The organism is Thiovibrio frasassiensis (genome assembly GCF_029607905.1).
In the GTDB taxonomy this organism is placed as follows: Bacteria; Desulfobacterota; Desulfobulbia; order Desulfobulbales; family Desulfurivibrionaceae; genus Thiovibrio; species Thiovibrio frasassiensis.
The window spans coordinates 617,487-674,406 of the sequence record NZ_JAPHEH010000001.1 but is presented as its reverse complement, the minus strand read 5'-3'; the positions used below and the strand labels follow the sequence as shown (position 1 = coordinate 674,406).

Sequence of the window (56,920 nt, the reverse complement as noted above, 5' to 3'; positions counted from 1 at the left end):
ATCGGTGGCAGCCGCCTCCCGGAGGAAACCGAAGATCCCGGCGAGATAAGCGGCCAATGGGGGATGGGTCTCCTGTTCGCTGAAGCTGTGCAGGGAGATGTTGATCTGGCGCAGGGCCGGGCTGGTCAGCAGCAGCTCTTGACGCTGGGGGAGCAGGGTGCCGTTGGTGGTCAGGTTGACCTTGAAGTTGTATTCTCGGCAGAGGGCGAGGATCTCGCCGAGTTCCGGGTGCAACAGGGGCTCGCCCAGCACATGCAGGGCAAGATGGTCGGTGTGACCCTCGATGTTGCGGAGGATGGCGCGGAAATTCTCCACCCGGATGAAACCTTTGGCCCGCTCGCTCTGGTGGCAAAAGCTGCAGGAAAGATTGCAGCGGTTGGTGATCTCAAGGTATATCTTCTTGAATTTTTTCAATGATCGCGGGACTAATCAAAGATTTCGATGTCGCCATGTTTGCATTCGGAACAGCGGAGCATGGGGTCGATCTTGGTAAAGGCCACCCGCCACCCTTCTTCGGTGATGGTCTCCCTGAAATCCTCTTCACATTCGGAACAGAGCCAGCGGTCGCCTTTGGGCGTGACAAAGAGTTTCATTTTTTTCACCTGGATGCGAGGGGGATAAGATCATCGCTGTTTTCGGCTTTGTCGCGATGGTGTATTCTTGCTTGGGCAACATAGTTGAAATTGGGGAATGGGGCAAGAGGGGAGCTTTTTCTTCTTTTGCGTGCCCAAAAGAAGAAACAAGAAAAAGGCACCCCAGCCAGTCCTGGCCCTGCGGGCTTCCCTTACTTCTCGCCGAGGGCGGGACGCTAAAAAACTCGGGCTTCGCCCTCAAACAGTTTTAGCGTCTTTTCCGCCCCCGCCTGCGAGGCGCGGCAGGACAAATGGGGGGAGAGAGAAATCCCATTGGCACGCAGCCGAGCACCGGAGAGGCTGCCGAAAAGGGGATTTGCACTGTTTGAGGCGAAGCCGAGTTTGCAAAGCCCCGGCAGCATCGAGGAGTACCCCTCCGGGGCATAAACTCCGGGCATCCCGCCAAAGGCGGGACAAGAGAAACAGGGTGCCCTTTCTTTGGTTCGTTTCTTTGTACCCTAAAGGGCATAAAGTCCAGCAAAGAAATGAACAGAAAAATAAAGTGTATCTCTCTGGCTGCTGAAACAGCTTGGCAACAAAAACAAGGACAATCCAGACATGGCAGCAAAGAAATTCTACGCAATCTTGGCCGGCCGGGTGCCTGGCATCTATGACAACTGGCCCAAGGCCCAAGCCCAGGTCATTGGCTTTCAGGGCGCTCGCTTCAAAGGTTTTGCCACCCGGGATGAGGCCGAGGCTTGGTTGAAGAACCCCACTTCGGGCCAATCCGGACCGGGAAGCAGCAAGCCCGCGCTGAAGTCGAGTTCCGGGGCAGGCGCGGACACCTCCCCTCGCGACGGGGTGGTCTCCATTTACACCGATGGCGGTGCCCGCTACAATCCCGGGCCGGGCGGCTACGGCATCGTCCAGGTTTACAACGGTGCGCGCAAGGAGCTTTCCGGCGGCTTCCGCTTGACCACCAATAACCGGATGGAGCTGATGGGCTGCATCGTGGCCCTGCGCGAACTGGAGCACCGGGACAAGCCGGTGGCCCTCTATTCCGATTCCAGCTATGTGGTGAACGGGATCAGCAAGGGGTGGGCCAAGAGCTGGCGGAAACGGGGCTGGATCAAGTCGGACCGGCAGCCTGCGGTCAACCCCGATCTTTGGGGTCAGCTGCTGGATCTTATCGAGGGGCTTAACATCACCTTCAATTGGGTCAAGGGGCATAACGGCAATCCCTTTAACGAGCGTTGCGATGAACTGGCCGTGGCCTCGTCCCGGCTCGCCGATCTGCCGGTGGATTCGGGGTACAAGGGCTAAAGAGGGGAGCGCGGGTGAGCGAACAAGAGAGCCTCCTCATGGAGGGTTGGCGCCGGCAGCTGGCCCAGGAGTACCGTCATCTCTGCTGGCTGTACCGGGTGCAGCTTACGACTCCGCTCTTTGAGATCAGCGAGGGCCAGGGCCGGGCCGGCTCCTGGTCATCGGGGCTCGACACCCTCAGCCTGGCCTCCTGGCTGATCCGGGAGCATTCCTGGGATGTGGTTCTGGAGGTGTTGAAGCATGAGATGAGCCACCAGTATGTCGCGCACATGGGGCGGGGGGATGAGTTGCCCCACGGCCCGGCCTTTCAGGAGGCGTGCGACCGGCTGGGGGTGCACCCGGAGTTTCGCAGCGCCCAAGGGGCGATCCCGCGCTTGCTCAGCAAGGAGGAGCAGCGCTCCGGGGGGATGCTGGCCAGGGTGGAAAAACTTTTTGCCTTGGCCCAGAGCGCCAACGTCCACGAGGCGTCCCTGGCCATGGAGAAGGCCAACGCTATCCTCCGGCGTTACAACCTCGAGCGGCTCGACCGCCAGACCCCCTCTGAGTATGATTACCTGATCATCAAGCCCGGCGGGAAGCGGATCGTCGCCCACCAGCGGCTCATTGCCGCAATCCTCAAGGATTTTTTCTATGTCAATGTGGTCATTGCCCGGCAGTATGAGGCATTGAGCGGGGAAACCCTGCGGGTGATCGAGCTGACCGGCGCCAAGGAAAATCTGGCCGTGGCCGAGCATGTGTATCATTTTCTCCGCCACCGGCTGGAGTATCTCTGGCGGGAGTACCGGAAAAGCACGGGGGCTTTGGGCAAAGAGAAGAATTCCTATTGGCTGGGGGTGTTGAACGGGTTTCGGGAAAAGCTCGCCGGCCAGGAGCGGCAGGTCATGCACACCAGCGGTAACGATACCGCAAGCAGTCTGATCTGCGCCGCCGATCCGGGCCTGATCCGCTACTACCGGGGTCGCTATCCCCGCCTCCGCACCGTGCAGCACGCCGGACCTCGGGTGCATGGAGACATCTATCAGGCCGGGCAGCGGGAGGGGAAACAGCTGGTGATCCACAAGGGGGTTGGAGCCGAGGCGCACACCGGCAACCTGGGGTTGCTGCTGGGAGAGGGGTAGGGGGGGTAGTTCGCGAGGCAACGCTTTGAATACACGAGACAAATAGACATATTGCTGGAAGTCGGGTATATGCCACGGGGAGTATGCAATGAAGAGAAGAGGAAGCAATGTCTAGAGGATTCACGGCTTGGGCGGTCAAGCTGATCAGAGAACAGGGAAATCGGATTGCCGGGGCAGTGGAGTTGAGCTGGCCTCGCTTCTCCCGCCAGCTCTCCCGTGACGGGAGTTTCTGGCTGGTCAGCATTCTGCTGCTTACCCTCTACCGTCTTCTGTTCCTGGCGGTATTTTCAACGCGAATCGCCGAAAACAGCAGCTGGCACACCATCTGGCAATCCCTGGAGATCGGCTTCCGGTTCGACTCCAAAGTGGCGACCCTGGCCCTGGTCCCCTCCTTTTCCCTGACCTTGATCTCCGGTTTTATCGATTGGGAACACCGTACCGAGCGGCTCCGCCTCTTCATGGGGGTCCTGTTCTGGGGGTGCATTGTGGTGCTGGGCCGCATCGCCATCGGTTATTTTAAGGAATACGATGATCTGTTCAATCAATGGCTTTTCGGGTTGTATTATGACGACCCCTCGGCCATCGCCAAAACCATCTACGCCCAGTATCATGTTGTCCTCGAATTGTGCGCCGGAATCCTGTTGCTGCTTGTCGGTTTGAGGATCTCCAGAAAAGTGCTCGCCCGACCTCTCCTGCCGGATCATCTGCTTGCCTCCCTGACCAGGACGACCCCGAGTCGGTGGATCTTCTTTTCCCTGGTTGCCATTCTCCTGGCCGGCGGTGTCCGGGGCTCTTTCGGCAGTCGTCCGATTCAGCTTAAGGATTCAGCCATCACCCGCGATGGCTTTCTCAATAAAGCGACCATCAACCCCTTTGTCGCCCTGAAGTACGCCATTGAAAATCACCTCGAGACGATTGAGGGCGGGAATATTCACTGCTATCTCCCCACTAATGATATCGAGCAGGCGGTGACCAGGGCAACAGGCGGGAAGGCGGAGGGCAATATCGACAATGCGCTGAAACGGTATGCGCTCGGGGTTGGGAGCCAGGCTCCACGGCACATCTTCCTTATTGTCGGGGAAAGTTACGATGCTTGGCCCCTGCAGGAGCAATTTGCCCCCCTCGGGGTAACCAATGAATTGCGGGCTTTGGCCAAGGATGGGCTGCGGGTGGTTCCCTTCATGGCTGCCGCCAACGGCACCATGAGCTCTTTCGGCGCTATTCTCACCGGTATGCCATTTTCGGGGATTATGGCAAACTACCAGCAATCCGGGCTGACCCCCTATCCCACCTCGATGCCGGAGATCTTTCGTCGCTTGGGCTACAAAACCAGATTCTTTTACGGGGGCTACCTGAGCTGGCAAAATATCGGTGATTTTTGTAAGCATCAGGGGTTTGAGGAGATATATGGTGGCGCGGATATGGCGTTGGGTGGCGAGCGAAAGGAATGGGGGGTCGATGATGAAGAGATCTTCAAGTTTGCGGAACGTACTGTCAGCGATGATCTTCCCAGCTTCAATATCATTCTGACGACATCAAATCATTCCCCGTATAATGTCGACACCCAGGCCAAGGGGTTCAAGCCCCCCGAGCTCCCGGCCGAACTGCAGGCGCGCTTTGCCGGGGAGGAAAACCTCAAGCATCTGGGGCATCTCTGGTATGCGGATCACTGCATCGGCACATTCGCCCGCGGTATGGAGAAAAGATTTCCTTCCCTCCTCGTTGCGGTTACCGGCGATCATTTTGGTCGTTGGTATCCCGGGGGGCGGGTTGGCTTTTACGAGGGGGTGTCTGTACCTTTCGTCCTTTACGGGCCCAAGGTTCTGGCAGGGAAACGGCTGCCGGACAATGTTGCCGGCTCCCACAAGGATATTGCTGCCACCTTGATAGAATTGGCTGCGCCTAGGGGCTTCATGTACCATGCCCTTGGTAAAAACCTGCTTGCTCCTTCGCCTGAATTTCTCGGAATCGAAAAAGGTCGGGCCATTACCGCTGATTATCTGCTCGATCTTGATGGAATGGTGGCGTCCCCACTGCCATGGAGCAGGGAGCATGGCTCTCCTCCTGCCATGGCGCAGGTAGTGCAGAAACACAACGATCTGTTGGCCCTTGCTCTATGGCGGATACGCTGGGGTGCAGACATTCTCTCGGCGAAAACCGGTCCGCAATCGTAGGTCCGGCCAGAGGCGCAGTTATTTTTTCTTTTCTAATAAGGCTCCGAGTGCGGCGAAGGGATTCGAGGTGGCGATGCCTTTTTGGGGTTCGCCCGGCTTCAGCTCCCCATAAGCGTCGGCAACGCTCTGGCGGTCATGCTCGTTGTCGTGGCAGTAGAGGCACAACAACTCCCAGTTGCTGCCGTCGGGCGGGTTGTTTTCGTGGTTGTGGTCTTTGTGGTGGACGGTGAGGTCGCGCAGTTTTTTGCCGGTGAATTCGCGCCCGCATCTGCCGCAGATCCAGGGGTAGATCTTGAGCGCTTTTTCCCGATAGGTCTGTGCCCGGAGCTCCCGCTCCCGCTGGGCCGCAGCCAGCATCCCTTCTTGGGGAGTGCTTTTGTTCGGTGGGGTCATGGGTGGGTGATCCTGTGGAAAGAGGTGGACTTCTTGTTTCTCGCGGTCCGGCAGGGGACTTCCAGAGCTTTCCGCTGCGCGCTATGGCCTCTTTACCTTTTCCGCCCGCGCTTTGCACGCATCATATTCCGCTTTGATCAGGGTCCTGTCCAGCAGCGAGACCTTGGCGCAATAGGCTGCAATTTCTGGATCCTGCCGACGGAATTCCTCCATCTCTTTTTCCTGCTTCGCGGAAAGCGCTTTGTAACCATGGAGCTTTTCGGCAAAAAAGAAAAACGCCAACCCCGGCCCCACGAAAAGGGCAAGGGCGATGTTTTCCAAAAGGGTTTCCTGGCTCGAGCCAAAGGCAAAGAGGAAGAGCGCCAGCAGGATGGCGCCGAGGATCAAGGCCAAAAGAATGGGGATGATCCGGAGATAGATTTTTTTGCCTTCCACGACATCGGTCGGTGGGGCCTGGCTGATATTGATCCGCATGGTTTCCTTTGATTCCGGGCAGTGCCTCGCCCGGTGTCGGTGATTATCTGTATACGATAAGGATCAAAATGCTGGGGGGCCGCCCGCCAACGAGAACAATACCATCAGGATTACGGTCTGAACGATCCAGCCGATGACGCAAACACCAACGGCCCGCAAGGTCCCGGTGTAATCAAGGGCCTGCCTGACCGCGATCACCATGGCCACCAGCATCCAGACGGAAATTGCGGCAAAGAGCACCGAGCCCACCCCCGGGATGATTCCTAAGATGCGCAGCAACCCAGGGGAACTGGAAAAACCGGTGGTGCGCAGCAATTGGCCAAGATCGGCTTCGGTTTGCGGTTCCGGCAGGAGTTTTGTGCCGATAAAATAGGTGAGGTAGGCCCAGATATACCAGCCGACAAGGGCGGCAACCGTTCCGAACAGAATTCCGCCAATCCCCATGGTGCCAATGCTGCCCACGCCTGCGGCGACACTGGAAATAACCACAACCCCCATGGCCTGCCGCATTGCGCCTTTGTCCGCCTCAACCTCTTCATATAGATGGACATCCAATTTTGCCGCGCGAATCATCCGAGTCATAAATGTGGTCATGGGAGCTCCTTTTTATAGTAAATAATGCGGGTTAATTGATGATTGCCAGCCGGTACCAAGTCGTTCCCCAAGGGAATAACTGCTCAAGTGCGCTGGGGGCATGTGTCCCGACGGCAAGCATGGGGTTATTATGCGTGGTAGATTGTGGAGCTTGCAAGTAATTTTACGCCATCGGCGCAGAATAGGCCCGGTTTTATTTGACCTCCAGGTCAGCCGAGGCAGGGCGCGAAAGGCAAGGGTTCCCTTGACGGCCAGCCCCAGGACAGGGTATGCACCGGTAGCCGTGGATTTTTATACTGTGAGGGTTATTGTTGATGGGTGAGATACAAGCCAAGACCAAACTGCCTTGGGCGGTAGGAAGCCTGCCCCTGATGCTGGCGCCGATGCAGGGGGTGACCAATCGGGCTCTGCGCTCCCTGTTCATCGAGCGGGTCCGCCCCGATGTGGTCTTCACCGAATTCGTTCGGGTGAAGGCGAGTGCCAAGAAGAATATCACCGAGAATGACCGACAGGAGGTGGTCAGCACCGGCGGCGGAGTGCCGCTGGTGGTGCAGCTCATCGGCACCGACACCGAGGCATTGCTGGCCGCGGCCAATACCGTGCAGGAGCTGGGTGCCGAACATCTCAATATCAATCTCGGCTGTCCTTACGGCCGGATGACCAGCCAGACCGCGGGCGGCGCCCTGTTGCGCGAGCCGGTTCCCCTGGCCCGGCTGCTTGCCCGCTTGCGCCACGAGATTCGGGGCAGTTTTTCGGTCAAGGTGCGCTCCGGCTTTGACGATCCGGCCCAGATCTTTTCCCTGCTGCAGATCTTTGCAGACAGCGGCATCGATTTTCTCGTGGTCCACCCGCGCACCGTGAAGCAGCTCTACAGCGGGGCCGCGGATCACGGGGTCACCGCTGGGGTGGTCCGGCAAACCTCCTTGCCGGTGATCGCCAACGGCGACATCTTCAGCGCGGCCACCGGCCAGCGGGTTCTCGCCGAGACCGGCGCGGCCGGGCTGATGCTGGGCCGCGGCGCCATCGCCGACCCCCTGCTTTTTGAACGTCTGCGGGGCAGCTATCCCGGCGAATCCTCCCCGGAGGATCAGGCGGCGGAGCTGCGGGAGTATCTGCAGGAGTTGTTGTGCCGTTACCGGGAGTTGTTCTGCGGCGAGCACCAGATTCTCTGCAAGATGAAGGAGGTGCTCTGCCATGTACACGCCCCGGAGGTGGTGGACCTGGCGCGGCAGCTCAAACGCAGCAAAAGCCTTGCCCGGTTCGGGGAGCTGCTTACTTCATCATGAACAGGTTGTGCCGGGCCGCCTCTAAAATAGCGGCTACGGCGGGATGTTTGATGATCCGTTCCACCGAAATGGCGTAGTAGCGTTCCTTTACCGCCTGGGTCCGGCCAACGACCTGGACCCGATGCTGGCGCAGCACCTCGGCTTCAATGACCGTGGGCGCCACAAAGACGCCGTCCCCTTCCTGGCCGAAGACGTTGAGCAGGGCATTGTCGTCGAATTCCCCGGCAATGGTCGGCCGGATCCCGAGGGTGGAAAACCAGCGCTCCAGCGCACCCCTGAGGGCGGTCATCTCCATGGGCAGGAGCATGGGCGCCTCGTGGAGCGATTGGGGGAAATCCGCCCGCAGCTTCCCTGCGAGTTTCTCAACGGCAAAAAAAGTGATGCCGCATTCGCCGAGCAGGTGGCTGTAAGCCTTGACGCTTAGACCCGCCCGGAGCGGCGCATCGCTCAACACCACATCCAGGGTATGCATGGCCAGTTCGGCGAGCAGAGCGTCTTCCTTGTTTTCCAGACACACCAGCTTCACCTGTTCCGGGAGCTGCAGGGCCGGTTCCAGCAGCTTGCGGACAATGAGTTTCGGCAGCACGTCCACCACTCCGGTCTTGAGGGATAATGGTCCGGCCACCGGCCTGCCGCGGATGGTGTCCATCATCTCCCTCCCCAGGGAGAAGATTTCGTCGGCATAGCGGAATACCAGGCGTCCCAGATCGGTGGGCTCCAGGTTGCGGCCCACCCGCAGAAAAAGTTTGCCGCCCAAGACCTCTTCCAGGCGGCTCAGTTGAGCACTGACCGTGGACGGCGCCAGGCTGAGGCGAGAGCTGGCCGCAGTCAGGCTGCCTTCGCGCATTACGGTCCAAAAATAGAAAAGATGGTGGTAGTTGAGCCATTCCATGCAGGCACCCCGTTTCGTTTATTTCGAACTATTCTAGCTGTATTTTCTAATTGTTCAAACTATATTCCCGCGGTATCTTTTAGTATACTGAAGTGAATCAAGGCACCAGCCCGAGATCCCGGGTCGAACTGCCGGTGTAAAAAGGAGACGTGTATGAAAGTTGAGGATTTGATCGCCAAGCACTGGCACCACCTGCCCATTGAGGAAGTGGTGGAGCTGTTGGAGTCGGAGCGGGAGCAGGGGCTTGACCGGTTCGCGGTCGAGCACCGCCAGGAGGCGTTCGGCCCCAATGCCATCACCGCGCAAAAAGGACAAAGCCCGCTCATCCGTTTTCTCCTCCAGTTCCATCAGCCCCTGATCTATATTCTTATCGCTTCCGGGTTGATCACCGCTATTCTCGGGGAATGGGTGGATTCCGGGGTTATTTTCGGAGTGGTGCTGGTCAACGCCTTTGTCGGCTACATCCAGGAAGCCAAGGCGGTCAATGCCCTGGCTGCCCTGGCCCGGACCATGACCACCGTGGCCACGGTCATGCGGCAGGGGGAGAAGCGGCAGATCCCGGCCACGGAACTGGTGGTCGGCGACATTGTTTTCCTGCAAAGCGGCGACAAGGTTCCCGCCGACCTGCGGCTCTTTCAGGTGCGCGATCTTCAGATCGCCGAAGCGGCGCTGACCGGCGAATCCGCCCCCGTGGCCAAGGATCACGGGCTCCACGGTCGCGAGACGGTCCTGGCCGATCGGCATAACATGGCCTATGCCTCGACCCTGGTCACTTATGGACAGGGCAAGGGCATCGTTACCGCCATCGGGGACGCCACCGAGGTCGGCCGCATCTCCAAGCTGATTTCCGCGGCCGAGGCGCTTGCCACCCCGCTCACCCGCAAGATCAGTGAGTTCAGCAATGTGCTGCTCTACGTGATTCTTGGCTTGGCTGGGCTGACTATTGTGGTCGGTCTTCTTCGGGGACAGCCCTTCCTCGAGATGTTCATGGCCGCGGTGGCCCTGGCGGTTGGCGCCATCCCCGAAGGGCTGCCCGCCGCAGTAACGATCACCCTGGCCATCGGCGTTTCGCGCATGGCCAAAAAACGGGCCATCATCCGGAAACTTCCGGCCGTGGAAACCCTGGGCTCCACCACGGTGATCTGCACCGATAAAACCGGCACCCTCACCGAAAACCAGATGACCGTGCAGGAGATCGTGGCCGGCGGTGTGTCGCATACGGTGAGCGGCACCGGCTACAATCCCCTGGTCGGCACCATTGATAATTTGGAAAACGCTGCCGATCCCGGGATCTCTTCGGCTCTGCGGGAATGTTTGCGGGCCGGGTTTCTCTGCAACGACAGCCAGCTTGTGGAGGAAGAGGGGGTGTGGCAAATACAGGGCGATCCCACCGAGGGCGCCTTGCTGACCGCGGCAAGAAAAGGCGGACTCGGCCCGGAAACGCTGACCGTTAACCCCCGCTTGGATACGGTGCCCTTTGAATCGGAACACCAGTACATGGCCACCCTGCATGATGGAGGTCTTGGCGCCCCCCGCTTGGTATACCTCAAGGGGGCGGTGGAGGCGGTTTTGGCCCGCTGCATCACCCAGCTTGACCGGATGGGCAATCCGGTTCCCCTGCGTATTGAGGATGTTCAGGCAGCGGTGGAGAGTATGGCTGCCAAGGGAATGCGGGTGCTGGCCATGGCCCGTGCGGAGATGGCTCCGGAAACCTGTGTTATCCATCATGCCGATCTGCCGACAACCATGGTTTTTCTCGGCCTGCAGGGAATGATCGACCCGCCGCGGCCGGAAGCGGTGGCAGCGGTGAAGATCTGTCAGACCGCCGGTATCCGGGTGAAGATGATTACCGGCGATCATCCGGTTACCGCCGCGGCTATTGCCAGGCAGGTCGGACTCTATAACCTGGGTTCAACCCGTGGAGATGGAGTTCCGGTCCTCACCGGTGCGGAGCTTGAAAAACTCTCGGACAGCGAATTTATCGACCGGGCCGAAGACACCGTGGTTTTTGCCAGGGCGACCCCGGAACAGAAGCTTCGTCTGGTCGAGGCCCTTCAGGCCAGGGGGCAGGTGGTGGCCATGACCGGCGACGGGGTCAACGACGCCCCGGCTTTGAAGCGGGCGGATATCGGCGTGGCCATGGGCATCACCGGCACCGAGGTGGCCAAGGAAGCTGCGGACATGGTGCTTACCGACGACAACTTCAGCTCCATCGAGGCGGCGGTGGAAGAAGGGAGGGGAGTGTTCGACAACCTGACCAAGTTCATTGTCTGGACCCTGCCCACCAATCTTGGCGAGGGGCTGGTTATCCTCACCGCTGTTTTTCTCGGCGTTACCCTGCCCATCCTGCCGGTGCAGATCCTCTGGATCAACATGACCACTGCCGGCTTTCTTGGTCTGGCCCTGGCCTTTGAGCCCAAGGAGCCGGGCCTCATGCTCCGGCCGCCCAGGCAACCGGATGCGCCGATCTTGAGCAATATTGTCATCTTCCGCATTACCCTGGTGAGTTTCTTGATGCTGGGGGCCGCCTTCTGGCTCTTTGCCTGGGAGCAGAGGATCGGCGCCACCCTTGCCGAGGCGCGCACCGCCGCGGTGAATGCCTTTGTCATGGTCGAGCTGTTTTATCTCTTCAACTGCCGCTCCCTGGAAAAATCTATTTTCAAGCTCGGTTTTTTCTCGAATCTGTGGGTGCTGGGCGGCTCTGTCGCCATGTTCCTGCTGCAGATCGCCTACACCTATCTGCCGGTGATGAACCGCTTGTTTCAAAGCGCCCCCATTGATCTTGCCGTCTGGGGCAGGACCGTGGTGGCAGGGGTGGTGGTTTTTGTGGTGATAGAGATCGAAAAGAAACTGTGGCTCAAAAAGGGTCGCGTTGGTGCCTGAAGGGTTCATGCTGAAAAAAATGAAAAAAGGAGCTTCACAATGAAAAATATCCGAACAATCGTCGCCCTGTTATTGCTTTTTTCGGTCATGGGTCTGAGCGGTTGCGAACAGGCTAAAGACTTGGCCACAGAAGCGGCGGAAAAGGCAAAGCAGGATGTTGCCGCCGAGATCAGCAAGGCCATCACGGGCGGCGACCAGGCTGAAAAAGAAGAGGCCGGTTCGAGCAAGGAAACAGAGAAGCAAGAAGACGAAACAAAATAAAAGGAGAGAACCAATGAAATGCCCGGTATGCACTCAGGTGGATTTGGTCATGACGGATCGGCAGGGAGTGGAGATAGATTATTGCCCGGAATGTCGGGGCATCTGGCTGGATCGGGGAGAACTGGACAAGATTATCGAGCGTTCAGGCCTCCAGGCCCAACCCCAGCGGCAGGAAGAACGCGGGGCACGGCAACCATTCCATGATCACCATGATCACGACTATCATAAAAAGAAAAAACATAAGGGATTGTTGGGCGAGTTGTTTGATTTCTAATCTTACTCCAGGCACAACCCGGAGGACTTCACCGGCTGGAATTCCCACCTTCCTGCCGTAATCTCAAATACAGCTCCCGGCCTACCCAGGCATCGGTGGCGGCGTACTGGATCTGGGCCGGAGCGAGAACATCCCTGGCCCAGTTTGTGGTCTGGGCGCCCTTGGCGATGCGAAAGCCCAGTAAGACCGCGGCCAATCCCCGCAAACCGTGGTTTTTTATCTCGGCCTCCTTGGCGAGTGTGCCAAGGTCGACAAAGCCGGCGGGCTCGAAGCGGGCCAGCTTGTGCAGTTCCTGCAGATCATAGGCCAGGGAAACCCCTGCCTTGATCATCTTGGGATCGGCCAGGATTTCGCGCAGGGGACCGGGCAAGCCGAGATGTTTCAGCTGAAAGAGGTAGACCGCGCTTTCCCCCGCCAGCTGCAGGAGCGAGGGGAGGTAGCATTCCCCCTTGCTATAGGCGGGCCGGGTTTCCGTGTCAAAGCCGAGGAGGCTTTCCTCCGCCAGGGCGCGGACAGCCTGGCTTACCTCCGCGGCGGTGCGGACCACATGGACCGCACCCTCCCATCTTCGTATGGGGCAGGTGTTGATTTCTTCCTTGGTCATCCGCTGGGCAAAGCCGGGGCGTGGGTCGTTGGTGTGCATGAGTCTATATACGAGAACCGTCGCTGGTTTGGGAAGGATTTTTATTCCTCCGGCACCAATCGCCCCCTCCATCAGACCGATAGCTTTTCTTTATCGGGGCGGTCCTCTTTGCCCAGACCCTCCTTATCCCCTCCCGGTTTTTCCTGCCGTCCGCGGGGCAGCAACTCAAGTCCCGGCTGAAGATTCTGCAAATCAAGGAACACCCTGCCAACCCCCTGGCGACCCGCCCTGTGTGGCTGAATTTTGCCAAGGGCACGAGCGGCGGCGCGATCAATTTCCCGTTTATCGGGAAGCAAGCGGGCGTGCACTCTCCTTTTAAAAAAGAGCCGGGTCCGGAATCGGCCTATCTTCAGGAGATTCGCCTTGGTTTTTATGAAAGCCGGGATCCGGGCATTGTGTCCCTGCCCCTGTTGCGCAACATGGGCGAGGAAGGGGTCTGGCTGCCCGAAGCGGCGGAAGGGCTGATCAATGGGCCGCCCGCCTGTCGGAGTGTCTGGTTCGGCGGTGGTGAGGGGCCCATATTTTCCTTGACTTCATTTTTGAAACAGCCGTAGCCTTTTAAGAGAAACGGGATGTACGCACCGGGGTATGTCCCGGCAAAGGGCAGCGAAGTTCGGGAGAAAAACAAATGCAACCATGTGATTTTGTCGTCTTCGGCGCCCATGGCGATCTGGCCACCCGCAAATTGGTGCCTTCGCTCTACCAGCTGGACAAGGCGGGTCTTCTTGAGCCGGACCTGCGGATTGTCGGGGTGGCTCGTCGGGAGATGGCCCTTGACGAGTATCTCGCCCTGGCCAGGGAAAGTCTGACCACCTTTATGAAGGAACCGGTGGACGCGCAGGTCTGGGAGCGGTTTGCCGGGCGGCTGCGGTATGTCTGCCTCGATCTTGCCAGCCATGACCAGTACAGCAAGCTCCGCGAGATTATCGATCCGGTCAAGCGGGTCATGGTCAACTACTGCGCTGTTCCCCCCTCCATCTATGGCGACATTTGCCGGGGCTTGGCCCAGGCCGGCTTGGTCACCCCCCAGACCCGGGTGGTCCTGGAAAAGCCGCTGGGCACCGATTTGGCCTCCTCAAAGGTGATCAACGACGCGGTGGCTCAATTCTTCAAGGAAGAACAGGTCTACCGGATCGATCATTACCTGGGCAAGGAAACAGTGCTCAATCTGGTGGCGCTGCGCTTCGCCAACTCCATCTTTACCACCAACTGGGACAACACCACCATCGACCATGTGCAGATTACCGTGGCCGAGGAGGTGGGGATCGAGGGCCGCTGGGGATATTTCGACAAATCCGGCCAGCTCCGCGACATGGTGCAGAACCATCTCCTGCAGATCCTCTCCCTGGTGGCCATGGAGCCGCCGGTCACCCTGGGCAGCGAGAGCATCCGCAACGAAAAGCTCAAGGTGCTGAAGGCGTTACGCCCCATCACCAAGGACAATATCGAGGAGAAAACCGTTCGGGGCCAGTACGCCGCCGGCTTTCTCAAAGGCGGGCCGGTGCCGGGCTACCATGAGGAGGAGGCGGGCAACCCCCGGAGTTTTACCGAGACCTTTGTCGCCCTGCGGGTGGATATCGACAACTGGCGCTGGGCCGGGGTGCCGTTTTATCTGCGCACCGGCAAACGCATGACCAAGAAGCTCTCCGAGGTGGTCATCTATTTCAAACGGCTGCCCCATAACATCTTCCGGGAAAGCTACAAAAATCTCCCCTCCAACAAGCTGATCATCCGTCTCCAGCCCAACGAGGGGGTGGAGATCGAGATGCTGAACAAGGTTCCGGGCATCGGTTCGGGGGTCAAGCTGCAGCGGACCACCCTCGACCTGAGCTTTTCCGAGGCCTTCGAGTCGGCGCATGTTGCCGATGCCTACGAGCGGTTGCTCCTCTCCGCTCTCGAGGGAAGCCAGTCCCTGTTTATCCGGCGCGACGAGGTGGAGCAGGCCTGGACCTGGATCGATTCCATTCAGGATGCCTGGCGCACCAGCAACGACGCGCCCATGCCCTATCCGGCAGGGACCTGGGGGCCGGTGGCCTCGGTGGCGTTGATGGCACGCGATGGCCGGGCCTGGGACGAATAAACGCTCAGCAGCAACGCAGCTGCGCGCAGTCTCGCGGCGCTCGCTTAGCTGTCATCGGTCTGCTCATGTGCAATAGCACACTTCGCAGACCTTTTCCTCGCACCTGCATCAGCAGCAAAGCGGCGCTGCTGAGCGTTTATTATGAATAATGGAGCAGATTATGCCTGAATTTAAAGAGTTTAAGGATTCTTCCGCCCTGGTGGCGGCGCTGGCGGATCGGGTTGCCGAGCTGCTGCGGGTTGGGATCAGGGCGCGGGACAGGGCGAGCCTGGTGGTGTCCGGCGGTTCCACCCCGCTACCGTTTTTCGCGGCCCTTTCGGAAAAGCACCTTGATTGGGAAGAGGTGGTGGTCACCCTGGCGGACGAGCGTTGGGTGGAGCCAAGCGATGCGGCCAGCAACGAGCAGCTGGTGCGGCGGTATCTCCTGCAAAACCGGGCGGCCTTGGCCCGTTTCGTGGGGCTTAAAACCGAGGCGCTTACCGCAGCCGAAGGTGAAAATGACTGTGCGGAAAGGCTGGCCGGGGTGCCGCGCCCTTTTGATGCCCTGGTTCTGGGGATGGGTAACGACGGACATACCGCCTCGCTCTTTCCCCAGGCTGCGCGGTTGAAAAAGGCCCTTGCTCTGGATTCCGGTCAACTCTGTATGGCCATCACCCCTCCCGCAGCACCCCATGAGCGGATGACCCTCACCCTGCCCACCCTGTTGCAGAGCCGGGAGATCATCCTCCATATTGTCGGCTCGGATAAGCGCATAGTGTACGAAAAGGCGCTGGCCGAGGGGCCGGTGGGTGAGATGCCCATCCGGGCCATACTGCGCCAGACGTTTTCGCCGGTTACGGTTTTCTGGTCTCCATAAAATAAGGAAGTAGTCATGAACAGTACGGTCGAAAAAGTAACCCAGCGGATTATCGAACGCAGTTGTCCTCATCGGGAAAGCTATCTGCGCAACATGGAGGCGGCCCAGGTGACCGGGCCCTTCCGGCACCGGCTGGCCAGCAGCAATCTCGCCCATGATCTGGCGGTCTGCCGGGGCGGGGAATGCCAGGCCCTGCGCGGTGGACAGGCGCCCAATATCGCGATCATCACTTCCTACAACGACATGCTCTCGGCCCATCACACCTACGAGCACTATCCGGCCCAGATCAAGAAGGCGGTGGCAACGGCGGGCGGCACGGCCCAGGTGGCGGCCGGGGTGCCCGCCATGTGCGATGGGGTCACGCAGGGCGAGCCGGGCATGGATCTCAGCCTGATCAGCCGGGACGTCATCGCCATGTCCACGGTGATCGGGTTGTCCCACAACGTCTTCGATGGGGCTCTGCTCCTGGGGATCTGCGACAAGATCATGCCCGGTCTCTTGATGGGGGCGCTGCAGTTCGGTTATCTCCCCATGATCCTGGTGCCGGGCGGACCCATGCGCACCGGGCTCTCCAACCGGGAAAAGGCCCGGGCCCGGGAGCAGTTCGCCCAGGGCAAGATCAGCAAGGAAGAGATGCTGGCGGTGGAGTGCGCCTCCTACCACGGGGGTGGGACCTGCACCTTCTACGGCACGGCCAACAGCAACCAGTTGATCGCCGAGATTATGGGCTTGCACCTGCCCGGCGCCTCCTTTGTCAATCCGGACGATCCCCTGCGCGAAGCCTTGACCAATGCGGCCTCGGCCAGGGTCTGCGAGCTGACCCATCTGGGCGAAAACTATACTCCCCTGTGCCGGGTGGTCAGCGAACAATCGGTGGTCAACGGCATCGTCGGCTTGCTGGCCACCGGCGGCTCCACCAATCAGACCATGCATCTGGTGGCCATTGCCCGAGCCGCAGGCATCCGCATCAACTGGGATGATTTTTCCGAGCTCTCCGAAGCGGTTCCTATGCTGGTGCGGATCTACCCCAACGGTCCCGGCGATATCAACAGCTTTCAGGCTGCGGGCGGTATGGCGGTGCTGATTTCCGAGCTGCTGGGCGGCGGTTTTCTCCACAACGAGGTAATGACCGTGGCCGGGGAAGGGTTGGAGCGGTACACCCAGCGTCCTACTCTGGTGGCGGGTAAGGCCCAATGGTCCGAGAGGCCGAAGTCCTCTCGGGTGCCCGAGGTCATTGCCTCGCTGGCCCAACCGTTTTCCCCCACCGGCGGACTCAAGGTGCTGGACGGCAACCTCGGCAGGGCGGTGATCAAGGTCTCCGCCTTGGCAGATGGCGACGCAACCTGCATCGAGGCCCCGGCCATGGTCTTCCACACCCAGACGGCACTGGCCGAGGCCTTTCACGCAGGCAAGCTGGACCGGGATTTGGTGGCGGTCATCCGCTTTCAGGGTCCGCAGGCTACCGGCATGCCCGAGCTGCACAAGCTGATCACCCCGCTCTCCGTCATTATGGACCGGGGCTTCCGGGTGGCCATGGTCACCGACGGCAGACTTTCCGGCGCATCCGGCAAGGTGCCGGCCGCCATCCACGTGACGCCGGAGGCCTTGTGCGGTGGGATGTTGGCCAAGGTGCGGGACGGGGATTTGATCCGCATCGATGTGGGGGCAGGAAGCCTGGAATTGCTGGTGGATGAGGCGGAGCTAGCCAAGCGGGAGTATGCCGAGGCCGAGCTTGACGAGCAGCGGTACGGGGTGGGGAGACAGATCTTTGCCGCCCTGCGCAGTGATATGCTGGGGGCTGAGGAAGGGGCGAGCTCGTTGTTCACCTATGTGCGGGAGAAGTGTAAGGTGAATTTTGGGGTGGATGAGTAGGGGGTGATGGATGTCTCGTTCTGTAAGATTGACATATTGTAACATATAATCTACAATAAGCCATGCCGGAAACGACATACTGTCTTGAGTACTATGCCGACGAGAAGGGGAAAGAACCTTTCCGGGACTGGCTTTACGGGCTTCGTGATCGTGCAGCCTTTGCCCGGATTACCGTTCGTCTTGACCGGGTGGAACTCGGGAATTTTGGCTTCTGCAAAAGCGTCGGCAATGGCGTGTTCGAGTTGAAGATCGATCATGGTCCTGGGTATCGCGTTTACTATGCCATCAGCGGTAAGACCGTTGTCCTGCTGCTCCTTGGTGGTGACAAGTCAACCCAGACCAAGGATATCGAGACGGCAAAATCATACTGGGCCAGTCACCGGGAGAGAATATCATGAGAGAAATGACGCATTACGAAAAAGACTTGAGTGAATGGCTGAAAGACCCTGACAATGCCGCCGAATACCTTACGGCCTCCATTGAAGAGGGGGATAAAGACACCATGCTGCTGGCCTTGCGCCGGATAGCCCAAGCCCAGGGAGGGATGGCCTTGGTCGCGGAAAAAGCCCAGGTGCCGCGGGAAAGCCTCTACCGGGCGCTTTCGCTCCGGGGCAATCCTGCTCTGTCGAATCTTCTGGCCATCCTGCACGGCATGGGGCTGAAAATGACCATCCAGCCGGAAAAAAGGGTTGCCGCAGCGTAAGTCTGGCCCCATTTTCCCCGCTGCTCAGAGGGGAATGCATGAAATCATGGGCGTCCCGTTTTTAATTGTAATCAATGTTTAGGTTTCGATCAGCACATGGATAAACTCTATGACCAAACGCTTTTAAATATGGAGCGTACCGTGCATATGTTGGCCCAGCGAGTCCCACAACCAGTGCGGGTGCCATACAAAGACGGGTTTGTCTACCGGCATATCGAAAAGTCGATACATCAAGCATTGGTGCAGAAGTCGGCGCGGATCGTAAGCACTTTGCAGGCAGCTCGCCTTCTAATGAATCATGGTTTTGTACAAGAGCAGGCATCACTTCAGCGCATTCTCGATGAAATGGATGAGGACGTGATGTTCCTTGCCTATACAGTGATTTTCAACGATAAGACGCTTCTGCAACAGGCTTACCTTGATTCGTTTTTCGAAGAAGAATTCGATGCAGCGTCGGCTGTTGCATCCACACAAAAGAGGCCAATGGTCCCGCGGAAGAAAATTCGCGCGTATATCGCCCGAATGGAGGGCACCCCCATGGATTCCAGTCGTGGGGTAGAACTCGCTCGCACATTAAGCAAAGCGTATTCTGGATATATTCACGCAGCATCACCGCAGATTATGGATATGTACGGCGGGAGTCCCGCAAGGTTCCATGTTCGAGGGATGAGAGGAACATCGCGTCATCTTGAACACCAGGCTGATCTTTGGAACTACTTTTATCGAAGCATCATCGCATTCAGCTTTATCGCTAAAGCTTTTGGCGATGAAGAATTGTTTGCCACGATCCATGAATTCACTCGAGAGTTCGAACGATTATCCGGGAAGAACTATGAATCAAAAGAGTGGGGAGAAATCTAATCCTCCAATCAACCGGACTGGAAAGAGCACCGGTGTGACGACATTTTGTGAGGTAATTTAAGGATGGCGCTGACAAGGAAATGGAAGATGCAGCCCGGCGAGGTTTTTGCTCAAGGGCCGGTGGTGCCGGTCATGGTGATCAAGGATCTTGCCCATGCCGTGCCCTTGGCCCGTGCCCTGGTGGCGGGCGGGATCAGGGTGCTGGAGATTACCCTGCGCACCCCTGTTGCTGTTGCGGCTATCCGGGAGATTGCTCGGCAAGTGCCCGAGGCGGTGGTGGGGGCCGGGACGGTGACCAACGCGGAGGATCTTGTGGCGGTGAGCGAGGCCGGCGCAGTTTTTGCCATCAGCCCGGGGCTTACTCCGGAGCTGCTGGATGCGGCCAATCGAGGGTCTATTGCCCTGATTCCCGGCATTGCCACGGTTTCCGAACTGATGGTCGGGTTGCAATGGCGTTATGATCATTTTAAGTTTTTCCCCGCCGAAGCGGCGGGCGGCATCCCCATGCTCAAGGCCATTGCCGGGCCGTTTCCCAAGGTGACTTTTTGCCCGACCGGCGGGATCAGTGTGGAAAATTACCGCGACTATCTGGCATTAGGGAATGTGGCCTGTGTGGGTGGTTCCTGGGTGGCGCCGGCCGAGGCGGTGGCGCGGGGGGATTGGGAGCTTATTAGTCAACTTGCCCGCGATGCGGTTCTAGACGCAGGGAAATAGGGCTTCGTAAAAGGCCCTCCGACAGGCTCAGGGTGAGCGGTGGTTGCGGTGCATTAGAGTTTTTTCCCTGCTGTAGTTAAATTCCCATTGGCACGCAGCCGAGCACCGGAGAGGCTGCCGAAAAGGGGATTTGCACTGTTTGAGCGAAGCGAGTTTGCAAAGCCCCGGCAGCATCGAGGAGCGCCGGGCATCCCGCCAAAGGCGGGACAAGAGACACAGGGTGCCCTTTCTTTGGTTCGTTTCTTTGGGCACGCAAAGAAATGAACAGAACAACAATGCGTATCTCATTGCTGAGATTGCACAGTAACCAGAGAAAACTGTTACAGCAGGTTCCCTGCTAGAGACTCAACGCCACCTCTCCATTACACAGCGATTCCCGCAGCGCCATCACCTCCGCATCCTCCAGATAATCATCAAACGGCATCCGCTTGTCAATAATCCCGCCGGGCAGGATCTCGATGATCCGGTTGGCGGTGGAGGCGACCATCTGATGGTCGTGGGAAGCAAAAAGGATCACCTCCGGGAAGGCGATGAGGCCGTTGTTTAAGGCGGTGATCGATTCCAGGTCCAGATGGTTGGTGGGCTCGTCCAGGATCAGGGCGTTGGCCCCGGTGAGCATCATTCTCGAAAGCATGCAGCGCACCCGCTCGCCGCCCGAGAGGACGGAGGTCTTTTTTAACGCCTCTTCCCCGGAGAAGAGCATCTTGCCCAGGAAGCCCCGGGCAAAGCTTTCCCCCTCGCTGGGCGGGGTGTACTGGCTCAGCCAATCCACCAGGGTTATATCCTTTTCGAAAAAGGAGCTGTTTTCCTTGGGGAAGTAGGCGGTGGACATGGTGATCCCCCAGCGGAAGGTGCCGCGATCCGGGGTCATCGCCTCGGTGAGGATCTCAAAAAGAGTGGTCTTGGCCACGGAGTTGAGGCCGATGAAGGCGATCTTGTCTTCCTTGTGCACCGTGAGGTCGAAATCGTTTAAGACCGTGACCCCGTCGATCTCCTTGCCCAGCCCGGTAACCTCCAGGATGATGTCGCCGCAGGGCCGCTCGGGCTTGAAAACCACGAAGGGGTATTTGCGCGACGAGGCGGGCATGTCCTCGATGGTGAGCTTGTCCAGCAGCTTCTTGCGCGAGGTGGCCTGCTTGGCCTTGGAGGCGTTGGAGGAAAAGCGCTGGATGAAGTCGGTGAGCTCCTTGGCCTTGGCTGCGGTCTTCTTGTTGTCGTCTTGCTTCTGTTTGAAGAAGAGCTGGCTGGCCTGGTACCAGAAATCGTAGTTGCCCACGTAAACCCGGATCTCGCCAAAGTCGATGTCCGCGATATGGGTACACGACTGGTTGAGGAAATGTCGGTCATGGGAGACGATGATCACCGTGTTCTGGAAGCGGAAGAGGAAATCCTCCAGCCAGGTGATGGATTTGAGATCCAGATGGTTGGTGGGCTCGTCCAGCAGCAGGATGTCCGGGTTGCCGAATAACGCCTGGGCGAGGAGGACCCGCACCTTGTCGCCGCCTTCCAGCTCTTTCATCTTTTTTTCGCGGAACTCCTCGGGGATGCCGAGGCCCTTTAAGAGAACGGCCGCCTCGGATTCCACCTCGTAGCCGTTCATCTCGGCAAACTCCGCCTCAATGTCTCCGGCCCGGATGCCGTCCGCCTCGCTGAGTTCGGCCTTGGCGTAGAGCGCCTCCCGTTCGTGCATCAGGGCATAGAGCTGCTTATGCCCCATGACCACCGTATCGAACACGGTTTCTTCGTCAAAGGCGAAATGATCCTGGCGCAGCATGGCGATCCGCTCCTTGGGGCCGACCACGATCTCGCCCTTGTCCGCCTCTTTTTCCCCGGCGAGAATCTTGAGGAAGGTGGATTTGCCGGAGCCGTTGGCGCCGATGAGGCCGTAACAGTTGCCGGGGGTGAACTTGATGTTGACGTCCTTGAAGATAATCCGCTTCCCGTAGGAGAGGGCGATATTGACTGCGCTGATCATGATATTTCCTTGGGTTTAATGAAGAAAGCGTGGTGCGTTTCCGGCGTCCTGTGCGGAGAAGATGGGCGCTGGCTATTGTAAACCGCGTACTATACTGCAGATGGCAGAAAATAACAATGGCAGTCGCAGATAACGATACGGATATGGGTGTTTTTTGGGAGGAGGAGGGGCGCGGCACAGGTGGCTGCGGTGCGCCAGGGGTATCCCTGAACGGGAAGAACCTTGGCGGCCCGATCTGCTTCAAGGGGCATCTGGATTCAGCCGGATGGTTTTTTTGCTTGTTCTCTGTCCTCCGTGGGATTAAGAGGCGTTCCGTGGTATCGGCGGCTGCTGATTCCCCTTGACAGTGAATACGAATTTTTTGTATTATTTCAGGATGATCCAGCCTGTGGCAGATGGTTTTCCGAGGGATACAGCGCCGCTGCCAAAGCAGGTGACGGTCGGTGTCTCTTTCCCTTAAATCTCTCAATGGGCTTACCCTGTTCTCCTCCTGCCGACAATGGACCTGAAAGCGCAGTGACTACCTTGCCGACCAACTCCATGCAGAAATGGCTTTTCCGTGGCGCCGCGCTTCTGCTCGCGACCACCATTGGTGCACTTGCCTTCTACATTTTCTGTTCGTACCAGGCTTTTTTCAACTCCGACGCGGCCATCGCCAATATCCTGGCGGAAGAAATCGTCCGGGCCGGGGATTTTTTCCCGAAAACCTGGTGGTATGTCAACAATGACCTCTGGGTGTTTTACAAGCACCTGCTCCTGATCCCATGGGTCATGGCTGGAGAAAATAGCTTTTTTGCCCATGGGGTTTCCGTTTTCCTGGTGGTTTTGGTCACCATGACGGTGCTCGCTCTGCTCCTCCGAAATCTGGGGCTCTCAAAGACAGCGGCGCTGATGGGGTGTGTCGTTGTTGGCCTGGGATATTCCCCCATGTATCTGCGGGAGGTTTACGGCGAGGCTGCCTACACCTGGTACTTTGCCTTTATCCTCTCTTTTTTGCTGCTTCCGCTCCAGGCCGCCAGGCCGGATTCGGGAAGAATCTCGCGCCAGGCTCTGTTTGCGCTTCTGCTTGTGCTTGTCTATCTGGTGGTGATCGAAAACCCGGTACGGTTTCTGGTCTATTACATCGCGCCGTTTTTCGGCGCTTTTCTGGTGTTGCTCTATGCGGAGCGGCAGGCATTGCTTGCGGGTGGCGCAGATGGTTGCAGGGCAAGGTTTTTCCCCAAGATCATCCCCGCGGCCGCCGTTCTCGCGGCACTCCTGCTGGGGGCTTTTTCCCACGATTTCCTGCTGGCGCGACTGAACCATGCCGGTGGCGCCAATCAAGCGTTGCTGGTTCCGGTTCAGCAGTTGCTGTTTCATGTCGCCTATTCGCTGCTCGGGTTTCTGAATTTTATCGGGGCGGAGTGGGGGGATAAGGTGGTTCTGGCCTCGGCGGAAGGGGTGTTTTCCCTATTGAAACTGGGGTTCTATCCTGTGGCGTTGGTTCTGCCTGCCTGTTATGGCTGGAAGAATATTCTCCGCTTGGAGCGGGGGCAAAGATATTTTCTCCTTCTCTCCTACCTTGGCTTTGGCTTGATCTTTTTTTTGTATTCGGTGAGCACTCTGCATGACGGGGCTTTTGCCGCCAGAAACAATATCCGTTACATCATCCCCTATCTGATGATGATACTGGTCTGCCCGGTGGTGGTCTGGCGCTTCTTTCCCCAGGTTGCCAAGGGTGTGCTGGTTGTGACCCTTGTGCTCGCAATCGGGGGGTCCTGGAAAAACATTTCCCCCGAGGGTTGGCGGGAGACGGCAAAGGGACAGGCCGACCTGATCGCCGCCTTGAAGAGCCGCGGGCTTTCCCACGGCTATGCCCCCTACTGGGATTCCCACGTGTATACCGTACTCAGCAAGGGCACGGTGCGCATCCGGCCCATCGACATCGATTGGCGCGGGGTCGGTCTCTGTGTCTGGCTCTCAAGCGATCGGTGGTACGAAAAGGGATATGCCGACGGCAAGGTCTTTTTCCTGGTGTCCAATGACAAGCTGGAGAACTGGAAAGACGGCAGTGAAAGACTTTCCCTGCCTCAGCCTGCCGAGGTCTTTACCCACGATGGCTATACGGTTTTTGTTTTTTCCGCCAATCCGCTCATCGGCATCGGAGAGAGTGGCCGAGCCTGTAGAGAGGGGGATGAAAGTGAGCCTTGAGATGAAACCGGCAGCAGAAAAAATCAGCAAAGGGAGAATCCCGTGTCCAGTCCTGTAAAGATCAGCGTGGTGTCTCCGGTGTACGGATGCAGGGAGTGTCTGGGAGCGCTCTGCGCAAGGGTTGCTGCTACCCTTGCTCCCATCACCGATGATTTTGAAATCATCTTGGTCAATGACGCCTGCCCCCAAGGGTCTTGGGAGCAGATCCAGACGTTGGCTCGGCAGGATTCGCGGATCAAGGGGATCAACCTCTCCCGCAATTTCGGCCAGCATTACGCCATTACCGCCGGACTCGATCATGTCCAGGGCGACTGGGTGGTGGTGATGGATTGCGACCTGCAGGACAAGCCCGAGGAGATCGCTAAGCTCTATGCCAAGGCCATGGAAGGGTACGACATCGTTTTCGGCCAACGGGTGGAGCGGCAGGATAATTTTTTCAAGAAGCTCGCCTCCCGGATGTTTTACCGGGTGCTGGAGTATTTTACCGACACGGAACACGACAATACCATCGCCAATTTCGGTATCTTTTCCCGCCAGGTGATCGCCACCGTCAACCGCTACCGGGAGCAGAACCGCTCCTTCCCGCTCTTTGTGAAGATTGCCGGTTTCAGGCGAACGCAGATTCCGGTGGAGCACGATGATCGCTTGTACGGCAAATCGTCCTACAATTTTACAAAGTTGATCAATCTCGCCATCGACTCCATCGTGGCCCACTCCAATAAGCCGTTGCGGCTCTTCATTCAGTTGGGCTTCTTTATTTCCCTGGGCAGCATGCTCTATGCTCTCTGGCTTTTCCTGAGATTTTTTCTCTACGGCGACGTCACCGAGGGCTGGACCAGCCTGATGGTTTCGATGTTTTTCATGTTCGGCTTGTTGTTCGGTATCCTGGGGATTTTGGGACTCTATATCGGCAAGATCTTTGACGAGGCCAAGGGGCGGCCGCTTTACATTATCCAGGAAGCCGTCAATATCGAGCCAAACCCATGAAGAAGGTCGCCATTCTCCAGTCCAATTATATCCCCTGGAAGGGGTATTTCGACCTGATCCGCAGCGTTGACGAGTTCGTGCTTTACGATGACATGCAGTACACCAAGAACGACTGGCGCAACCGCAACAAGATCAAGACCCGGGAGGGCGTGGCCTGGCTTACCATCCCCGTCCGGCAGGAAACCCTGGCCCAGACGATCCGGGAGACCAAGATCAGTAACCCCCTCTGGCACAAGCAGCACTGGAAGACGCTTGCCCAGAATTACGCCAAGGCTGCGCATTTCAAGGAGTACAAGGATGTCTTTGCGGAACTGTACCTGGGCGGTACCGAGGTGTATCTCAGCGAGATAAATCGAAAATTTATCACCGCCATCAACGCGCTCCTTGGGATCACCACCACCATCCGCTGTTCCAGCGAATTCACCCTGGCTCCGGGCAAGAGCGAGCGGCTGCTGGCCTTATGCCAGAGCCTGGGCGCGACCAGCTACCTGAGCGGGCCTGCGGCTTCTGATTATCTGGATGTCGCGATTTTTACGGAGGCGGGAATAGCGGTGGAATGGATGGACTACAGCGGCTATCCCGAATACCCCCAGCTCTTTCCCCCCTTTGAGCATGGGGTGAGCATTGTGGATCTGCTGTTTAACCAGGGCAAGAACGCCATCAATTTCATGAAGCGAGTAGAGCGATGATCCCCTTCAACAAGCCCCCGCACACCGGCAACGAAGAGCAGTACGTCCTTGAGGCGATGAAGAGTCCGCAGCTCTCCGGCGACGGCCCGTTCACCAAGCGGTGCCAGCGCTGGTTCGAAGAGCAGCTCGGCTGCCGGAAGACCCTGCTCACCCCGTCCTGCACCCATGCCCTGGAGATGGCCGCGATCCTCATCGGCATCGAGCCTGGCGATGAGGTGATCATGCCGAGTTACACCTTTGTCAGCACCGCCAACGCCTTTGCCCTGCGCGGGGCGCGCATCGTTTTTGTCGATATCCGTCCCGACACCATGAACATCGACGAAACCCGGATTGAGGCGGCGATCACCCCGCAGACCAAGGCCATCGTCCCGGTGCATTATGCCGGGGTGGGCTGCGAGATGGACGTGATCATGACCCTGGCCGAGAAGTACGGCTTGTTTGTCATCGAGGATGCGGCCCAGGGGATGATGAGCCGCTACAAGGGCAGGCCCCTTGGCACCATCGGCCATCTCGGCACCTACAGCTTCCATGAAACCAAGAACTACACCAGCGGCGGCGAGGGCGGCTTGCTGATCATCAACGACGGCCGTTTTGCCGAGCGGGCCGAGATCATTCGGGAAAAAGGGACCAATCGTAGCCAGTTTTTTCGCGGCATGGTGGACAAGTACAGCTGGGTGGATATCGGCAGCAGCTACCTGCCTTGCGAGCTTCAGGCCGCCTATCTCTGGGGACAGCTGGAGATGGCGGAGAAGATCAACAGCGACCGGCTCACCAGTTGGCTGGCCTACCGGGACAAATTGAGCCCCTTTGCCGAGGCCGGGGTCATCGAACTGCCGGTGGTCGCGGAAACCTGCCAGCACAATGCCCATATGTTCTATATCAAGGTCAAGGACCTAGAAGAGCGCACCGCGCTGCTGGAGCTTTATCGAAAAGCGGTCATCTGGGCGGTGTTCCACTATGTGCCCTTGCACAGCGCGGTGGCCGGCCTGAAATACGGGCGTTTTTCCGGCAGGGATATTTACACCACCAGTCAAAGCGAGCGACTCATTCGGCTGCCCCTCTATTATGGCATTACCGGGGCAGAGATCGATACGGTCTGTGGGAAAATCAAGGAATGGAGCGAGAAAAACTGATGGCACATCTCTATATCTTTGGGACGATACTTTTTACCGTGTACGGCCAGCTGGTGATCAAGTGGCGGATCCCCTTCCACGGGGCTCTGCCCGCTGAGATGCTCCCCAAGCTGATTTTTCTCCTCAAGCTGTTCTTCGATCCCTTCATCATGAGCGGCTTTGTCGCGGCTTTTTTGGCCTCGCTCTGCTGGATGGCCGCCATGACCGCCTTCGACCTCAGCTATGCCTATCCGTTCATGGGACTCAACTTTGTCCTGGTCTTTCTCGCCTCCGCCATCCTGCTCAGCGAACAGGTCACCCTGTACAAGGTTGTCGGCTTGTTCCTCATCGTGCTGGGGATCGTCATCTCAAGCAGGGGCTGAGCATCGCAAGCGGGCCCAGCCTCTCTTCTTTGTGTACCCTTTGTGGAAAACCCTGTTAAAGAACCGGATTCCGATGGTAGATGTCGGGCCGGAACTGAACCGTGCCTTCAGGATCGACCCAGGCGGTCATGTAGACGATATGGACGGGGATGGGTGCGGGGATGGTGATGTACTGCGTTTTTTCCCGGGCGATGGCCGCGGTGAGGGAATCCATGGAGCCAAGCTGGGTGCCTTTGAGGAGGTACACCGCCAGCTCCAGCGGCCTGTGCAGGCGGATGCAGCCGGAGCTGAAGGTGCGGGCGTCTTTCTGGAAGAGCTCGCGGGCCGGGGTATCGTGCAGGTAGACATCGTAGGGGTTGGGAAAGAGGAACTTTACCTGGCCGAGCGCGTTGTCCGGGCCCGGGGCCTGGCTCAGCCTGTAAGGAAAGTGCGCTACAGAAAGGTTTGTCCAGTCGATGGTGGCCGGGTCAATGGCTGTGGTTCCCTTCCAGTCGCGGAAAACCCGTAGGTGTAATTTTGCAAGAGAGGCCGGGTTTTTTTTGATTTTCGGCAGCAGATCCTTGGTGGCGATGGAGTGCGGCACCTCCCAACTCGGATTGAGCACCAGAGTGGCGATGCGCCCGGAAAACACCGGGGTTTGCCGGTAGGTTTTCCCGACAATCACGGGCATGGAGAGGACGGGCTTGCCATCCTCGAACAGCTTGAGGGTGAAGTCGGCGATGTTTACCAGGATATGGCGGGGTTCGAGCAGTTGCGGCAGCGGCTGACAGCGCTCCAGGCTTGCGGCGAGTTGCAGGATCCGTTCGCTGATGGGGACATTGAGTTCGGCCAGGGTTTTCGGGCCGACAACCCCGTCGGCGGTGAGGCCGTGCCGGGTCTGGAATCTCTGCACCGCCACCGTGAGGAGGGGGTCGAAGAGATCTTCCTGAGTTGTGGTCGCAGTCAGGTCTCCGCTGGTGAGCAACCGTTTTTTCAGCACAGGGATGCGTTCGTTTTTCTCCCCTTCGTGCAGGCTGGGACCACCAGGAACCTGGACCCAGCCGCCCTGCTCGGCAAGATGGCGATACTGGGCCAGGGACTTCTCCAGCGCCGGGAGCAGGCAGAGCTCTCCCAATGGCGGGGAAGCTTCCGTTGCCGCCAGTGCGGGAGCGGCAAACAGGGCAATAACCACCAGCGCCAAGCAGAAAAAGCGGCAGAGGCTCAGGGCAAGGGCGCTGGGGGCAGATGCTTTTTTGGGTTGGCTTACCAAGTGCGGAAGGATCCTGAATCGATATGGACGAAATCCTCGCTTGGGTAATAGCCGACCCCGCCAAGGCGGAACGAGAGTGCGGTACGCTGGAGCGTGGACAGGGCGGTGCCCGGGATGCGGATGTCGATGGCGCGTCCTTCCAAGTGCAGGCTGTGCTTTGCCACCTTGTGCCCCTTGCTGATGAGGTAGTCGTTGTATTTCGGCGAACGGAAGCCGGAGATCACATGGATCTCGTTGGTGCTGCCCAGCTGGGTGTTTACCTGATCGAGAAAATCCAGGGTCTGGAGATCGATGGGGTGCTGCTCGTTTGTATGGTGGCAGCGCAACAGCCGGTTCAGTTCGTTGATCGCTTGCGGATTATAGGTGCCATCCGGGTCGCGATAGGTGGTGTTGAGTTTTTCACCGGTATGGATGTTGTAGAGATTCAGTCTGCCCGAGGGCTGCTTTTTTGGCAAAAAACTGGCCTGTGTTGTCCCGGGGTGGAGGAAGGCAAGGGTCGTCAGGAGCGAGGCCTTAAGGAACGAGCGTCGGCTGAAGGGAAGGCGCATGAAAAAAATCTCCTGGTTTTTAAAGGGCTGGAGAGGCAGTGTGTGCGGTTGTCTGAGGAGCTGATCCTCTGCTAAAGTGGCACAATGGACGCTATGATAACCCTATTTGCCTGAATTTGCCCGTTTTTTTCAATATTCGCGTTGAGGGAGGAAGTTTTTTGCAAAAAAATTGGGTATGGAAGAGCCCATAACCCCATGAAAAAACAAAGATGCTTTAGTGTTAAAACGGTTCATGCTCAAGGGCGCCCTCAAACTCCTCGGCGTAATGTTCGCTGTGGAAGAAGGCACAGCGCAGGCACCGTTCGCTCTTCTGGGCAAAGGTGAACAGGGGTTGGCCTGAGCCGATGGTGCCGGCCAGCAAGGCGCAGTTCTTCCCTGAAACAGGAAAGGCCGGGCAGTTTTTTTTCTTTTCTCCGCAGTTGTGAAAATCCCAGCAATGCATGGTTGTCCTTCCAAGAAACACGGTCGCTCTGTGGGCAAATCCGGCCTCGGTTTATTTTGGCATTATTGTGAGGATAACGTTCTGTTTTTGTCTGTCCTCTCCCCGGGACTGTGGGACTTTATTGTTAAAGTGATTCAGGGAAGAATACCCTCCAATATTATTACAAAACCGTCCGGAATGGAAGAGAGAGGTTGAGCGGCAGAATGTCGGATCTTCTCGGCGAGGGGGTATTTTCACTCGCTGATACTAAAATCAGGATAGCATTTTTTAATGCAGTCCGGGCAGATCCCATGGGTGAACTCCGCGAGGGAGCGAGCCCGGATATAGGATTCAATTTGATGCCAGTCGCCGTTTTCATCGCGGATCATCTTGCAGGAGGCACAGATGGGCAGGATCCCTTCCAGGGCTTTTACCTTGGAAAGTGCGTCCGTGAGCTCGGCGATAAGGGATTCTTTTTTATTTTCAAGGAGTTTGCGTGCAGTAATATCGCGGAAAATGCCGAGAAGTTCCACCGGTTTTCCGTCTTCGAGTTTAGGGCTGCAGCGCCCTTCCACGACATATTTTCGCCCATCTTTTGCGTTAAATATTGTTTCCGTTGGCTCACACTGGTGGCCTTTCATGAGACAGCTAAAAATCGATTCACATTTTGCCTGGCAGCTGGCGTCCACAATGTCAAAAATTTTCATGCTTTTTATTTCTGTCTCTGAATATCCAAGGGTCTCGCGCCAGAGTTTATTTGCGTAGAGAATGTTGCCTTCCGTATTCACCGAATGGATAAGATCATTGGCCTGCTCAAAAATATCCCTGTAGCGTTGCTCGCTTTTGCGTAGGGCCTCGGCCTTTTTTTTGTAGAAGAGGACCTCATCCGTGGCGGAGGGCTGCTTTTTGATTTCTTCGGAGGCGTTTTTTTTCATAAAAGGCTCTTTGGCTGTCCGGCGATTCTCCGGCACCTGTCGCCAAATTTTTTTTATAGTATCGGCGGAGGCTGCCGGGCGAAATAATATCGAAGAAATCTTAAGTTAGGCGCACCATAACCAAGGCCCGGGAGTCGAGTCAATACGGAAAAAATACGGGGGGCGTTGGGGCAGCAGTTCCCGGAAGGGTGTATTTTTGCGGATAATGCTTTGCGGGAACGGTGTGGCTGTACGGAATAATTCCGGGTGTGGCGGAGAAAATTGAGGTCTGGACGTGTATTGGCGGCTGATTGGTGTTTAGTACGCTTCGCGCTTATCCAGTGTGATAATGAGGGAGAGCGCGTTTTCGGATTCCGGATTTTGCCGAAGTACATGGTAGAGATAGTTGCGGGCGTTCTTATACTCTTTCAGGTCGACGAGCAGTACCGCATAGTTGTAGTTGAGGGATTCGTCATCAGGGGCGATCTTCAAGGCCCGGGTGTAGTATTTTTGGGCCCGTTCGTACTCCTTGCGCCGTCTGCAGACAATGCCCATCTGGTTTAAAAGGACAATGTCCTCCATGTCCCCGCCCATGCTTCGCTGCATGATCTTCTCCGCCTCTGCGTCCATGCCGAGGTCCAGGCAGGCTTCAATATACCTGTGGGGCAGGTTTGCCGTCTTTCTGGCAAGTTTCAGCGCCGTGGCCAGGGAGGCTTTTGCTTCTCCGGTGTTGCCCACGGCCTTGAGTTGCCCGGAAAGATCCATATGCCGATCCGGGGCGTTGGGAGAGATCTCGATCGCTTGTCTGAGGACCTCCAGGGCATTGACGTGATCGCCCTTGTGGCGGTAGATCCGGGCCAGCCCGTCCAGGGACCTGACATAGAGGTCGTTGCTGGAGTCTTTGCAGAGCTTGTAGTTCGTCTCGGCCTCGTCCATCTTGCCGGCTTTTTCCATTGCCTGAGCAAGATGAAAATAGGTGGCGGACTGTCCCGGTTGCAGGTCTCGGGCTTCTTCCAGGGATTGGATGGCGTTCTCGAGCTCTCCCTGGCGCAGGCTTTTTTTGCCATTGAACAGGGCGCGGTGGTACGGATCGGGATCGTATGCCTTTTTAATAGCCGAGTAGATTTTTTGCCGGAGGAGTGATTCGGTGACGGGTTTGACCAGATAGGCGTCGATGTGCTCTTCGGTCACGGACATGATCCGGTTCATGTCATCGACGCAGGTGACCATGATGAAGGGCAGGTGCCAGTATTCTTCCGAATTCCTGATGCGCTGGAGCAGTTGCAGCCCATCCTCTTCCGGCATGAGCATGTCCGAGAGAACGATTTGCACCTTGGGTAGGGAGGATTGGATTGTTTCCCAAGCCTCCCTACCGTTTCTGGCGGTGAGGACGCTTTTGTAGCCAAGATTGTGCAACATGTTGACGAGCATGGTGAGGGTGGAAAGGTTGTCTTCCACCACCAGGAAGGTGTGTTTTTTGTGGCTCAAACCACGTCCTCCAGGCAGGATGCGCTCTTAGTCGTTTTCATCAAGTATCCTGCGGTTCATTTTATCTTTAGGAATTAGTATCATATCCTTCTCGATATCCTATTAAAAGTCAAGAAATTCAACGCCTAGTCGCATTGCAGGCAGTAACCGTGGAGTAACGGACATCCGAATTGTATTCGGTTCGCCAAAAGCAAGCGGTGGTGTTGGGAAAGTTGCATTTGGCAACATAAATTTTCATAGTGTAGCACTCCGTTTATCGCTGATATTACAAGGTTTTGTTGTTTTTTGTCGGAGTCGTGTTGCAAAAATGAAATATCTGCCCAATGGGAATAAAACAGCAATAACCTGTCGAGATTACAAGGCAAAATGTGATTTTGGTTGAGTGGCACGCTTGTTGCTCAATGAAAGAGACAGTGGATGAACAATTCCCGTGTTTCAGGCAAGAGATCAAAAACCTAAGGAGAAGCGTCATGAAGACCATTCTGACCTATGTTGACCGGCTGATGGCGGCAGTTACTTTTGCCGAGGCAAATGAACCCGAGTTGGCGAGAGAATTTGCCGGCGATAACAAGTTCCCTCGGACCAGCCTGACTCAAGCCCCGAAGATGCAGGACGGGAAGCTCTTGAAGAACCGGACGGCCCATTGAATTGAAAAGCATTAGGCCCGAAACCCCTAAGGGTGGGTGAGATCTGTGCCTTTGGGTCAGGTGCAACCCCTTTTGAAACGGGGTTGCCCGCTACAGAAATGAATAAACGACCATGGGAGCCCGCTAAGACCAGTATGGTAAGCGAACACCAGAAGAGGGCATCAATCGTGTTCGTCCAATAGTGCAGGCGGGCAAGTGCAGATGTCGTAAGGCAAAAAAAATGATGGAACACACCACGACAAAACCGAACGAGGCGAACAAAAACAGGTCATCCGCCAAGGTGCCACTGGACGAAAAGAACGAAAATATAATCTCCCGAGCGTGTTGCGGATCTGTAATATGCTTTCAGTATACGTCTTTCCCTCTTGTTTCAAGGCGGCCTTCTTGGCCTCCGTCATCTCCCGGCAATGGCGGTTGTTCTGTCGCCGTCGCCATCCCGGTGGCAACCTCCTGGATAATTCCCATGCGGAGATAAATCGGCCGTATTTTCTCCCGGATCTGCGGGAGGTGGCGGGTGAAAACCGCCGCCCCGACAAGGCAACCGATGCTGCCGAGCAGCAGGGTGTTTCGGGGTCCGAGAATCTCAGCCATTGATCCGGCGCCAAGACTTCCAAACGGCGCTACCCCAATGAACGCCATGGTAAAAAAGCTCATTACCCGGCCGCGTTTGTCTTCCTCCAGAATCGTTTGCAGAACCGTGTTGCAGGAAGCGACCAGGGTCATGGCGCCAAATCCCGCCACCGCCAGTGCCGCCAGCGAGAGAGTGAAGTTGCTGGACAGGGCAAAGGTGGCGATGCCGACCGCAAAAAAAATCGTAGCCAGCACAATCAGGCGGTCAAGTCCGAGAACGCTGTGCCGGGAGGCGAGATGCAGCGTGCCGAGCAGGGCCCCGCTGCCGGCGGCGGTCATGAGAAAGCCGAAGGTGTGGGCGTTGCCATGCAGGATATCCTTGGCAAAGACAGGGACCAGCACGGAATAAGGCATTCCCATGAGGCTGATCAGGGCCAGGAGGAGGAGAATGCTTCTGATCGGCGCAAAGGTATAGGCGTACCGGAAACCATCGGACAGTTCATGGAGGATATGGCGCCTGGGGTGCGGACGAGGAGGTGCGGCAGGGAGACGCATGGAGGCGAGGGCCACAATGACGGCCAGGTAGCTGATGGCGTTGAGGACAAAACAGATCCCTTCTCCCACCGAGGCAACGAGGATGCCGGCGATGGCCGGGCCGATAAGGCGGGCGCCATTGACCAGGGAGGAGTTGAGGGCAATGGCGTTGCTCAGATCCTCCCGGTGTTCGACCATCTCGACGACAAAGGATTGGCGGATCGGGATGTCGAAGGCATTGACAACCCCCAGGATCAGGCTCAGCAAGATGATCTGCCAGACCTGCACGGTTCCGCTCAGCACGATAAGGGCAAGGGAGGCCGCCTGCAACAGGGCAAGGGATTGGGTCACGAGCAAAAGATGGTGTCGTTTCCAGCGGTCCGCGAGTACGCCGGCGACAGGAGAGATGAAGATGGTCGGAATCTGGCTGGCGAAACCAACAACCCCCAAAAGCATGGCGGATCCGGTCAAACGATACACCAGCCAGCTCATGGCAACCAGCTGCATCCAGGTGCCGACCAGGGAGATGCCTTGGCCGGCGATAAAGAGGCGGTAGTTTCTGGAACGGAGGGCGCGGAGAAGATGGCGGATGGTGGTGCTTTTCGTTGCGTTTTTTTCCACGGCACCCTTCACAATGGTTCTTATGGTTGCCTGCCTCAAACCCTCTTTTGGGGGATCAAAAGAAAGTAGAGTATCTGCTCCTTAGGCGAGAATCAAGCAGCATTCCGTAAAGATGATGCAAGCAAATGGGTTTGTAGCGGCAGCTGGCTCGAAATTGTTTTCTCGCCGGTTTCTGCCACTCCCAATTGTCTTGCTTTTGGGCGGGAAAGGCTCGATCACGCCACATCCTCTTCTGGTAAGGTACACAAATCACAGGGCTCGGAATCAATGCTCCTGTCTATCAATCTCCATTCCCCCAAGAGAATCAATTGGGTGTTCTTCTTCTTGCACTTGTCGCAGGCCCAGATGGTCTTTTCCCATTTTGTTGCGGGGGAAACTATGTATTGAGACTTTTTCATGAAGGAATGTTCTCTGTGGTTGGTTTGATTTTTTCCAGCGCTTTTTGTAATGGGCAGGCAGGAGAGGGCTCGAGGTCTTCTCGATACGCCTTGAGCAACTCTGCTGATCGACCGGCCAGCATTCTTCTGATTTCCTGTCTTTTTCCTTTTATTATAGGGATCCGCATGGCTTCATAATCGGTGGTTTGATGCCGCATCCATGCGAGCACCGCTTTTGCCGCCCGCTCTGCGACGGGAATCGTGGTTGTCCGCGCCACCGTTCCGCTGCCAACAGGGACCGCATGCGCGGTAATAGCCAGCGCCATCTCTTTTTCCGAATCGTGATGTCTTGGGGTGAACGCGAGAAAGGAGCGGATTTCAAGGAAAAACTCCTTTTCGTATTCGGCCTGTTTCTTGTCCCTGCGTTGGCGGGCACCGGCTAATTTGTTTTTGTGTGCCGCCGTTGAACGGACCTCCTCAACCACTTTCTTGGCCAGAGCTATCGTTTCTGCCGGTGCCCAGATACCTTTGGTGATGATGCGCCGGCCTATTTGTGTCCGTACTCGCCAGAAAATTCCCTGGGCGGTTACCTTCTTGGTGATTCCGGCATCGCCTGCAGGAAGGAAGCCCCACCCCTCGGGGGGAATTATTTTTTTGCCCTCTTCATCTGTAAGGGTGCCGTGTAAGCCAGGTCGAACGGTTTTATTGCCAAGTTCCATAGGGGTTGTCCGTTCGTGATGCTCTGCATGTTGTCCTGTGGCCGTGGTGGTTCTGGTAAATGAAGAACCAAAGAGAAGTCCCCTGTGTCTGTGTCGCTTGACAGGGTTAAAATTTTAGGCTGCAGGATGAAGCGGGGGAGCAAAAAAAAAGGATTTAGAGGAAAACCTCTAAATCCTTGAATTTACTGGTGCGCCCGGCACGATTCGAACGTGCGACCTGCGGATTCGTAGTCCGACACTCTATCCAGCTGAGCTACGGGCGCATGAATGAGTTCGGATTTATAACGCAGATTGTCCTGTTCGGCAACAAGTTTATAGGGGAGATGGTGCTGAAATTTTCCGGAGATATTCATCGGGGGGGTAAGATGGTATAGGGGGCGAGAAAGGTGACGCCGGTGCGGTTGAGCAGCTCGCCGAATCGTTCCCCCTTTTTGTTTTCCGCCTTGAAATGGGCGAGGCAGGCGTCGACGATGGCCAGGGTGGTTTCCGCAGAAAAGATCCCGGACAGTTCTTGGCCAAGTTGCGGGTGGCGGCCCAGTTTGCCGCCCAAGAGGATGCGGTAGCCGGTACACCCCTGGGCGATGGTGGCGGTGGGGCAGGCCCTGGCGCATTGGCCGCAGGCCAGGCAGCGTTGCCAATTGAACTGCGGCGCGGCTTCCGGCCCGGCAAGGGTGATCGCCTCTTCCCGGCAGGCATTAAGGCAGGAGCCGCATCCGGAGCAGGCGGTCTCAGTCAATTTGGGGAGGGCGGCGCTGATCAGGCCGATATCGACAATCTGCGGGCGGGAGCAACTGTTGGGGCAGTCTGCCATGGTGAGTCGGAACTTGTGGTGCAGCTTGAGCGGGCCGGAGACCCGGCTCTGCATGAATTCTTTCAAGTTGTGTGTGCCGAGCAGGGTTTCGAGTCGTCCCGCCAGATTCTCCCCGGTGTCGATGCGATTGGGGCAGCCGTTTTGGCCGAAACACGCCTCCAGGCAGAATCCTTTCACTTCCTCTTCCTGATGGTGCAGGTAGCGTTGCTGGCAGGCGGCAACATGGGCCATGGTTACCCTGGCACCACCACTCTGCTGCGCCTCGGCCTCCACTCTTTTTTTCACGCGCTGGCGAACGAAAAAAGGGATCTTGCCCACCGCCTGTTCCGCATCTTTGTCCCACTGCATGGTTCACCTCAGAGTAAGATTGTCTGGCCAGGATAGCGCGGAAGGCGGCGGGATGCCTTGATTTAAGTCAACACGGGCGGTTGCTGCAAAAAATCGAGAAAGGTACTGCAGATCGGCGAAGGGTGTCGGTTTTTGCGGGTGACCAGATAAAACGGGCGCGAGAGGCGGATCTTGCGCAAGGGCACCGCCACCAGGGAGCCGCGCTCGATATCCTCGGCCACGGCCCGGCGGGAGAGGATGGCGATGCCGACCTCCGACTTAATGGACTGGCGGACCGCCTCGGTGCTGCCCATTTCGGCAACAATTTGCAAGCGGGCGAGATCCAGGTATTTTTCGAGCAATTGGGTAACGACCCGGCGGGTGCCGGAGTCCCGTTCCCGGATGATCATCGGTTCGTCGAGAAGCCGGCTGGGCTCCACTGTCTTTAGCCTGGCAAAAGGGTGGCTCGGATAGACGGTGAGGACCAGTTCGTCTTCCAGGATCTCCTGCCATTCGAGGGCCGGGTCGCTCCAGCGGGCGCCGACCACGCCGAATTCCGTGTCGCCATTCTGAACTCCGTCCGCCACCGTGCGGGAGTTGCTGATCGAGAGGGTGATCTGGATGGCGGGGTGGAGTTTTTTGAAGGCGCCGATCTGTTGGGGCAGAATATAGGCTCCGGGGATGGTGCTGGCGCCGAGGGCGAGATGTCCGGCCAGGGCACCGCGGTAATCGGCCATGGCCTGGATGGTTTCCTGGCGAAGGCGGAGGATCTTGCGGGCGTATTTGTAGAGAAGCTGGCCTGCCGGGGTGGGCAGCGCTTCACGGCCCAACCGGTCCACCAGCCGTTCTTCGAGCATTTCTTCCAGGCTGCGGATATGTTCGCTCACCGTGGGCTGGGAAAGAAAAATGGCCTCGGCGGCCTTGGTGAAGCTCTTCAGTTCGACAACCTTGCAAAATACTTCCAGGCGGTGCAGGTCCATGGCAACTGATCCTTTGCATTTATATGTTGGATGGCAAGGATCGGTATAACCGATTTGTTTGCCTGTCGCAACGATCTAGCGCTAAGGATGCAGCACCCCTTTCAGATCGTGGCCGGCGGGGAACTGAAAGATCCGGAGGCCGAATTCAGGCACCGCGGCCAGGATATGGTCGAAAATGTCGGCCTGGACCGCCTCGTAATCCGCCCAGGCCTGCTGACGGCTGAAGACATAAATTTCCATGGGCAACCCCTGGGGGGTGGGCTCCAGCTGTCGGACCAGAAAGGTCATGTCCTGCCGGATCTGCGGGTGATGCTTGAGGTAGGCGATGATGTAGGCGCGAAGAATGCCGATATTGGTCTGCTGTCTGCCGTTGAGGCGACTGCTGGGATCGGGATGGTGTTCGGCGTTGTAAGCGGCAATTTCTGTTCCCTTGCTGGTGAGGTAGGGGGTCAGCAGCTCGATGTGGGCAAAGCGGCGGAGCATCTCTTCGCTGCAGAACCGGATCGAATTCATGTCCAGCAACAGGGCCCGTTTGATGCGGCGGCCGCCGGATTCGGCCATGCCGCGCCAGTTTTTGAAGCTGTCCGAGACCAAGGCGTAGGTCGGGATGGTGGCGATGGTCTTGTCCCAGTTACGCACCTTGATGGTATTGATGGAGATATCGATCACCTCGCCGTCCGCCCCGTATTTCGGCATCTCAATCCAGTCGCCGACCTGGACCATGTCGTTGGTGGAAAGCTGGATGCTGGCGACAAAGCCGAGCAGGGTATCCTTGAACACCAAGAGCAAGACGGCGGTGAGCCCGCCGAGGACGGTGAGAATGCCCCAGGGAGACTGGCCGGTGGCAATGGCCACGATAAAGATACCGGCCATGATGTAGACGAGAATGGTAACGGCCTGGATGTAGCCCCGGATGGGTTTGGCCCTGTCGGCACCATGCAACCGGTAGATGTCGTGCAGTGCAGAGAGGAAGGCGTCCAGGACCCGGACGCTGATGATGACAAAGAGGATCAGGGCCGCGCGCTTGAAGAGGGTACCGGAAGGGCTTGCCGGCGGGTAGATGAGGTCGCAGGCCAGATAGACCGCCAAGCTGGGGAGCAGATAGGCTGAGCGTTTGAAAAAAAGGCGCTCGACCAGGGTGTCATCCCACTTGCTGCTGCTGCGTTGCGCCGTTCTTTCGAACAGGGGGGCGAGAAAGCGAAGAGCGGCCCAGCCGGTAAGCAGGGCGAGAAGAAGCAGGGCGGCCAGGGCCGCGGAAAATTCCAGAGCCTGGGCAAGACCCTCCGAAAGACCTTGGCTTGTGAGCCAAGATTCAAAGTTGCTCAGCATGGATCCTCCCTAATAGGTATTTCTGTTTGTCCGGCATTGTACTCGAAAAAGAGGGGGTGCGGCGATATTCCTTGAAAATTGGCGGACGGGGTTCAGGGGAGAAAATCGGATTTCTTTCTGGCCGCATTGCTGCGGTGGCTCGGAAGCGTGGCGCAAAGGTGAAAAAAAGATGGAATGTGCGGCAGGTTAGCCATCGGTTTTCTTGGGAAAGTCCGCCTTGGCTTTTGTGCAGCTGTCGGAGCCCGCTGCTGGGTCGTTACACCCCTTGCAGCCGGAGCTGCAGCCCGATTGCTTGCCGGTGAGCTGGCGAAAGATTCTGCGCCCGAGGAAAAAGGCGCAGGCCACTATGATGCAGGAGATAATGATATTTTGCCACATGGCGAATCCTCCGCGCTCTCTGTTTTATCCGGTAAACCCCAGCGCCCGCCCGGCCTGATAGACCAGGGTCGCCAGCAAAAAGGCGAAGACGGTATTGAAACAGATGGAAAAAACTCCCCACTTCCATGAGCCGGACTCCTTGGAGATGCATACCACCGTAACAAAGCAGGGTGCGTAAAACATGATAAAGACGATGAGGGCCAGGGCCACCACCGGGTTCCAGTGCGGATCTCGGGCCAGGGTTTCGCTCAGGGAAGCGTTGGCCTCCGGGTCTGTCTCTCCCAAGGAGTATGCCGTACCCAGGGTGGTGACGATGACCTCCTTGGCCGCAAATCCGCCCACCAAGGCAATGTTGGTCCGCCAGTCAAAGCCGGGCAGCCAGCTGACTGCTTCCATGGCGATGCCGAGCCTGCCGGCGAGAGAATGGCGCAGAGCGCTTCCTGCCCGGGCGGTGTCAAGGGCAGCCAGTTTTGCTTTCAGTTGCGAGGCTTCTTCCGGCTGGACCAAAGAGGCGGCAACCTCCTGGCGCTGGCGGGCGAAATTCTGCTCTTCCGATTGCGGCAGCCCCGGAAAGGTCATCATGGCCCAGATCAGGATGGAGATGGCCAGGATGGTGGTGCCCGCCTTCTTGATATACTGCCAGGTCCGTTCCCAGGTGTGGATGAGCAATCCCCGGAAGGTGGGAAAACGGTAGGGCGGCAGCTCCATGACAAAGGGGGTGGATTCGCCGCGCAAGACGGTGAGCCGCAGGATCTTGGCGGCGGTGAGCGCCACCGCCCAGGCCAGCAGGGTCAAAAGGAACATGAGCGCGGCCTGGTTTTTGGAAAAAAAGGTGGCGGTGAGCAGGGCGAGCACCGGCAGCTTGGCCCCGCAGTTCATGAAGGAAACGGTGAGCAGGGTGGCCAGCCGTTCGCGGGGGGAGCGGAGGGTGCGGGCGGCCATGACCCCGGGCACGGCACACCCCCCGGCAATGCCGCCGGAGACGATGTAGGCCATGACCGAACTGCCGTGCAGCCCGAAGAGGCGGAAGACCCGGTCCATCATGAAGGCGACCCGGGCCAGATAGCCGGAATCTTCGAGGATGGCGATGCCGAAAAACATGAACATGATCAGGGGGACAAAGCCGAGCACCCCGCCCATTCCGTCGATAACCCCGGAGATGAGCATGGATTTCAGGTGGCCGTCCGGCAGGAAGGTGTTGAGGTTGTCACCCAGCCAGCCGAAAAATCCCTCGAGCCAGGAAACGGGCAGCTGGCTGTAGGTGAAGGTGAATTTGTAGAGGCCGAGAAGCACCGCGAGCATGATGAGCGGTCCCATGAACCGATTGGTCAGGATCTTGTCGATCCGGTCGGAGGCATGGAGCCGGTCGATGTCGAATTTATGGGTGATCACCTCCTGGCGGAGCACGGATTTGATATACCCGTAGCGGTGGTCGGCAATGATCGCCTCCGGATAGGTTTCCATGGTCTTGTGCAGGTGTTCACCGACCCGGGTCACAATCTCCTTGAGTTCCGCGTCAACAACCGGGTTGTGGCGATACCCTTTTTCCTGGATCTGGCTGTCTCCTTCCAGGTACTTGAGGGCCAGCCAGCGGGGGGTGTAGTTGTCTGTCATGAAGTCGGAAGTGCTGATTTGCTGCGCCATGGTCTGCAGGGCGAGATCAACGTCTTCGCCGTAGGAGATATGGAGGGGATTCCAGGGCCCGTTTTCGCGGGCCACTTCAAGGGCGGCCTCCATCAGCTCGGGGGTGCCTTTGCCGGAGCGGGCAATGATGGGGACAACCGGGACCTTGAGCAGAGCCGAGAGCCTCTGGGCATCAAGGGTGATGCCGCGATCCCGGGCAACATCGATCATATTGAGGGCGATGATCATGGGGACCCCGAGCTCAAGGAGCTGGGCGGAAAGATAGAGGTTGCGTTCCAGGTTGGAGGCATCGGTGATATTGATGACCACATCGGGTTTTTCCTGTACCAGATAATCGCGGGCCACAACCTCTTCCACCGAATAGGCGGTGAGGGAATAGGTGCCGGGCAGGTCGATGATCGTGGCTACTTCGCCGGTGGGAAAGGTGTACCCCCCCTCTTTCTTTTCCACGGTGACGCCGGGGTAGTTGCCCACATGCTGGCGGGCGCCGGTCAGGGTGTTGAACAGGGTGGTCTTGCCCGCATTTGGATTGCCGGCCAGGGCTATGGTGATGGTTGTTGCCATGTTCTTGCTTCCTTGGGGAAATCAGGCGATTTCCACCTCGATATAGTCTGCCTCGGTGTTGCGCAGAGTCAGGGTGCCGCCCATGATTCGGATCGCCACCGGGTCGTAGAGGGGAGCCCGGCCCATGATGGTGATGCGGGTGCCGGGGACAATGCCCATGTCGCGGATGCGGCGGCCAAGCTCGCCGCCGACCTTAACCGCGGTAATGGTGCCTGACTGGTCTTTCTGCATTTCGCGAAGCAGAACTGTTGGCATGCGTATTCTCCGTGGTGTTTTCGATGTTTTGCTGCTGACGAGGGGCAATAATAAAAAGGTGCGGTTAAGAAGTCAATATTTTTTTTAGGTTGCAGAATAAAATTATGCTTCCCGAACTTTTGGGCCCGGGGGGTGCTGCTTCTGGTAAGGGAGGATTTGCAGCAAAAACCTTTCGGCCCTGTTCTAGATGGCTCTGGGAGTTGGGGCGAGTGTGCCGAGGAAAATGGCTGCGCCCCACGCCTGTATTCTAGGAGTGGGGCGCAGGGCAAGGGGAAAAGAGGGAAATACCCCGGCTCTTGCGCTAGCAGGGGTGGGGTATTTGCCTACTCCCGGGTGTTGCGCATCATGTTGAGGGAGTTGGGGTGGTGCATCTCCACCTCCATTTCAATGGTATGGCAGACCTTGCAGTTTTTATTGGCCCCGATGGGATAGGGGTTGTTTTGGTACTGCCGGGGGCCGAAGTTGTCCCGCTCCCTTTCGTAGGGGTTGGTGGCCGGGTAGATGGCGTGCGGGCTGCCGTGGCAGGTGGCGCAATGGATGCTGCCCGACTCGTCATGGCGATTGCGGTAGAGCCCGCTGCCGTCCTTGGTCCAGACATTAAAGGCGCTGTCCGTCTCCGGCGGGCCATAATTGACATGGCAGGTGAGGCAGTCCGGTTCGTTCAGCCAGGGGGTGCGCGGCTTGATCTCGGCCAGGCTTGGTGCCGTCCGGGGTTTCAGGTGCTGCATCAGCCGGTCCGCCCCCTTCTTGCCCGCCTTTTTCTCGGCCACAAGCAGAGAGAGGGCGTGATCTTCCAGGGTGCCGTGGCAGTTGATGCAGGTTAAGCCGGCATCATTATGGATGCCGCGCAGGCAGAGAGTGCTGCCCTGCGGATTGTTGGGGTGACAGAGACCGCAGGCCTCGGCCCCGCGACCGGTCAGGAAGTTGGCATGCCAGCCGTGGATGGCGGCGGACAGATTGAGGAGTTTTGGCTTGCCCGGAGCATTCAGGGCCGGGTCGGCATGGCAGCTTTGGCAGAGCACCGGTTTCCCGAGCTTGGCCGAGGCGAGAAGGGTGGTTTTATTGAAACGGTCATGGACAGAAAGGAAATCCTTGGTCGGCACCGGCGAGATCCCGGCAACTCCCTTGCTCCAGCCGCCGCCATGGCAGTTGTTGCAGCCCATCTCGGTGGAAACCGGCGCAATCATGCGGGTGGAAGCGAGCAGCCCGTTGGTCCCCTTATCCCTCGCTTCAATGGTGAAGGATGGGTAGGGCATATAGCCGCCCGCATCCGGGTATGGCACCACCGGCACCTTGTCGGCGACAAAAGCCTTGCTTTCCGCATGGGGGGTCATGTTCCCGGCAAGACCGTTATCGCTTAAGCCGATATTGTCCGGTTTGCTGGTGCCGTAAAGGGAAGGGAGGTATTTCCAGAAATCCACCTTATCGGCCGGTTTTTCAAAGCCCGGCTCCACCCGATAGGAGAGGATTACGCCGTCGGTAATAACGGAAGGGATAGGTCCACGTTTGATCAGCTGCGCCTGGAGGGTATTGCCCGGGGGCAGGATGCTGAAATAGCTGTCCGCATCGGTCATGCAGTGCATGCCCAGGGAGTTCCAGGCGAGGAGAATATACTCGGAGGAATCTGGCTCAAAGGGCAAAGGGGGCAGGGGCGGGGTGATGAGTTGTGCCCTGGCTGCAGGCTGTTTCTTGCCCTGCAAACCTTCCACCAGAAAAGTGGCCAGGGCGTTGCGTTCTGCTTCCGTGCCGGGAAAGGGCGGCATGCAGCCGATGAGTTTTCCCTGGCCGCCGATCTCTCCCTCCATGACATAGACCGAAGCATACTTGGCACTCAATTTTCGGATGTCGCGGATGGGCCCGCCGATGGAATGGCAGGAAGCGCAGAAGATGTTGTAGATCTGTCTGCCGACCACCATCCGATTTGCCTCGGTGATATCCTTGCTGACCCACTTGGCCGAAGCGAGGACGCCTTTTTCGGAAACCGCGGCCAGATCCTTGACCAGGATGGAGTTGGCGTAAATATGCCCGGAGATGGTGTACGGTCTGCGGCTGCCCTCCCGGATGTACTCAAAGGAGCCCATGTAGGCAATGCCGAGCAGGAGCAGGAGCACGGCCAGAGCCCGCTTGGCGGTCTGCGGCAGCCGGATGACCATGAGCAACCCGCCAAGAAAGAGAATGGGGGAGCCCCAGACAAAGAAGGTGAGATAGGGAGCCAGGGTGGCGTCGAGGTTGAGCAGCCAACCCTTGGGGCCTTCCGGCAGGCTCTGCACATACCAGTAGGCGGAGGCGAGAAAGAGGAGAAAGGGGGCGAGCAGCCAGGTGGCGCAGTAGCGCACCATGCGTAAGCGAAACCCCTCGTCCTTAATGGCGGTGGAGGTCAGGAAGCCGTAAAGGCCTGCCAGCATGAGGCAGAGGAAGGTGCGGAAGAAAAGGGCCGGCCAGAAGGTGGGGTTGAAGATCCCGTCCCAGAAGTTGCCGGTGGTCAGCCATTTGCCGGGGGTCAGCATGAAGCCGATGATCCCGTTGATGGCAAAAAGGGAGAGCCAGGCAAAGATGAAATAGAGCCAGCCGATGATCAGGTGGCTGCGTCGTTCCATGCGGCCAAAGGTCTGGTAATAGATGAGGATGGCGACGATTTCGCCGAGAAAAAAGAGCCACTCTATGGCCCAGCCGAAAACAAAGTTGTGGATAAGGACCGAGGTTGCGGCCGGGGCGATCAGGGCAATGGTGAACCAGATGCCCACCCCGGTGATGGCACCCAGTACCAGGGTGAGGAGCAGAAAGAACTTGGTGTGTTTGCGGGTATAATCAAGGATCTCCTGGGAGCCTTCCCGGTACCCTTTCATCTCGGTGAGCACGAGAAAGAGGCCGCCGCCGATGGCAAAATGGGAGATGTACACATGCAGGATGGCGATCAGGGCGATGAGCAAGCCGCCACCGGAAAAATCCAACTGCCAGATCGGATAATTCATTAGCGTACCTCCTCGGGCACCCGGGCCGCGAGTTTAAGCATATAGATAATAACCGCAACCCCGATCACCAGTATCGCCAGAAAAAGATACATCGGCGACCACTGCGGCACGACCTGCAGGTCGGCGGGATGAAAGTAGGGGGCCAGATAGGCCTGTCTGGCCAGATCCCGCACCAGCACCATGAAAAGGATCGTTGCGGCCATGGCGACAGTGGCCGGCCAGACCCGCTCCTTGGTGCCATAGTAAAGACAGAACCCGGCCGCGACCAGCGAGGCGATAAAAAGGAGGGTGGGCAGGAGGGCACCGCCGACAAAGAGCTGGTGCACGTTTTTTGGCATGGAAAAAAGGAAGGGGATGCCGGTGCCGATTTCGACCACCGTGGCGTAGGTAAACCATTTCATCCCTGTGCTCAGCCGTTTTGTTGCCCCGGCAGGATCTTTTTTGCCTTGAAAAAAGGCGAGAATCGCCAAGAAAAGTCCGCCTGTCGCCACCGAGGCCACGACAAAGTGGAGGTAGCGGGGGAGCAGGGTCGGCTCAGCCAGATTCAGGAAGGTGCCGTCCGGTCTGTGAAAATACACCTCCCAGCTCTGCGGGGTCTGCATCAGGGTTATATTGTTGACAAAGAGAAAGGCAGTGATCAGCAGAAGCAGGATGCTTGTACCCAGCGTTCGTTTTCGCGAGGCGGAGGGCAGGCCGGAAGCCATTTTATAGAGGTAGGCGCTGTAATAGGCGAGAATGAGCAAGCCGATGATGGAAAGCCAGTACACCCCCATGAGAATGGAACTGGTATAGATGAAATGGCCGTAAAGAACCTGGAGAAAAAGAAGGGGGGCCACCCCGAAGTTCACGGCAAAGGCGATGGTGTATGGCAGTTTGTTCGCGATATCTTGGCAGGGCGGCGGGGCGGTCGATGGGGTCCGCATTTCCCTGAGCATGGCGATTATGGCAGTGCCCAGCATGGCGTTCATGAAGAGAAGATGGGCGAAAAAAGTCAGGATAAGGAAAAACTCAAAAAAGCCCCAGGGGGCCGGGATGGTGTCTGGGGTGGGAATAAGTTGGGCTGGGTCCATGGCGGGTCTCCTTAGGGGTAAACTTCTTTAAGGTATAGCATAAAAAAATGTTTTGAGGAAAAAAACCGAGAGAACAGGGGCATGCCAAGAACAGAAAAAAGATACCGAAGTAAGAAAGAAGATAAAATGAGATAATAGCAGTAATAATGAGATATGAAGAGAAATGTTAAAGGTTTAGTGCTTAATGAAATGATATTTTCTTCTCGCCTTCAGGCTCTAACCGTATGGAATTTTGCGGTTTTTGCCGTTGCCGGCAAAAGGGGCGAAATATCCAGTTTTTAGAGGGTTTCCAGGAGATTTTCTCCCGTTTACCTGGGGTTATGGGCTGTTGAAAACTTGGCAAGCCGGGGGGGGCAAATTCCTTGAGAACGGTTTTGACAGGGGGCATGCTTTTCCTTTAAAAAAACGGGCAGAAATTATCTCAGCGGTCTCAATTCGCTTTAATCGGTTGTTTTTTTGTCAGTGAACCAGGGGAAAAAGATGCTTTGGCAACGAGTTAAGAGTGTTTTGTCGAAGAAAGTATCCGACAGTGATTTCAAGCTGTGGATCGAACCTTTACAATGCGTCCATGACGATGCCCAGAGCGTCGAACTGGCGGGGCCGGACCCGTATTTCTGCTCTTGGGTCAAGGATAACTATCTGGGTGATATTCAGGCCGCCTTGCAGGATGTCGGCTATACCGGCGGGGCGGTGCGCCTTTCCGTGGATACCGCCGGGAATGGGGTGCCGCTCTTGCCGGAACCGGAAAAGAAACAGAGCCAGCTCCGTTTGCCCAGCATGCCGGTGGCGCGCTCCACGGTCCGGACCCTGCACCCGCGTTATACCTTTGACGAATTCATGGTCGGCGAGTCCAACGCCATGGCGTATGCGGCCTGCGAGGCCATGGCCGGCGGCGATTCCGCCTTAAGCCCCTGCCTGTTTATTGAAGCGGGAACGGGCTTGGGCAAAAGCCATCTGACCCATGCGGTGGCTCACTATGTAACGAGCCACTCTCCGGGAACCCGGCTGCATTATGTCACCTCCCAGCAGCTCACCTCGGAAATGGTGCGCAGCATCAAGAATAACACCATGGACCATTTTAAGGAAAAATATCATAACCAGTGTGATGTGCTGCTGATGGAGGATGTGCAATCCCTGGCCGGTCGGACCAAGACCCAGGCCGAGCTTGCCGAGGCCCTTGATGTCCTGATGGATTGCGGCAAAAGGGTGATCTTCACCGGGGCCGTTTCCCCGCGCAATATCCCGGACATCGATGACGGCGTGCGTTCCCGGCTCTCCTCCGGGCTGATTACCACCATCAACCCGCCGGACCGGCGGACCCGTTGCCTGATCATTGAGCGTAAGGCCCGCAACAACAAACTAACGCTCTCCGGGGAGATCATCGAGTTTCTGGCCGACCGGATCCAGGGCGATATCCGTCGGGTGGAAAGCGCCATCATCGGCCTGAAGGCCAAGGCCTCCCTGCATAAAACCATGCCCGACCTGGACATGGTCAAGGAGATCGTCGCCGGGATCATCGGGCAGCGGCAGGAGTTGTCCTCCGTCTTGATCCGTAATTTCGTGGCCGGCCAGTTTGATGTCTCCATCGAAGAGATGCAGTCCAAGGCGAGGAAAAAGACCATCGCCTTTCCGCGGCAGGTTTCCATGTATCTGGCCAGAAAGCTCACCGAAGAGGCCCTGTCCGAGATCGGCAAGGCATTCAACCGGGATCATTCCACGGTGGTGCATTCCATCCGGGTTATTACCGAAGCCATTGTCCGCAGCGGCAGTATTCGGGGGCAGGTTGAACATCTGGCGGAACGTTTGCAAAATCAGGGGTAAGGCAGCAAAGGGTCTGCGGATGCCGCGGGGGCGGCGTCTGAGCACATGTGGACAAGGGGGGGGGATATGCGAACGATCTGTTGTGTCTGTCGCAGGGTGAAGTGTCAGGGGGATTGGCTTGAGCAGATGGTCGAGTCCGAGGTCCGGGTCTCCCATGGCTTCTGTCCGGAGTGCTTCGACAAAACCATGGCCCAGACCCGTGCCTGGCCAGCCGAGCAAGCAGCCCAGTCCATGCTGAAGCCGTCGTAACAGGGATTTCTTTCCTGGCTGCTTAAAAATAAACCGGCCGGACCTCGGCCTGTTGTTGTTTGTCGCTCGCCCGGTGCAATATTCTGTCGGCCACTGTCTTGGCCGTCTTCATCATGTCGTTCATGCCGATGCCTTCCCAGCCGAAGCCGCAGAGATGTAAGCCGTCCAATCGTTGTTCCAGGGAATCCTTCCAGGCCAGCAGCGCGGGATAGCCCATCTCCAGCTGGGGGATGGCACTGGGGCCGCGGAGCACCCGGCTGAAGCAGGGGGGCTCGGGCAGAGGGAGGAGTTGGCGGAGATCATCATAGATTCGGCCGACCAAGACCTCGTCGGAGAGCTCCAGCCGTTCGGGATGGCGGCGGCCTCCGACCAGGGCTTCCAGCAGCACCTTCCCTTGGGGCGCTCTTCCCGGAAACATGTGGGTGGAAAAAAGTGCGCCCATGGCGAAGCGCTTTTCCCGTTCCGGGGCCAGATAGCCGAAGCCAAAGGGCACCTGCGCCGTGTCGGAAAAGCCCAGGGCCACCGTGGCGATGCTGGCCGTGGGGAGAGCGGCCAGGGGCGGGGCATGGGCTGCCAACAGCGCAAGGGCGGCATTGACCGGCAGGGCGAGAATGACGGTGGCTGCCCGATGGGTTTTCGTCTCGGTCTGGATCTCCCAGGCGTCATCTTGGCGGGTGATTGCCCGTACCGGCTGGTGATAGAGGATGTTCGCTCCTGTTGCCAGGGTGGTGATGAGCTGTTCCATCCCCAGGGGAAAGCTGGTCATGGCCGGCAGTGTCCCTGCCCCTGCCCCCTTTTTTTTCTGCAGCAGCCCTTTGAGCACCGAGCCCGCTTCTTTTTCCAGGGCGCGCACCCCCGGCATCACGCCATCGATACTGAGGCGCTCATAATCCCCGGCAAAGGTGCCGGTGATTGCCGCATCCACCAGGGGCAAAACCTCTGGGCCGAAGCGGTATGCTGCCCATTGTCCGACGCTTTGCTCTTCGAGACGCGGCTTTTTGAAAAGATCGCCCAACAGCCGTAATTTTCCCAGCGGAGATAAGAGCGGGGTCGTCAGCAATGCCTGCGGTTTCTGCGGCAGTTGCACCAGGCGTCCCCCGTGGCAGACATAGCGGACAAAGCTGCCGAGGGGGGCTTTTTGGGCAATGCGCTCCAGGCCGGTTTCGCGGAGCAGGGCGCGGCTGGCGGGGTTGTTGTCCAGGAAGCCATGCGGCCCCCATTCGGCCAGATACCCTTCTTCCCGAAAAGAGCGCACTGCGCCGCCCGGGCGATCATCCTGTTCAAGAATGAGGATATCCTGGTCCGGCACGCTTTGGCCCAGGAAATGGGCGGCGCTCAAACCGGAAAGGCCCGCGCCGACAATGATTATTTCGTGTATTTCAGGCATGGCGTGTGTGTCCGGGGCTGAAGGGCTCGGCGGCGACCGTGATAAATTTCCGGTCTGCCAAGGGTGCTGGCAGGTTTCCCTCTTCAGGGATATCATTATATATGGTATAAGGGATTTTACCCGATATTGTCCGGGGCCGTAACGAAAAAAGCGCAACAGCAAGGGCGGTTCGCTGAAAGTGGAGCGGCCTTTTTCTCAATGGGGCCAAAGAATAAGCATGCAGCCCGCAGATGCCAAATCGATGAAGGTTCTCATCCTCTATTATTCGTTCAGCGCCCAGACCAGCGGCCTTGTGCACCGGTTGGGCGCCGGTCTTGAGGCGCAGGGGGTGGAGGTGGTCTGTGAACGGCTCCAGCCCCTCGAGCCCCGTCATTTTCCCATCGGCACCGTGGTGGCCACCCTGGTCATGATGCTCACCACTTTTTTGCGGGGGAGGATTCCCATCCAGCCCCTGCCTGCCAGCTGCTGGGAACATTATGATCTGATTGTTCTCGCCGGTCCCACCTGGTCCTATAATCCCAGCGGCCCGGTCCTCTCCTTGCTGGACCGGGATGGGGCAAGGCTTTTTGCCGGCCAGCAGGTCCTGCCGCTGATTTCCTGCCGGGGCTATTGGCGGATGCATTGGCTGGGATTGCGTTTCCAGCTACAGCGTTTAGGGGCCGTGGTGGTCAACCGCATGGTTTTTGCCCATCCCACCAAGGAGCCTTGGCGGACCATCGGGGTATTTCTCAAGCTTGCCGGTCGGGTGCCGGAGCGGTCCGGATGGCTCGCGCGATATTATCCGCGTTATGGGCACAGCCGGGAGCAGCAGGAAGAAGCCTTCGCCTTTGGCGCGGCCATCGGCCAAGCCCTGAAGCGGGGACACTCCTTGGCGGAGCTTGCTCTTATTTCCGGCCGGGCCGGTCAGCCCGGAGCATGATCGGCGTGTCGCCCCTCAGTATTCGATACCCTTCTGGCCCTTGATCCCTTTCTGGTAGGGATGTTTTATGGCGCACATCTCGGTAACCAGGTCCGCATAGGCGATGAGCCCCGGGCTGGCATCGCGGCCGGTGATAACCAGATGCAGCCGTTTGGGTCGCGCCTGGAACAGGGCGAGGATCTCCTCTTCCGGAACAAGGGAGTAGGTGATCAGGTAGGTGAGTTCGTCGAGGACGATCAGGTCGTAACCATCGCTGACAATTTTTTCCCTGGCCAGCTGCCAGCCAGCCAGGGCCGCCTTTCTGACGGTCTCCTTGTCCTGCTGCCAGGTAAAGCCGGTGCCGGCGAGATGCAATTCAATCTGGTCGGGAAAGGCGGTGGTGATGGCTTTCGCCTCGCCGGTTGTTGTCTTCCCTTTGATGAACTGAATGATGCAGACCTTTAATCCCTGGCCTGCCGCCCGCACTGCCTGCCCGAAAGCCGCCGTGCTTTTCCCCTTGCCGTGTCCCGTATTGATGATAACCAAGCCCTGTATCGCCATCTGTGCCCTCACGGAGTCACGGAGCTCTGCCCTGCTTCCGGGAAGAGGGTGGATGAGGAATACTGGCTGGTGCGGAATTTTTCCATCTGGCCAAGGTAAAAGTCCTGGTGCATCCTTGCCCTGGCAAGCGCTTCTGTTTCAAGGGCCAGCGCTTCCTGCAGATTGCCATTTGCCCAGTGCGCCGTGGCCAGGGTATCGAGCACCATCGGAGTTTTTTCTTTGGCGGCGGCTTTCTCCGCGAGGGGCAAGGCTCTTGCCGGGTTGCGCAACGCAGGGTCCTGGGCTGTGAGGAGGAGCCAGGCCAGATTGTTCAGGGCTTCGGTATTGGCAGGATCAAGGCGAAGCGCTTGCTCATAAGATGTGCGGGCAGCATGTTCTTGATTGCGGGTGTATTGCAGATCTCCCAGTACCTGAAACCAGAGGGACTTATCGGGCTGTTCGCGGATTTTTTGTCGGATCAGGGCCTCGGCGAATCTGGCCTTGGGGGTTTCGCCCAGAAGGTCTTGGGGCATGCGCCAGGCCGCAAAGCCGCCGGCCAGGATCACTATGGTGTAGCAGAGCAAGGCCAGGTGAACCTTGCGGTGATGGCGGGCTATCTCGGCGGGATTTTTTTCGCAGCGGTGCAAGTAGTCGATGCGCTGTCCCAGGCCGAAATGGTGCCAGCTGGGTAAGTCCCGGATGTTGCCGCTGAGCAGGGCGATCTTTTCAAAGACCCGGATCAGGGGGGAGGCGTGTCCCATGGCGGCCATGGCATGGAGGTCCGCCTGTCGTTCAAAGTTGCGCATGAAAAAGCCAAAGACGAAACGGAAATAGCCGAGCATCAGGGCAAAAAGAATGGCGGCGCTCGCCAAAGCGAGGATGGTTTCCGGAGATTTCCCGCTCAGCGGGATGAGCCGGTAAAACAGCTCCGAGCTGAGCAGGAGCAAAATGATTGGGGCGCCGCTCACCTGGGTCAGCAGACCAAAGCCGAGAAAAAGAAAGAGGTAGAGCTGGAGATGGAAGTGTTTGACATGTCCCAGTTCATGGGCCATGACCGCTTCCATCTCTTCCGGGGTTGTGGATTCGAGCAGGGCAGGGGTAACCAGGAGGTAACGGAAACGGCGGTTGAGGCCGATGACCCCGGCGGTCAGCATGCGGCCCTCAAAGAGCGGCCAAAGCAGAATGTCGGCAAAGCGCAATTGCTGGCTGCGGCAGAAATCTTCGATGCGCTGCCGTGCTGGGCCCGGCGGGAGCGGGGTGCAGCGCCAGAGGCGGACAATGGCCAGGGGGAGAAAAAAGATCAGGCCGAAGAGAGAGAGCAGCATCAGGATGGGCTCGCCCCAGGGAGAGGCCAGAAATTCTTGCATCTGGGGAAAGGGGGCAAGCTGGAGCAGATCGAAAAAAATGGAGATGATGAGCCAGGGCAGAAGGATGGCGAGATTGATCTTGAGGTTTGCCGCCACAAATGAGCGGGCGGTAAGGGCTCTGCTGAAAATTTCCTTGTAGCTGGGAAGCGCTGCCAGCCAGAGGAGGCAGAGATAACCGAAAAAGACCATGATCCCGGCGAGGTGGCCAAGGATCGGGAGCTCTTTGGTGAGCGGCAGGAGACTCAGGTAGTAGCCCCCTTCCAGCAGGAAGATGTCCACCGCCAGAAAAACAATGGCCAGGATGGAGAGGCGCTGTTCCGCAGCGAGATAGCGGGCTGCGGTGTTGTCGGGATTGCGCCGGAAGAAATAACGGGCCAACTGGCTGAAAAGAACCCCTTTGGCACAAAAAAGCAAAAGGACTACGGGCCATGGGATCTGGGGCTGCTCTGGAACCCCTCCGGTGGTAAGAATCAGGATGACGACCAAAAGGTAGATGAGATTATTATACATTGGGGCTAATTCTGGGCTCGGGCGGAAGGAAGCGGCTTGGGAGTAGTAGACTGGGAGCGTGGTGCCATTGTGCCGGGATAAAGAGCATCAGCGGCGGAACGCAGATCCGTGCATCTGGCCGGAGATTTTGGCGTTGTGCTCTTGATATTGCTTGAGCAGGGCGCGCAATTCATTGGGGTCCAGAATCTGTTTTTCAAGAAAGAATTCCCCGAATTTTTTTTGCAGCCGTTTCTGGTGCGTGACAAGCATCCGGAGCTGCGGCTCGGAAAGAAAGCCGAGGTCCATGGCGGTCTGGCCAAAGGGTTGCAATATGGGACGGTTGCGGAGGATATGGACCACATCGGTTTCATTGAGCAGGCCGAAACGCTGGCCGATTTCTCCCAACCTCGGTCGTTCCGTGCGTTGCCAGATAAGGGCCTGGATGATGGTCCGCCAGTTGATCAGGCCGGAATAGTACAGAAAATGGCCAAGAAGCAACCGCCGGTTCGGCAGGGGTCCCTGGTAGAGGCTTTCCGTATCCCAGAAAGCAGAAGGCTGGCTGGAGCTGTTGTGAAAACTCCCCTTTGTCTGGCTGCCATCTTTTGCCTCCTGGCGGGGGCCGGAGGCGGTATGCTTCGCTTTTGCCTGCTGGGGTCTGGCCGGCGCCGGCCGGGAGGGCTGCCTCCGCGGTTGCGCTTGGGGGGCAGGGGGAGGCAGGCAGTAGCCTTTTTCCTTGGCGTCAAGAAAGGTGATCAGATTTTCATACGCCTCTTGCACGGAATGAAACAGATCGTGACGTTGCCGGCGTATCCGTTCATTTTCGAGAGCGGCCCGGTCGGGATGGGTTTCCATGGCCCGCTTGCGGTAGGCGCTTTTAATGCCGGAGAGCTGGAGATAGTCGAGAAATTCGCGGGAGATGGTGAGCTCCGGGCCAAAGATGATCTCGCAGGAGCGAAAGAGGTCTTTTTCAGCGGCAACTGTTTCCATGGCGGGCTTCTACTCCCTGGAGGTTAGAGTGAAAAAGGAAAATCGAACAGGCATGCGCTCGGGCTGGCGAAAGGCGGGATTTTTCGTCAGCGGCTCCACAGAAAAAAAATATGCAACCGTGTAAGTCTTATGCAATGATATGGCCCGGTTATGATAAGATACCCTCGCAAGGGATGAGTATCTGTCGGTTGCTAGATAATTAACATTATTATGTAGCAGATAACATCTTATTTTTTAACATTTTTTATTCGTATATCCATGAAATTCTGAGGGGAATGGGGATTTTTTTTATGGAGCAGTCAGCCGAATCTGGAAAGCAACACGATGCATCGCTCTATTTTTCTCGTGATTTCAACAAGATGGCTTCTTTTGCGGAGCTTGGGGCGCTTGCCAGGGCACCCTATGACCTGACGGCGCCAGACGCCTTATCTCCTGCGAGAATCCGCCGCTATCGCACCCATGCTGCCGGGTTTGATCTCTTGTATTCCACCCAACGGGTGGACGAACCGGTCCTCGCGGCCCTGCAAAAGCTCGCAGAAGAGAGCGGGGCGGTGGCGCAGTTTCGGCTGATGAAAAAGGGTGCGGTGCTGAACCGGATCGAGGGCTACGCCAGCGAGGAGCGCCAGGTGCTGCACACTGCCTGCCGTGATATCTTTGCCCCAGGCAGTCAGGCGCCTGAGGCGACGGAGCAGGCCAAGGGTGAGTTGGTAAAGCTGGCTGATTTCTTGACGGCCCTGGAAGCGGGAAGCATTGTCAATGCGGCCGGGGAGGTGTTTACTGACCTGATCCAGGTGGGGATCGGCGGGTCCGACCTCGGACCCCGGGCCTTGTATCTGGCCCTGGCCGCTTATAAATTTCCGGGGCGGCGGGTGCATTTCATCAGCAATGTGGACCCGGATGATGCGGCCGCCACCTTGAGCGGTCTTGATCTGTCCAGAACCTTGGTGAATGTGGTGTCGAAAAGCGGTTCCACCCTCGAAACCATGACCAACGAAGCGCTGGTGCGCAAGGCTTTTTCCGAAGCCGGGCTGGAGCCGGAGCGTCATTTCCTTGCGGTTACCGGCAAGGGGTCGCCCATGGACAATCCCGCCCGGTATCTCCGCTCTTTTTATATGTTCGACTCCATCGGCGGGCGCTACAGCGCCACCTCCATGGTTGGCGCTGTGATGCTCGGGTTTGCTTTGGGATACCCGCAGCTTCTCGAGATCCTCCGGGGAGCGCAGGCCATGGATCTGGCGGCGGAAGAAGAGGACATCCTCTGCAATCCCCCCCTGCTCCTGGCCCTGCTGGGCATCTGGAACCATAGCTTCCTCGGGAGCGAAACCCTTGCCATCCTGCCGTACAGTCAGGCGCTTGTTCGTTTTACCGCGCATCTCCAGCAATGCGACATGGAAAGCAACGGCAAGTCCGTGACCAGGCAGGGCAAGCCCCTTGCCTGGAAGAGCGGCCCCATCATCTGGGGCGAACCGGGGACCAATGGCCAGCATGCCTTTTACCAGTTGATCCATCAAGGGACCGCCATTGTTCCCGTCGAGTTCATTGGCTTTCGCACGAGCCAACATGGCTCCGACCTGATGATCGAGCAGACCACCTCCCAGGAAAAATTGGTGGCCAACCTCTTGGCTCAAGCCCTTGCCCTGGCCACCGGCCAGCCGGAGGACAACCCCAACCGGCGTTTCCCCGGAAATCGTCCCAGTTCCCTGCTTCTGGCTGACCGTTTGACCCCCTACACCATGGGCGCTCTTCTGGCGCTCTATGAGGCCAAGGTGGTCTTTCAGGGATTTATCTGGAATATCAACTCCTTTGACCAGGAAGGCGTGCAATTGGGGAAACGACTGGCCACCCGGTTGCTGGCCCATTATGCCGGCCGGCGGCAGGATCCGGGGTACAGTGGCGAAGAGAGTGATGCTCTTGGCTGGGCCTTGCTCGGGGCCGCAGGAATGCTGAGCCCCGAGCGGGGATAAAGTCGGCCCGGCTGTTGTTACGATGTTTGCCCTTTATTGATCAGCTTATTGAGGGAAAAAATACATGTCTTTGTTGCGACAATGGAAAGCCACCTTGACCGTGCTGGGAACAATTCTCTGTCTGGCCGGGATGTTTTTGTTTTGGGGGATCCGGTCTCGGCACAATGATTTTGAAACGCGGATTGGAGCCGAGCAGCACCATGTGCAGGCGCTTATTGATCTGACAACCAAGCAGACCTTCCTCCCTTATCGGTTAAGGCTCCATAGTATACTGACCACCCGTCCCCAAATGGTTGCCGCATTTGCCAAAGGCGACCGGGCCGGGCTGTTGGCCCAATGTCTCCCCCTCTACGAGGTCTTGCGGCAAGAACGGCTCTCCCTTGTCAATTTTCATTTTTATACCCCGGATAACCGCTCTTTCTTGCGGGTGCACCAGCCAGAGCACTATGGTGATGATCTTGCCTCCCGGCCTATGGTTGTTGAGGTAAACAGTAGGCACAAGCCGTTGGCTGGCTACGAAACAGGCCGAGGCGGTTTTTTGTACCGGATCATCCAGCCTGTCTTTGATGGCGAGACCTACCTTGGCGCCGCTGAATTCGGCTTCAAGGCAGACCGTCTTGTGGAACGGGCGGGGGCGCTGGACTCGGTGCATGGGGCGGAGATGGCCCTGCTCTTTGACCGGGTTCGCTGGCAAGGGCTGGAGCATGAGTCATCCCCTTCGGTGCAGGATCTGGGGGACCAGGTCCTGGTGCAGTGCTGTGATAATGTTTTCCGCCGTCTGCCGGCCGATTTTCGCTTCCCGGAAGGAAGTCTCGTCCCGCAACAAATCCAAGGGCGCTGGTATGTCTTTGATACCAGCCTGGCCCTTCAGGATTTCAAGGGAGAGACCGCAGCCCGGGTTGCCCTGGCCATTGAGGTGACCCGGTTTGTTAAGGGGTTCAACGATTTTGTGTGGGTCAGCATCATCTTGACCCTGGTGGTTGTGCTCATAGCCTTTCTCTCCCTCTATTTCACCTTTTCGCTTATGCACCGGGAGCTGCGGGCAACCAATCTGTCTCTTTCTTCTTCCAAGGCCGAACTTGACAGGAGTTTTGCGGAGTTGGAAAAATACCGGCATAATCTTGAGGGGCTCATTGTCGAACGGACAGTGGATCTGGCCAAGATCAATGAGGATCTGAATCAGGAGATTCTTGAACGGACGCGCATCGAAGAAAATCTGCGACGCAGTGAAAAAAGCCTGGCCAAGGCCCAGAATATTGCCCGCCTCGGCTATTGGGAATGGGATGTGCTCAAAAACAATCTCGTCTGTTCGGAGCAGACCTATCGGCTCTTTGGGGTGGGCAAGAGGGAGAGAACCTATAGCTTCGAAGGTTTTTTCCAGTATGTTCATCCCGAAGACCAACCCCATTTGCAGGTTTGGTTGAATACCTTACTGGCAGGCGATTTCTTTGGAAACACGGAATTTCGTATAGTCCGGCCGGATGGGGTTGA

General features: G+C 57.6%; 53 protein-coding genes and 1 tRNA gene (2 of these 54 only partly in view). 26 read left to right on the top strand and 28 right to left on the bottom strand.

Features of this window, described 5'->3' with window-relative positions; genetic code table 11:
• Together OLX77_RS03170 and OLX77_RS03165 are read right to left on the bottom strand one after the other, a co-directional pair.
• Positions 1-414: the beginning of a radical SAM/SPASM domain-containing protein gene (locus OLX77_RS03170; protein ID WP_307632135.1), read on the bottom strand. The gene continues 450 nt to the left of window position 1, outside the view; the window shows 414 of its 864 coding nt (coding positions 1-414); its start codon is at positions 412-414; its stop codon lies beyond the left edge, outside the window.
• A gap of 11 nt (positions 415-425) precedes the next feature.
• Entirely contained in the window at positions 426-593 is a 168-nt protein-coding gene (locus tag OLX77_RS03165; RefSeq protein WP_307632134.1) for a hypothetical protein, read from the bottom strand.
• 597 nt (positions 594-1,190) lie between these two features.
• On the opposite strand from OLX77_RS03165, the gene rnhA reads away from it, so the two are divergent.
• The 3 genes from rnhA (at position 1,191) to OLX77_RS03150 (ending at position 5,187) form a co-directional block, all read left to right on the top strand.
• The gene (gene rnhA / locus OLX77_RS03160) at positions 1,191-1,895 is read left to right on the top strand and encodes a ribonuclease HI (RefSeq protein ID WP_307632133.1); all 705 of its coding nucleotides are present in this window, start codon (positions 1,191-1,193) and stop codon (positions 1,893-1,895) included.
• Positions 1,896-1,909: 14 nt separating this feature from the next.
• Positions 1,910-3,013: a SprT-like domain-containing protein gene (locus OLX77_RS03155; protein WP_307632132.1), complete on the top strand. Its 1,104-nt coding sequence runs from the start codon at positions 1,910-1,912 to the stop codon at positions 3,011-3,013.
• A 107-nt stretch (positions 3,014-3,120) separates the two neighbouring features.
• Positions 3,121-5,187, top strand: coding sequence for an LTA synthase family protein (locus tag OLX77_RS03150; RefSeq protein WP_307632131.1), 2,067 nt, complete (start codon positions 3,121-3,123; stop codon positions 5,185-5,187).
• An 18-nt stretch (positions 5,188-5,205) separates the two neighbouring features.
• Here the strand turns inward: OLX77_RS03150 and OLX77_RS03145 are convergent, their stop codons facing one another.
• The 3 genes from OLX77_RS03145 to OLX77_RS03135 form a co-directional block, all read right to left on the bottom strand.
• The gene (locus OLX77_RS03145) at positions 5,206-5,580 is read right to left on the bottom strand and encodes a YajD family HNH nuclease (RefSeq protein WP_371877453.1); all 375 of its coding nucleotides are present in this window, start codon (positions 5,578-5,580) and stop codon (positions 5,206-5,208) included.
• A gap of 81 nt (positions 5,581-5,661) precedes the next feature.
• Positions 5,662-6,054, bottom strand: coding sequence for a hypothetical protein (locus OLX77_RS03140; RefSeq protein ID WP_307632130.1), 393 nt, complete (start codon positions 6,052-6,054; stop codon positions 5,662-5,664).
• A 63-nt stretch (positions 6,055-6,117) separates the two neighbouring features.
• Positions 6,118-6,648, bottom strand: a complete 531-nt coding sequence (locus OLX77_RS03135) for a hypothetical protein (RefSeq protein ID WP_307632129.1) — start codon at positions 6,646-6,648, stop codon at positions 6,118-6,120.
• 314 nt (positions 6,649-6,962) lie between these two features.
• On the opposite strand from OLX77_RS03135, the gene OLX77_RS03130 reads away from it, so the two are divergent.
• Complete coding sequence (locus OLX77_RS03130; RefSeq protein ID WP_307632128.1) at positions 6,963-7,934, top strand: tRNA dihydrouridine synthase; 972 nt, start codon at positions 6,963-6,965, stop codon at positions 7,932-7,934.
• Here the strand turns inward: OLX77_RS03130 and nhaR are convergent.
• Positions 7,921-8,826, bottom strand: coding sequence for a transcriptional activator NhaR (gene nhaR, locus OLX77_RS03125; RefSeq protein ID WP_307632127.1), 906 nt, complete (start codon positions 8,824-8,826; stop codon positions 7,921-7,923). The genes OLX77_RS03130 and nhaR overlap by 14 nt on opposite strands.
• A 153-nt stretch (positions 8,827-8,979) precedes the next feature.
• Between nhaR and OLX77_RS03120 the strand changes: the two genes are divergently transcribed.
• The 3 genes from OLX77_RS03120 to OLX77_RS03110 are packed head-to-tail and all read left to right on the top strand — an operon-like array spanning position 8,980 to position 12,244.
• Positions 8,980-11,709: a cation-transporting P-type ATPase gene (locus OLX77_RS03120; protein ID WP_307632126.1), complete on the top strand. Its 2,730-nt coding sequence runs from the start codon at positions 8,980-8,982 to the stop codon at positions 11,707-11,709.
• Between the two features lie 39 nt (positions 11,710-11,748).
• On the top strand, positions 11,749-11,970 hold the full coding sequence (locus OLX77_RS03115; RefSeq protein WP_307632125.1) for a hypothetical protein: 222 nt from the start codon (positions 11,749-11,751) through the stop codon (positions 11,968-11,970).
• A gap of 13 nt (positions 11,971-11,983) precedes the next feature.
• On the top strand, positions 11,984-12,244 hold the full coding sequence (locus OLX77_RS03110) for a TFIIB-type zinc ribbon-containing protein (RefSeq protein WP_307632124.1): 261 nt from the start codon (positions 11,984-11,986) through the stop codon (positions 12,242-12,244).
• A 28-nt stretch (positions 12,245-12,272) separates the two neighbouring features.
• On the opposite strand, the gene OLX77_RS03105 is transcribed toward OLX77_RS03110, so the two are convergent.
• On the bottom strand, positions 12,273-12,887 hold the full coding sequence (locus tag OLX77_RS03105; protein WP_307632123.1) for a 3'-5' exonuclease: 615 nt from the start codon (positions 12,885-12,887) through the stop codon (positions 12,273-12,275).
• Between the two features lie 230 nt (positions 12,888-13,117).
• Between OLX77_RS03105 and OLX77_RS03100 the strand changes: the two genes are divergently transcribed.
• The 8 genes from OLX77_RS03100 (at position 13,118) to OLX77_RS03065 (ending at position 19,973) form a co-directional block, all read left to right on the top strand.
• Positions 13,118-13,441: a hypothetical protein gene (locus tag OLX77_RS03100; protein ID WP_307632122.1), complete on the top strand. Its 324-nt coding sequence runs from the start codon at positions 13,118-13,120 to the stop codon at positions 13,439-13,441.
• A gap of 74 nt (positions 13,442-13,515) precedes the next feature.
• Positions 13,516-14,967, top strand: coding sequence for a glucose-6-phosphate dehydrogenase (gene zwf, locus OLX77_RS03095; RefSeq protein ID WP_307632121.1), 1,452 nt, complete (start codon positions 13,516-13,518; stop codon positions 14,965-14,967).
• A gap of 160 nt (positions 14,968-15,127) precedes the next feature.
• Entirely contained in the window at positions 15,128-15,823 is a 696-nt protein-coding gene (gene pgl / locus OLX77_RS03090) for a 6-phosphogluconolactonase (RefSeq protein ID WP_307632120.1), read from the top strand.
• 15 nt (positions 15,824-15,838) lie between these two features.
• A complete protein-coding gene (edd, locus tag OLX77_RS03085; protein ID WP_307632119.1) occupies positions 15,839-17,695 on the top strand; it encodes a phosphogluconate dehydratase in 1,857 nt (618 codons plus the stop codon).
• Positions 17,696-17,757: 62 nt separating this feature from the next.
• The gene (locus OLX77_RS03080) at positions 17,758-18,093 is read left to right on the top strand and encodes a type II toxin-antitoxin system RelE/ParE family toxin (protein WP_307632118.1); all 336 of its coding nucleotides are present in this window, start codon (positions 17,758-17,760) and stop codon (positions 18,091-18,093) included.
• Positions 18,090-18,398, top strand: coding sequence for an addiction module antidote protein (locus OLX77_RS03075; protein ID WP_307632117.1), 309 nt, complete (start codon positions 18,090-18,092; stop codon positions 18,396-18,398). Before OLX77_RS03080 ends, OLX77_RS03075 begins: the two co-directional genes overlap by 4 nt.
• Positions 18,399-18,494: 96 nt before the next feature.
• Entirely contained in the window at positions 18,495-19,259 is a 765-nt protein-coding gene (locus OLX77_RS03070) for a hypothetical protein (protein ID WP_307632116.1), read from the top strand.
• Between the two features lie 69 nt (positions 19,260-19,328).
• Positions 19,329-19,973: a bifunctional 4-hydroxy-2-oxoglutarate aldolase/2-dehydro-3-deoxy-phosphogluconate aldolase gene (locus tag OLX77_RS03065; RefSeq protein WP_371877486.1), complete on the top strand. Its 645-nt coding sequence runs from the start codon at positions 19,329-19,331 to the stop codon at positions 19,971-19,973.
• A gap of 337 nt (positions 19,974-20,310) precedes the next feature.
• Here the strand turns inward: OLX77_RS03065 and OLX77_RS03060 are convergent, their stop codons facing one another.
• Entirely contained in the window at positions 20,311-21,948 is a 1,638-nt protein-coding gene (locus OLX77_RS03060; RefSeq protein WP_307632114.1) for an ABC-F family ATP-binding cassette domain-containing protein, read from the bottom strand.
• A 516-nt stretch (positions 21,949-22,464) separates the two neighbouring features.
• On the opposite strand from OLX77_RS03060, the gene OLX77_RS03055 reads away from it, so the two are divergent.
• Genes OLX77_RS03055 through OLX77_RS03035 form a run of 5 tightly spaced genes read left to right on the top strand, consistent with a single transcriptional unit; the run spans position 22,465 to position 27,309 of the window.
• On the top strand, positions 22,465-24,138 hold the full coding sequence (locus OLX77_RS03055; protein ID WP_307632113.1) for a hypothetical protein: 1,674 nt from the start codon (positions 22,465-22,467) through the stop codon (positions 24,136-24,138).
• A gap of 42 nt (positions 24,139-24,180) precedes the next feature.
• Positions 24,181-25,125 (top strand): glycosyltransferase family 2 protein, encoded by a 945-nt coding sequence (locus OLX77_RS03050; protein WP_307632112.1) that lies wholly within the window; start codon positions 24,181-24,183, stop codon positions 25,123-25,125.
• The gene (locus OLX77_RS03045) at positions 25,122-25,814 is read left to right on the top strand and encodes a WbqC family protein (protein ID WP_307632111.1); all 693 of its coding nucleotides are present in this window, start codon (positions 25,122-25,124) and stop codon (positions 25,812-25,814) included. Before OLX77_RS03050 ends, OLX77_RS03045 begins: the two co-directional genes overlap by 4 nt.
• Entirely contained in the window at positions 25,811-26,947 is a 1,137-nt protein-coding gene (rffA, locus tag OLX77_RS03040; RefSeq protein WP_307632110.1) for a dTDP-4-amino-4,6-dideoxygalactose transaminase, read from the top strand. Before OLX77_RS03045 ends, rffA begins: the two co-directional genes overlap by 4 nt.
• The gene (locus OLX77_RS03035) at positions 26,947-27,309 is read left to right on the top strand and encodes a DMT family transporter (RefSeq protein WP_307632109.1); all 363 of its coding nucleotides are present in this window, start codon (positions 26,947-26,949) and stop codon (positions 27,307-27,309) included. Before rffA ends, OLX77_RS03035 begins: the two co-directional genes overlap by 1 nt.
• 55 nt (positions 27,310-27,364) lie before the next feature.
• Here the strand turns inward: OLX77_RS03035 and OLX77_RS03030 are convergent, their stop codons facing one another.
• The 5 genes from OLX77_RS03030 to OLX77_RS03010 form a co-directional block, all read right to left on the bottom strand.
• Positions 27,365-28,558: a L,D-transpeptidase family protein gene (locus tag OLX77_RS03030; protein ID WP_307632108.1), complete on the bottom strand. Its 1,194-nt coding sequence runs from the start codon at positions 28,556-28,558 to the stop codon at positions 27,365-27,367.
• Positions 28,552-29,106, bottom strand: coding sequence for a YcbK family protein (locus OLX77_RS03025; protein WP_307632107.1), 555 nt, complete (start codon positions 29,104-29,106; stop codon positions 28,552-28,554). Before OLX77_RS03025 ends, OLX77_RS03030 begins: the two co-directional genes overlap by 7 nt.
• A 220-nt stretch (positions 29,107-29,326) precedes the next feature.
• A complete protein-coding gene (locus OLX77_RS03020; protein WP_307632106.1) occupies positions 29,327-29,548 on the bottom strand; it encodes a two-CW domain-containing protein in 222 nt (73 codons plus the stop codon).
• A gap of 233 nt (positions 29,549-29,781) precedes the next feature.
• Positions 29,782-30,462, bottom strand: coding sequence for a PAS domain S-box protein (locus OLX77_RS03015; protein ID WP_307632105.1), 681 nt, complete (start codon positions 30,460-30,462; stop codon positions 29,782-29,784).
• 297 nt (positions 30,463-30,759) lie between these two features.
• Positions 30,760-31,929, bottom strand: coding sequence for a tetratricopeptide repeat protein (locus tag OLX77_RS03010; RefSeq protein WP_307632104.1), 1,170 nt, complete (start codon positions 31,927-31,929; stop codon positions 30,760-30,762).
• A 470-nt stretch (positions 31,930-32,399) separates the two neighbouring features.
• Between OLX77_RS03010 and OLX77_RS03005 the strand changes: the two genes are divergently transcribed.
• Entirely contained in the window at positions 32,400-32,576 is a 177-nt protein-coding gene (locus OLX77_RS03005) for a hypothetical protein (RefSeq protein WP_307632103.1), read from the top strand.
• 345 nt (positions 32,577-32,921) lie between these two features.
• Here OLX77_RS03005 and OLX77_RS03000 read toward each other — a convergent pair whose 3' ends face one another.
• From OLX77_RS03000 to OLX77_RS02950, 11 genes are all read right to left on the bottom strand, one after another.
• The gene (locus tag OLX77_RS03000; protein WP_307632102.1) at positions 32,922-34,301 is read right to left on the bottom strand and encodes an MFS transporter; all 1,380 of its coding nucleotides are present in this window, start codon (positions 34,299-34,301) and stop codon (positions 32,922-32,924) included.
• 394 nt (positions 34,302-34,695) lie between these two features.
• The gene (locus tag OLX77_RS02995; RefSeq protein ID WP_307632101.1) at positions 34,696-35,397 is read right to left on the bottom strand and encodes a DUF2293 domain-containing protein; all 702 of its coding nucleotides are present in this window, start codon (positions 35,395-35,397) and stop codon (positions 34,696-34,698) included.
• A gap of 186 nt (positions 35,398-35,583) precedes the next feature.
• Positions 35,584-35,660, bottom strand: a tRNA-Arg gene (locus tag OLX77_RS02990).
• Between the two features lie 86 nt (positions 35,661-35,746).
• Entirely contained in the window at positions 35,747-36,556 is an 810-nt protein-coding gene (locus tag OLX77_RS02985) for a 4Fe-4S binding protein (protein ID WP_307632100.1), read from the bottom strand.
• Positions 36,557-36,618: 62 nt separating this feature from the next.
• Positions 36,619-37,515 (bottom strand): selenium metabolism-associated LysR family transcriptional regulator, encoded by an 897-nt coding sequence (locus OLX77_RS02980; RefSeq protein WP_307632099.1) that lies wholly within the window; start codon positions 37,513-37,515, stop codon positions 36,619-36,621.
• An 81-nt stretch (positions 37,516-37,596) separates the two neighbouring features.
• Positions 37,597-38,844 (bottom strand): mechanosensitive ion channel family protein, encoded by a 1,248-nt coding sequence (locus OLX77_RS02975; protein ID WP_307632098.1) that lies wholly within the window; start codon positions 38,842-38,844, stop codon positions 37,597-37,599.
• A gap of 186 nt (positions 38,845-39,030) precedes the next feature.
• Entirely contained in the window at positions 39,031-39,222 is a 192-nt protein-coding gene (locus OLX77_RS02970) for a FeoB-associated Cys-rich membrane protein (protein ID WP_307632097.1), read from the bottom strand.
• Between the two features lie 24 nt (positions 39,223-39,246).
• The gene (gene feoB, locus OLX77_RS02965) at positions 39,247-41,430 is read right to left on the bottom strand and encodes a ferrous iron transport protein B (protein ID WP_307632096.1); all 2,184 of its coding nucleotides are present in this window, start codon (positions 41,428-41,430) and stop codon (positions 39,247-39,249) included.
• Positions 41,431-41,451: 21 nt separating this feature from the next.
• On the bottom strand, positions 41,452-41,685 hold the full coding sequence (locus OLX77_RS02960) for a FeoA family protein (protein ID WP_307632095.1): 234 nt from the start codon (positions 41,683-41,685) through the stop codon (positions 41,452-41,454).
• 323 nt (positions 41,686-42,008) lie between these two features.
• Positions 42,009-44,657, bottom strand: a complete 2,649-nt coding sequence (locus OLX77_RS02955; RefSeq protein ID WP_307632094.1) for a cytochrome ubiquinol oxidase subunit I — start codon at positions 44,655-44,657, stop codon at positions 42,009-42,011.
• Entirely contained in the window at positions 44,657-45,727 is a 1,071-nt protein-coding gene (locus OLX77_RS02950; protein ID WP_307632093.1) for a hypothetical protein, read from the bottom strand. Before OLX77_RS02950 ends, OLX77_RS02955 begins: the two co-directional genes overlap by 1 nt.
• Positions 45,728-46,207: 480 nt before the next feature.
• On the opposite strand from OLX77_RS02950, the gene dnaA reads away from it, so the two are divergent.
• Together dnaA and OLX77_RS02940 are read left to right on the top strand one after the other, a co-directional pair.
• Positions 46,208-47,548, top strand: a complete 1,341-nt coding sequence (gene dnaA, locus OLX77_RS02945) for a chromosomal replication initiator protein DnaA (RefSeq protein WP_307632092.1) — start codon at positions 46,208-46,210, stop codon at positions 47,546-47,548.
• Positions 47,549-47,614: 66 nt separating this feature from the next.
• The gene (locus OLX77_RS02940) at positions 47,615-47,797 is read left to right on the top strand and encodes a hypothetical protein (protein ID WP_307632091.1); all 183 of its coding nucleotides are present in this window, start codon (positions 47,615-47,617) and stop codon (positions 47,795-47,797) included.
• Positions 47,798-47,819: 22 nt separating this feature from the next.
• Here OLX77_RS02940 and hemG read toward each other — a convergent pair whose 3' ends face one another.
• The gene (hemG, locus tag OLX77_RS02935; protein ID WP_307632090.1) at positions 47,820-49,184 is read right to left on the bottom strand and encodes a protoporphyrinogen oxidase; all 1,365 of its coding nucleotides are present in this window, start codon (positions 49,182-49,184) and stop codon (positions 47,820-47,822) included.
• A gap of 217 nt (positions 49,185-49,401) precedes the next feature.
• Here hemG and OLX77_RS02930 point away from each other — a divergent pair, with 217 nt between their 5' ends.
• Positions 49,402-50,103, top strand: a complete 702-nt coding sequence (locus tag OLX77_RS02930; RefSeq protein ID WP_307632089.1) for a flavodoxin family protein — start codon at positions 49,402-49,404, stop codon at positions 50,101-50,103.
• Positions 50,104-50,118: 15 nt separating this feature from the next.
• Here the strand turns inward: OLX77_RS02930 and cobO are convergent, their stop codons facing one another.
• The 3 genes from cobO to OLX77_RS02915 all read right to left on the bottom strand — a co-directional run bounded on the left by cobO (position 50,119) and on the right by OLX77_RS02915 (position 53,465).
• Positions 50,119-50,643, bottom strand: a complete 525-nt coding sequence (cobO, locus tag OLX77_RS02925; protein ID WP_307632088.1) for a cob(I)yrinic acid a,c-diamide adenosyltransferase — start codon at positions 50,641-50,643, stop codon at positions 50,119-50,121.
• 8 nt (positions 50,644-50,651) lie between these two features.
• Positions 50,652-52,499: a M48 family metallopeptidase gene (locus OLX77_RS02920; protein WP_307632087.1), complete on the bottom strand. Its 1,848-nt coding sequence runs from the start codon at positions 52,497-52,499 to the stop codon at positions 50,652-50,654.
• A gap of 87 nt (positions 52,500-52,586) precedes the next feature.
• Positions 52,587-53,465, bottom strand: a complete 879-nt coding sequence (locus tag OLX77_RS02915) for a J domain-containing protein (RefSeq protein ID WP_307632086.1) — start codon at positions 53,463-53,465, stop codon at positions 52,587-52,589.
• Between the two features lie 290 nt (positions 53,466-53,755).
• Between OLX77_RS02915 and OLX77_RS02910 the strand changes: the two genes are divergently transcribed.
• Positions 53,756-55,429 (top strand): glucose-6-phosphate isomerase, encoded by a 1,674-nt coding sequence (locus OLX77_RS02910; protein ID WP_307632085.1) that lies wholly within the window; start codon positions 53,756-53,758, stop codon positions 55,427-55,429.
• 64 nt (positions 55,430-55,493) lie between these two features.
• Positions 55,494-56,920, top strand: partial view of an EAL domain-containing protein gene (locus OLX77_RS02905; protein ID WP_307632084.1) — the 5' portion only. 1,867 nt of this gene lie beyond the right edge of the window; only the first 1,427 of its 3,294 coding nucleotides appear in the window; its start codon is at positions 55,494-55,496; its stop codon lies off the right edge, out of view.

Bases quoted from the DNA above. Each gene is read 5' to 3' on its own strand.
- OLX77_RS03015 (WP_307632105.1), bottom strand. From the start codon at position 30,462: ATGAAAAAAAACGCCTCCGAAGAAATCAAAAAGCAGCCCTCCGCCACG.
- OLX77_RS03005 (WP_307632103.1), top strand. From the start codon at position 32,400: ATGAAGACCATTCTGACCTATGTTGACCGGCTGATGGCGGCAGTTACT.
- OLX77_RS03150 (WP_307632131.1), top strand. From the start codon at position 3,121: ATGTCTAGAGGATTCACGGCTTGGGCGGTCAAGCTGATCAGAGAACAG.
- OLX77_RS02910 (WP_307632085.1), top strand. From the start codon at position 53,756: ATGGAGCAGTCAGCCGAATCTGGAAAGCAACACGATGCATCGCTCTAT.
- OLX77_RS02920 (WP_307632087.1), bottom strand. From the start codon at position 52,499: ATGTATAATAATCTCATCTACCTTTTGGTCGTCATCCTGATTCTTACC.
- OLX77_RS02955 (WP_307632094.1), bottom strand. From the start codon at position 44,657: ATGAATTATCCGATCTGGCAGTTGGATTTTTCCGGTGGCGGCTTGCTC.
- OLX77_RS03070 (WP_307632116.1), top strand. From the start codon at position 18,495: ATGGATAAACTCTATGACCAAACGCTTTTAAATATGGAGCGTACCGTG.
- OLX77_RS03145 (WP_371877453.1), bottom strand. From the start codon at position 5,580: ATGACCCCACCGAACAAAAGCACTCCCCAAGAAGGGATGCTGGCTGCG.
- OLX77_RS03165 (WP_307632134.1), bottom strand. From the start codon at position 593: ATGAAACTCTTTGTCACGCCCAAAGGCGACCGCTGGCTCTGTTCCGAA.
- OLX77_RS03135 (WP_307632129.1), bottom strand. From the start codon at position 6,648: ATGACCACATTTATGACTCGGATGATTCGCGCGGCAAAATTGGATGTC.
- OLX77_RS03080 (WP_307632118.1), top strand. From the start codon at position 17,758: ATGCCGGAAACGACATACTGTCTTGAGTACTATGCCGACGAGAAGGGG.
- OLX77_RS02950 (WP_307632093.1), bottom strand. From the start codon at position 45,727: ATGGACCCAGCCCAACTTATTCCCACCCCAGACACCATCCCGGCCCCC.
- OLX77_RS03140 (WP_307632130.1), bottom strand. From the start codon at position 6,054: ATGCGGATCAATATCAGCCAGGCCCCACCGACCGATGTCGTGGAAGGC.
- edd (WP_307632119.1), top strand. From the start codon at position 15,839: ATGAACAGTACGGTCGAAAAAGTAACCCAGCGGATTATCGAACGCAGT.
- nhaR (WP_307632127.1), bottom strand. From the start codon at position 8,826: ATGGAATGGCTCAACTACCACCATCTTTTCTATTTTTGGACCGTAATG.
- OLX77_RS02975 (WP_307632098.1), bottom strand. From the start codon at position 38,844: ATGCTGAGCAACTTTGAATCTTGGCTCACAAGCCAAGGTCTTTCGGAG.
- dnaA (WP_307632092.1), top strand. From the start codon at position 46,208: ATGCTTTGGCAACGAGTTAAGAGTGTTTTGTCGAAGAAAGTATCCGAC.
- OLX77_RS02930 (WP_307632089.1), top strand. From the start codon at position 49,402: ATGCAGCCCGCAGATGCCAAATCGATGAAGGTTCTCATCCTCTATTAT.
- OLX77_RS03060 (WP_307632114.1), bottom strand. From the start codon at position 21,948: ATGATCAGCGCAGTCAATATCGCCCTCTCCTACGGGAAGCGGATTATC.
- OLX77_RS03035 (WP_307632109.1), top strand. From the start codon at position 26,947: ATGGCACATCTCTATATCTTTGGGACGATACTTTTTACCGTGTACGGC.
- OLX77_RS02985 (WP_307632100.1), bottom strand. From the start codon at position 36,556: ATGCAGTGGGACAAAGATGCGGAACAGGCGGTGGGCAAGATCCCTTTT.
- OLX77_RS03130 (WP_307632128.1), top strand. From the start codon at position 6,963: ATGGGTGAGATACAAGCCAAGACCAAACTGCCTTGGGCGGTAGGAAGC.
- OLX77_RS03115 (WP_307632125.1), top strand. From the start codon at position 11,749: ATGAAAAATATCCGAACAATCGTCGCCCTGTTATTGCTTTTTTCGGTC.
- rffA (WP_307632110.1), top strand. From the start codon at position 25,811: ATGATCCCCTTCAACAAGCCCCCGCACACCGGCAACGAAGAGCAGTAC.
- OLX77_RS03120 (WP_307632126.1), top strand. From the start codon at position 8,980: ATGAAAGTTGAGGATTTGATCGCCAAGCACTGGCACCACCTGCCCATT.
- OLX77_RS02940 (WP_307632091.1), top strand. From the start codon at position 47,615: ATGCGAACGATCTGTTGTGTCTGTCGCAGGGTGAAGTGTCAGGGGGAT.
- hemG (WP_307632090.1), bottom strand. From the start codon at position 49,184: ATGCCTGAAATACACGAAATAATCATTGTCGGCGCGGGCCTTTCCGGT.
- OLX77_RS03075 (WP_307632117.1), top strand. From the start codon at position 18,090: ATGAGAGAAATGACGCATTACGAAAAAGACTTGAGTGAATGGCTGAAA.
- OLX77_RS03105 (WP_307632123.1), bottom strand. From the start codon at position 12,887: ATGCACACCAACGACCCACGCCCCGGCTTTGCCCAGCGGATGACCAAG.
- OLX77_RS03020 (WP_307632106.1), bottom strand. From the start codon at position 29,548: ATGCATTGCTGGGATTTTCACAACTGCGGAGAAAAGAAAAAAAACTGC.
- OLX77_RS02980 (WP_307632099.1), bottom strand. From the start codon at position 37,515: ATGGACCTGCACCGCCTGGAAGTATTTTGCAAGGTTGTCGAACTGAAG.
- OLX77_RS02995 (WP_307632101.1), bottom strand. From the start codon at position 35,397: ATGGAACTTGGCAATAAAACCGTTCGACCTGGCTTACACGGCACCCTT.
- OLX77_RS03045 (WP_307632111.1), top strand. From the start codon at position 25,122: ATGAAGAAGGTCGCCATTCTCCAGTCCAATTATATCCCCTGGAAGGGG.
- OLX77_RS03025 (WP_307632107.1), bottom strand. From the start codon at position 29,106: ATGCGCCTTCCCTTCAGCCGACGCTCGTTCCTTAAGGCCTCGCTCCTG.
- rnhA (WP_307632133.1), top strand. From the start codon at position 1,191: ATGGCAGCAAAGAAATTCTACGCAATCTTGGCCGGCCGGGTGCCTGGC.
- pgl (WP_307632120.1), top strand. From the start codon at position 15,128: ATGCCTGAATTTAAAGAGTTTAAGGATTCTTCCGCCCTGGTGGCGGCG.
- OLX77_RS02960 (WP_307632095.1), bottom strand. From the start codon at position 41,685: ATGCCAACAGTTCTGCTTCGCGAAATGCAGAAAGACCAGTCAGGCACC.
- feoB (WP_307632096.1), bottom strand. From the start codon at position 41,430: ATGGCAACAACCATCACCATAGCCCTGGCCGGCAATCCAAATGCGGGC.
- cobO (WP_307632088.1), bottom strand. From the start codon at position 50,643: ATGGCGATACAGGGCTTGGTTATCATCAATACGGGACACGGCAAGGGG.
- zwf (WP_307632121.1), top strand. From the start codon at position 13,516: ATGCAACCATGTGATTTTGTCGTCTTCGGCGCCCATGGCGATCTGGCC.
- OLX77_RS03110 (WP_307632124.1), top strand. From the start codon at position 11,984: ATGAAATGCCCGGTATGCACTCAGGTGGATTTGGTCATGACGGATCGG.
- OLX77_RS02915 (WP_307632086.1), bottom strand. From the start codon at position 53,465: ATGGAAACAGTTGCCGCTGAAAAAGACCTCTTTCGCTCCTGCGAGATC.
- OLX77_RS02970 (WP_307632097.1), bottom strand. From the start codon at position 39,222: ATGTGGCAAAATATCATTATCTCCTGCATCATAGTGGCCTGCGCCTTT.